Raw genomic sequence first — 55,519 nt, forward strand, 5'->3', positions numbered from 1 at the left:
TTTCCCTTTCCGGCGGTTCCGACTCTATCAGATCCTTTCGGGCCTGATTCCCGGTCAGCGGGAGTTGTCTTTGCGGCTGTTGGGCCGTTCCGACGAGTGAGACTTTAGCGGATTCCCCGGCTCCCGACCTAATCGGGGGCCTCGTCCTTTCGAACGGGGATTCCTCATTCCGTGAATACGTACACCAATGAAACGACGACAGAGTTCTGCCATCGAGCAGTGGTGGGTACTTGCGGATTGGCTGCCCGGGGACCGACCGGGGTCGGCGCTCACGTCGGGCAACTCGGAGAACACTACGGAGCGGGGCAGGGCGTGTCAACTCACGGGTGGACCGCCCTCCCGCGGCGTACTCTGGGCCCCATGACCACGCGTACGTGTCACCAGTCCTGGTGGGCCGCCTGACGGCGGCCGCGCTCACGTACGCACTCGACGGCCGCCGCTTCGGCGGCCGTTTCTGTTTCTCCCTCCGGCACCGCCGAGGGGCGGCCGCCCGGGGCGGTGGTCCCGACCGGAAGGTGGAGGAGAGATGACACGGGTCTTCAGCGGGGTCAAGCCGACGGGGCATCTGACGCTGGGGAACTACCTGGGGGCCATGCGGCGGTGGGCCGCGGTCGACCAGCACGAGGCCGATGCCTTGTTCTGCGTCGTCGATCTGCACGCCCTGACCATGGACCACGATCCCGCGCGGGTGCGCAGGCTCAGTCGGCAGTCGGCCACGTTGCTGCTGGCGGCCGGTCTCGATCCGGAGCTCTGCACGGTGTTCGTGCAGAGCCACGTGGACGAGCACGCCCGGCTGTCGTACGTGCTGGAGTGCGTGGCCACCGACGGTGAGATGCGGCGGATGATCCAGTACAAGGAGAAGGCCGCCCGGGAGCAGCGGCGGGGCGGGAGTGTGCGGCTGTCGCTGCTGACGTATCCCGTGCTGATGGCGGCGGACATCCTGGCGTACGGGGCCGGCGAGGTGCCGGTCGGGGACGATCAGCGCCAGCATGTGGAACTGGCGCGGGATCTGGCCGTGCGGTTCAACCAGCGCTACGGGCACACGTTCGTGGTGCCGCGGGCCACGCGGCCGGGAGTGGCGGCGCGGGTGATGAATCTGCAGGACCCGGCGTCGAAGATGGGCAAGAGCGACGACGTGGGTCCGGGGATCGTCTATCTGCTGGACGAGCCGGACGTGGTGCGGAAGAAGGTCATGCGGGCGGTGACCGACAGCGGGCGGGAGGTCGTCTACGACCGGGAGGACCGGCCGGGGCTCGCCAATCTGCTGGAGATGCTCGCCGCGTGCACGGGTGGGAGCCCTGAGGAGCTGGCCGGGGCGTACACGTCGTACGGGGATCTGAAGAGGGACACCGCCGAGGCCGTGGTCGAGGTGCTCCGGCCCCTTCAGGAGAGGCACAAGGAGTTGTGCGCGGATCCCACTCATGTGGAGGGGGTGCTGCGGGAGGGGGCGGAGCGGGCCCGGGGGATGGCCCGGCCGACGGTGGATGCCGCGTACCGGGCGATCGGGTTGCTGCCGGCCGTGACGGAGGCGGCGGGGGCCGGGTCCATGGTGGCGGTGTGAGGTGACGCCGGGTGGGGGCGGGCCGCGGGCCCGCCCCCACAGGTCAGCCGTTGTTGCCGGAGGCCAGGGCGCGGCTGCGGTCGCGGGCGGCTTCGAGGGCGGCGATGAGGGCGGCCCGTACGCCGTGGTTCTCGAGTTCGCGGATGGCGTTGATGGTGGTTCCGGCGGGGGACGTGACGTTCTCGCGGAGCTTCACCGGGTGTTCGCCGCTGTCGCGGAGCATCGTGGCGGCGCCGATCGCGGACTGGACGATCAGGTCGTGGGCCTTGTCGCGGGGCAGGCCGAGGAGGATGCCGGCGTCGGTCATGGCTTCGACGAGGTAGAAGAAGTAGGCCGGGCCCGAGCCGGAGAGGGCGGTGCAGGCGTCCTGCTGGGACTCGGGGACGCGGAGCGTCTTGCCGACGGCGCCGAAGATCTCCTCGGTGTGGGCGAGGTGGTCGGCGGTGGCGTGGGTGCCGGCGGAGATGACGGACATGGCCTCGTCGACCAGGGCGGGGGTGTTCGTCATGACGCGGACGACCGGGGTGTCGGGGGCCAGGCGTTCCTCGAAGTAGGCCGTGGGGATGCCGGCGGCGCCGCTGATGACCAGGCGGTCGGCGGGGACGTGGGGGGCGAGCTCGTCGAGCAGCGTGCCCATGTCCTGGGGTTTGACCGTGAGGATCAGGGTGTCGGCGGTCTTGGCGGCTTCGGGGTTGGTGACCGGGGTGACGCCGTAGCGGGTGCGGAGTTCTTCGGCTCGTTCCGGGCGGCGGGCGGTGACCAGGAGGTCGGACGGGGTCCAGCCGGCGCGGATCATTCCGCTGAGCAGGGCTTCGCCGATCTTGCCGGTGCCGAGGACTGCGACTTTCTGGGTCATGGCGCGGGGTGCCTCCGAAGGGTGCGTCGTCCGGGGTCCATCCTCGCACCGGGGAGTGGGGGGCGGCTCGGGTGTCCGCTGGGCGGGATGCGGGGCCCGGTGGCTGCCCGGGGAGGCACTCGGGGCGGTTGCGCGGGGTGGTTACGCCGTCCTGCGCCTGAGGGTGGCCGCGCCCAGGATCAGGACCAGGAGTGCGCAGCCCGCGACGATCAGGGCGTCGCGTACGAACGTGGCGGTCATGTCGGTGTGGCGGAGCACCTCGTTCATGCCGTCGACGGCGTACGACATGGGCAGCACGTCGGAGACGGCTTCCAGGGCCGGGTGCATGGCGTCGCGCGGGGTGAACAGGCCGCACAGGAGGAGCTGGGGGAAGATCACCGCCGGCATGAACTGGACCGCCTGGAACTCCGAGGCCGCGAAGGCCGAGACGAAGAGGCCGAGGGCCGTGCCGAGGAGGGCGTCCAGGAGGGCCACGAGCAGCAGGAGCCAGGGGCTGCCGGTGACGTCGAGGCCGAGGAAGAAGACCGCGAGGCCGGTGGCCAGGGCGGACTGGATGATCGCCAGGGTGCCGAACGCCAGGGCGTAGCCGGCGATCAGGTCGCCCTTGCCGAGGGGCATGGCGAGGAGGCGTTCGAGGGTGCCCGAGGTGCGTTCGCGCAGGGTGGCGATGGACGTCACCAGGAACATCGTGATGAGGGGGAAGATCCCGAGCAGGGACGCGCCGATGTTGTCGAAGGTGCGCGGGCTGCCGTCGAAGACGTAGCGCAGCAGGAACAGCATCACGCAGGGGATGAGGATCAGCAGGGCGATGGTGCGCGGGTCGTGGGTGAGCTGGCGCAGGACCCGGGCGGCGGTGGCGGTGGTGCGGGAGGCGCTGAGGGCTCGCGGGGGGCCTGCCGGCCGGGCCTCGGGGGTGGTGCTGGTGGTCATCGGGTCGTCTCCTTCGTGCGGGCTGCCGCTTTCGCCTCGTCCACCAGGTGGAGGAAGGCCTGTTCGACCGTGTCGGCGCCGGTGCGGGCGCGCAGGTCGTCGGGGGTGTCTCCCCCAGCCTCCGGCCGGGAGGTGCCCCCAGCCAGGAGCTCGCCGTCGCGCATGAGGAGGAGGCGGTGGCAGCGCTCGGCCTCGTCCATGACGTGGGAGGAGACGAGGAGGGTCGCGCCGCGGCGGGTCGCGAGGTCGTGGAAGAGGTTCCACAGGTCGCGGCGCAGGACCGGGTCGAGGCCGACGGTGGGTTCGTCGAGGATCAGGAGCTCGGGGGTGCCGAGGAGGGCGACGGCCAGGGAGACGCGGTTGCGCTGGCCGCCGGAGAGGTTGCCGGCCAGGGCGTCGGCGTGGGTGGTGAGGTCGACGTCGGCGATGGCCCGGGTGACGCTCTCGGCCCGGTGAGCGGCGGCCGCCCGGCCGGGGTTCAGGATCGCGGCGAAGTAGTCGAGGTTCTGGCGGACGGTCAGGTCGTCGTAGACGGAGGGGGCTTGGGTGACGTAGCCGATGCGGTTGCGCAGGGTGGGGTGGCCGGCGGGGTGGCCGAGGACGTCGAGGGTGCCGGTGACGTTGGCCTGGCTGCCGACCAGGGCGCGCATGAGGGTGGACTTGCCGCAGCCGGAGGGGCCGAGGAGGCCGGTGATGCGGCCCCGGGGGACGGTGAAGCCGAGGTTGCGCAGGACCGTGCGGGGGCCGCGGACGACGGTGAGGTTCTCGGCGTGGACGGCCGGCGTGTCCGGGCCCGGGCGTGGCGAGCCGGGAGCATTATTCATCATGTGATGAATAATGCTCCCGGGGTCCGGACGCGTCAAGCGGCTGTGGGGGGTGGGCCCGGGCCTCCTTCGGGCGGGTGCGCGTCAGGCCGGGGTCGCGGCGAGGAGCAGGACGACCTCGTAGACCTCCTCCACGAAGCCGTCCGGGAAGGCCCGGAGGAGGTGTTCGCGCTCCTCGGTCAGGAACGCCGCGGTGTGTTCGGCGCCGTGGACGAGGAAGACCGAGTGGCTGCCGATGTTGGCGAGGTGGGTGTCGACCGGGACGCGGCGGCTCCAGCGGACCGTGCGGCGGGTGAAGCCGAGGCGGCCGGTGGGGTCGGCGGCGCGGGCGTTGACGTTGCGTTTCTCCGCGGAGACGTCGATGCCGAAGTGGCGCGCGGTGCGGGCGGCGGCCTCGGCGATCCAGGGCACGTCGAGGGCCTCGGTGTTCCACCAGAGGGCGAGGGCGCCGCCGGGGCGCAGGACGCGCAGGGCTTCCGGGACGGCGCGGGCGGGGTCGGTCCAGTGCCAGGCCTGGGCGTAGGTGACGAGGTCGACGGAGGCGTCGGCGAGGGGGAGGTCGTCGCCCGTGCCGCGGACGACCGGGATGCCGGGGAGGGCGCGGCGGAACTGGGCCGCCATGCCGTCACCGGGTTCCACGGCGACGACGTGCGCGCCCCTGGCGTGCAGGAGGGCGGTGGCGATGCCGGTGCCGGCGCCGACGTCCGCGACGCGCGTGCCGGTGAGGGGGCGGCCGGTCAGCTCCTCTATCGCGTCGAAGAGAGCCGGGGGGTAGGAGGGCCGGTTGGCCGCGTACTGGGCCGCGGCGGCGTTGAAGGAGTGGGCCCGGGCGGCCCGGGAGGGCTCGGGGGCGGGATGGTCGGCGGGGGGTTCGGGGGTGCGGTCGGCTCCGGTGGGGTGGTGGGCGGTGGGAGGTGTGGTCATGGGGCCATGGTGGCCGGGGGCGGGGTGGGGTGCGGTGAGATTTCGGTGAGATCGGCGGGGGTTGGGGCTGGGCCGGGGGGCGAAGGGCTTCGGGCGTGCGCGGTGGCGGGGCTTCGGAAACCCGGGGGTTCGGAACGCCCGGGCTTCGAGCGGGCGTGGGGCGCCGGGGGCAGGCTGAGGTGCGGGGATGGCGCCCGGGGTGACAGCCCTCGGGGGATGGAGGGGGGCGCTTGCCGGGGAGACCTCTGGCCAGGCCGGCGCTAGCGGCGGGTGAGGCGGGTGAGAGTGACTCCGTTGGGGAAGGCGGTGCGCTCGGCGACATCGAAGACCGTGGGGTCGAAGGTGCCGTCGAAGGCCGGGATCCCGGCGCCGGCGACCACCGGGTAGTGCTTGACGACCAGTTCGTCGATCTCGGGCAGGAGGGCACCGGCGAGCTTGCCGCCGCCGCAGAGCCAGATGTCCAGGTCGGTGTCCTCCTCCTGCTTGAGGTCGCGTACGAGGGTGCGCGGATCGCCCGCAGCGACGGTGACGGCCGGGTCGACGGCCGGGTCCAGCGCGCTGGAGACCACGTACTGGCGCAGGTGGGCGTAGGGGCTGGTGATTCCCTGGTCGAGAGACGGGCGGTAGGTGCCGAGGCCCATGACGACGGTGTCGAACCGCCGGTTCGGTGCGTCGGTGAGGCCTACGGCGGCCCGGTAGGCGGTCGGAAGGGTCTCGGGGTAGAGGCCGTTGACCCAGGCGGCGTAGGCGGCGCTCTGCTGTTCGTCGCCGGCGGGGAAGAAGTCGTACTCGCCGTGCGGGCCTGCGATGCGGCCGTCGAGCGTGACGGCGATGTAGTACACGAGCTTCCGCACGTTGGCCACTCCAAACGTAGTACTCTATGCGTAGTGGTTTGAAGCTAGTACTACAGATGGAGTGGTGTCAATGGTCAGGCGGAACGATCAGCGGCGCGCCGCCCTCGTCGATGCGGCGATCGAGGTGCTGGCCGGTGAGGGCGCACGAGGGCTGACGTTCCGGGCGGTGGACGCCGCGGCCGCCGTTCCGGCCGGGACCGCCTCCAACTACTTCGCCAACCGGGACGACCTGCTCACCCAGGCAGGGGCCCGGGTCTATGAGCGGCTCCAGCCCGACGAGGCGACGATCGCGCGCCAGCAGGCGGCCGGCCGCGACCGGGAGAGCTACACGGCGTTGATGCGGGAGCTCGTCGGCCGCGTCGCCGGCTTCCGCACCGGCTATCTCGCCCTGCTCGAACTGCGCCTAGAGGCCACCCGCCGCCCCGAACTGCGCAAGGTCCTCACCGAGCGGGTGCGCGCCGACGTCGACGCCAATGTCGCCCACCACGAAGCCTCCGGGCTCCCCGGCGACGCCATGGCCGTGAAGCTGCTCATGCTGACGCTGAACTGGCTGATCGTCGAGCAGCTCACCCTGCCGGACGTCTTCGACGAGGCAGAGCGCGAACAACTGGTCACGGCAGCGGTCGAGCGCATCGTGGCGGCGCGGTAGAGGCCGGGAGCCTCGGGCGGATTCCGGCAGAGGGGCCCGGGCCCGGTGCGATGCGCCGGGGCGCTACCTGCGGCGGCGGTTCCTCGGGTTGCCCGAGCGTCGGGTCGTGCGCTGCTCGTACTGTCTGCGGGCCTCTTCGTACTCCTCGCGGTGCCGCTTCTCCCCTGGCGCCTCGGTGAGGGAGCGGAAGAAGTAGGCGAGGAGCGAGCCGACGAAGCCGATGGTCAGCAGGCCGCGCAGGGATGCCTGGCGGTCGGGGTCGGGGCGGCGGGTGAAGCCGTCCCAGGTGTGGCGGAAGGCCATCGCGCTGCACACCGCGAACATCACGACCATGAGGAGCGTGACGAAACCACCGATCGCGGCGATCTGGAGCCCCTGGTAGGCGAGGCGCAGGACGAGGCAGGAGACGGCCGCGGCGGTGAGAGAACCGGCGGCGACCGCGATACGGCGGGCGGTGTAGCCGCTGTCGTGGTGCAGCCAGGTCGTGCCGAAGAAGCGCAGGGGCTCGGGGCGGGGGCCGAGGCGCCCGGCCGTGGAGCCCGCGGGGGCGGCAGGGGTGCTGTCGTCTGCACTCACAGGTCGATTATGACCACTGCCGGGCCGCGGGCTCCGTGCGGGCCAGGGCGGCGTGGGCGCCGGACTCCGTGCGGGCCGGGTACTTCGCGGACACGACCTACCCGCAGCGCGAGGCGACGTAGCCGTCGCTGCCCGTCTTCACGTAGGCGTCCGGGACGAATGCGCCGTTGGTCCCGGAGTCGTGGCGGCCGGATCAGGAGCAGCGCGGACGGACGTAGCCGTCGCTGCCGGTGTTCACGTAGGCGTCCGAGACGTACTGACCGTTGTCGATGTTGTCCCAGATGTTCGTCGTGCCGTACGGGCCCGTCACCGAGGTGCCCGGCGACTGGCAGTAGATCGGGACCTTCGCCCCTTCGGGCAGGATCCGGATCACGGTGTAGTTGGTGCCGGGTCCGCTGCGGACGTTGACACGGGCGCCCGGCGCGACCGAGTAATAGCGCAGGGCCGTGGTGGTGACCTCGGCGCCGGCCGCTTCCGTCACCTGGCCGCTCAGCGTCTCTTCGACACGGTCGACAGACATGAAAAATCCCCCCGTTACAACCCCATGACTGCCATGGGGCCCCGTTGATTCCCCCGCGTCACGTCGTGAAACACACGTGCGCGACTCGCACGCGGAGACTAGCAAGCCGCCTCTGTCCCGAACGAGCCATCGACTAGGCTCCGTGCGTCGCGCGCGCGGACGAAGAGCACGGGGGTGGGTCCATGGCGCCACAGAGCGGTACCGGAACGGGCCCGGAAGCGGAACTTCCCGAATACGCCGGCCACTACCGGCTGGAGTCGATCCTGGGCTCCGGGGGCATGGGTGTCGTGCATCTCGCCCGCAGTACCTCGGGGATGAAGCTCGCGGTGAAGGTCGTCCACGCCGAGTTCGCCAGGGACCCCGAGTTCAGAGGTCGGTTCAGACAGGAGGTGGCGGCCGCTCGGCAGGTCAGCGGTGCCTTCACCGCGTCCGTCGTCGACGCCGACTCGGAGGCCGAACGGCCCTGGATGGCCACCCTGTTCATCCCCGGGCCGACCCTGTCCGGCCATGTGAAGCGGAACGGGGCCATGAATCCCGCCGAGTTGCGCCGCCTGATGGCCGGACTGGCCGAGGCGCTGCGCGACATCCACCGGGTCGGTGTGGTGCACAGGGATCTCAAACCGAGCAATGTGCTCCTCGCCGAGGACGGGCCCAAAGTCATCGACTTCGGCATCTCCCGGCCCAAGGACAGCGAACTGCGCACCGAGACGGGCAAGTTGATCGGGACCCCGCCGTTCATGGCACCGGAGCAGTTCCGGCGCCCCCGGGAAGTGGGGCCCGCCGCCGACGTCTTCGCGCTCGGGTCGGTGATGGTGCACGCGGCCACGGGGCGCGGGCCGTTCGACTCCGACAGTCCGTACGTCGTCGCCTACCAGGTCGTCCATGACGAACCGGACCTGGCCGGAGTGCCGGAGAGTCTCGCGCCGCTCGTGGCGCGGTGTCTGGCCAAGGAGCCCGAGGACCGGCCGACCCCGGACGAGCTGATGCGGGAACTGCGGTCGGTGGCGGCGTCGTACGACACCCAGGTGTTCATACCGGCACAACGGGCGGGAGACCCGCCGGAGCCCGAGCCGGGCCCGGAGCGGCGCGTCCCCGAGCCCGGACGGCGGTCCTGGAGACTCCCCGGCAGGTGGCCGCTGGTCGGGACCGGGCTCCTCGGCCTGGCCGCCATCGCCGCGGTGACCTCCGTGCAGCTGCTCGGCGGTGACGATCCGGCACCCGCGGGCGGCAGCGCGCCGCGCGCCAGGGCGGCGGGAGTGAGCCCGTGGGAGACGACGTCGGCGCCCGAGAAGGGGACGCCGCAGTGCTCCCAGGGAGAGGGGGTGCTGGTCTGCGCGCAGACGGGTCGTGTCTTCGCGCTCGACCCGTCCGACGGGCGCCGGTTGTGGCAGCGCACCGGCGCCACGGCGCAGGGCGGACGGCCGGTCGTGTCAGGCGGCCTGGTGCAGCCCGCGCTGGACCGGGGCACGCGGCTGGAGGCCTTCGAGCCCGCCTCGGGCAGGACGCGCTGGCGGCAGACGGTGCCGTCGTACAGCGGGCTGGCGCATGCGGGGGGCATGCTCCTGGTCACCGGCGCCGACGGCACGGTCACCGGCGTGGACAGCGCTACCGGGCGGACGAAGTGGAACCGCCGCATCCAGGGGCACCGGGCCCCGTACTTCACGTCCTTCTCCGCCGACCCGTCGGCCTATGCGACGAGCACGTCGGACGACGGGTCGAGCACCCGCGTCACCGCGGTCGCCCCGGAGACGGGCGAAGTCCGATGGGACGTACGGCTGAAGGGGTCGTTGCAGCCCGTCGGCGCGGCCGGCGGTTCCCTCGTCCTCGTCTCCGTCGACGCGGTCTACGGATCGACGAAGGCCGTGGTGCGCTACACGCCGCGCGACGGGACATCCCGTCGGGTGGTGCTGCCCGTCCCGCTCGAGCGGTCGCAGGCCACGGTGCGCGGCGACGTCGTGTATCTGATGGGGGACGGCGGATCGCTGGTGGCCGTCGACCTGCGTGCGCGTCGGCGGCTCTGGAGCCTGGAGACCGCGGTGACCCGGGGCTCCGCGCCGGTGGCCGACGGCCGGTACGTCTACTTCTCCGCCCCCGACGGGCGCCTGCTCGGCGTGGACGCACGTGAGGGCCGGCTCCTCGGGCAGACGCCCCCGCGGCTCGGCACGAACGCGGAACGGGTCGCGGACGCGGTCCCCGCCCCCGTGCTCGCCGACGGCCGTCTTTGCGCCACCGCGCCCGACGGCACCGTCTTCGCCGTCCCCGCGGGCGATCCCGCCGGCTGGCGGCACGAATGAGGGCCGCCCCCCGGCAACGGGGGACGGCCCTGAGTCCACGGCGGGTTGGTCAGCCCAGCTTCGACACGTCCCGCACGGCGCCCTTGTCCGCGCTGGTCGCCATCGCCGCGTAGGCCCGCAGCGCGGCCGAGACCTTGCGCTCGCGGTTCTTCGGGGCGTAGACGCCGTTCAACGCCTGCTCGCGGCGGATCAGCTCGGCGTCGTCCACCAGCAGCTCGATGGAGCGGTTCGGGATGTCGATGCGGATGCGGTCGCCGTCCTCGACCAGGGCGATGGTGCCGCCCGCGGCCGCCTCGGGCGAGGCGTGGCCGATGGACAGGCCCGAGGTGCCGCCGGAGAAGCGGCCGTCGGTGACCAGCGCGCAGGTCTTGCCCAGGCCGCGGCCCTTCAGGTACGAGGTCGGGTAGAGCATCTCCTGCATGCCGGGGCCGCCCTTGGGGCCCTCGTAGCGGATGACGACGACGTCGCCCTCCTTGACCTGCTGGGTGAGGATCTTCTGCACGGCCTCCTCCTGCGACTCGCAGACGACCGCCGGGCCCTCGAAGGTCCAGATGGACTCGTCGACGCCGGCCGTCTTCACGACGCAGCCGTCCACGGCCAGGTTGCCCTTGAGGACCGCGAGGCCGCCGTCCTTGGAGTAGGCGTGCTCGGCGGAGCGGATGCAGCCGCCCTCCGCGTCCTCGTCCAGGGCCTCCCAGCGCTCGGACTGGGAGAAGGCCTCGGCGGAGCGGACGCAGCCGGGGGCCGCGTGCCACAGCTCGATCGCCTCCGGGGACGGCGAGCCGCCGCGCACGTCCCAGGTCTTTAGCCAGTCGGCGAGGGAGGGGCTGTGGACGCAGTGCACGTCCTCGTTGAGCAGCCCGGCGCGGTGCAGCTCGCCCAGCAGGGCGGGGATGCCGCCGGCGCGGTGCACGTCCTCCATGTAGTACGTGCGGTCCTTGGCCACGTTCGGGGCGACCTTGGCCAGGCACGGCACACGGCGGGAGACCTCGTTGATCTCCTCCAGGCCGAAGGGGACGCCCGCCTCCTGGGCGGCGGCCAGCAGATGCAGGATCGTGTTGGTGGAGCCGCCCATGGCGATGTCGAGGGCCATGGCGTTCTCGAAGGCTGCGAAGGACGCCACGCTGCGCGGCAGGACCGTCTCGTCGTCCTGCTCGTAGTAGCGGCGGGTGATGTCCATGACCGTCTTGGCCGCGTTGACGTACAGCTGCTTGCGGGCGGTGTGGGTGGCGAGGACCGAGCCGTTGCCCGGCAGGGACAGGCCGATGGCCTCGGTCAGGCAGTTCATCGAGTTGGCGGTGAACATGCCGGAACACGAGCCGCAGGTCGGGCAGGCGTTCTCCTCGATGCGGAGGATGTCCTCGTCGGAGATCTTGTCGTTCACGGCGTCGGAGATCGCGTCGACCAGGTCGAGCGTGCGGACCGTGCCGTCGACCAGGGTGGCGCGGCCGGACTCCATGGGGCCGCCGGAGACGAACACCGTCGGGATGTTCAGCCGCAGGGCGGCGTTGAGCATGCCCGGGGTGATCTTGTCGCAGTTGGAGATGCAGATCAGGGCGTCGGCGCAGTGGGCCTCCACCATGTACTCCACGCTGTCCGCGATCAGGTCGCGCGAGGGCAGGGAGTAGAGCATGCCGCCGTGGCCCATGGCGATGCCGTCGTCCACGGCGATCGTGTTGAACTCGCGCGGGATGCCGCCGGCCTCGATCACCGCCTCGCTGACGATCCGGCCGACCGGCGCCAGGTGCGTGTGGCCGGGGACGAACTCCGTGAAGCTGTTGGCGACCGCGATGATCGGCTTGCGGCCGATGTCCCCGCCCGGTACACCGGAGGCGCGCATCAGGGCGCGGGCGCCCGCCATGTTGCGGCCGTGGGTGACTGTGCGGGACCTCAGCTCGGGCATCGTCGCTCGCTCCTTCAGAGACTGCGTCAGAGGATTCGGACACTTCTGACTGCTACCGAGCGTACGCCGGTCATCCAGAGGGCGGGACGGAGTGTCCGGAATGCGGGACGGCCGTCTCGGAGACGGCGGCGCGGCGTGCACCCTACGGGCCGGTCAGGTGCCCCTGAACGACGGGTGCGATGCGCGCGATGATCTGCTCCGGGTCCGCGGAGGCCAGCGGCTCGACCTTGACGACGTACCGCAGGATCGCGGTGCCGACCAGCTGCGCGGCGGCCAGCTCGGCCCGCAGCTCGGCGTCCGGCTGCTCCAGCCGGCCGGCGATGCGGCGCAGCACCTGGGTGGCGACGATCCGGCGGAAGACGGCGGCCGCGGTCTCGTTGGTGAGGGCGGAGCGGACGATGGCGAGCACGGGCGCGCGGGTCGCCGGGTTCTCCCAGACTCCGAAGAAGAACCGGGCCAGGCGCTCCCCCACCCCGTCGAGCGGGCCCTCCTCGATGGCCTTGGGGGCTTGCAGGGCGGGCCCGAAGGACTGGGTGATCGCCGCCTCGAAGACCTGCTCCTTCGTGCCGAAGTAGTGGTGCACGAGGGCGGAGTCGACACCCGCCGACTTGGCGATGCCGCGCACGGACGTCTTCTCGTAGCCGCGCTCGGAGAACTCGTCGCGGGCGGCGGTCAGGATGCGGTCGCGGGTGTCGGCCGACTCGGTGCGCGGGGGGCGGCCGCGACGGCGGGCGGCGGTGCCGGACCCGCCGCCGGCCGGGGGCCGGTCGGTCATCGCCGCGGCACCTTCACGGCCGAGGCCAGATGCAGGCGGGTGAAGGCCAGGGCCTCCGCCAGGTCGGCCTCGCGCTCCGCGCTCGACATCGCGCGGCGGGTGTTGACCTCGATGACGACATGCCCGTCGAAGCCGGTCAGGGCGAGGCGCTCCAGCACCTCGGCGCAGGGCTGGGTGCCGCGGCCGGGCACCAGGTGCTCGTCCTTGGCGGAACCCCGGCCGTCGGCGAGGTGGACGTGGCCGAGCCGGTCCCCCATGCGGTCGACCATGTCCAGGGCGTCGGAGCGGGCCGTCGCGGTGTGGCTGAGGTCGATCGTGAAGTGCCGGTAGTCGTCCTTCGTCACGTCCCAGTCGGGGGCGTACGCGAGCATCTCGCGGTCGCGGTAGCGCCACGGGTACATGTTTTCGACGGCGAACCGTACGTCCGTCTCGTCGGCCATGCGCCAGATGCCGGTGACGAAGTCCCGGGCGTACTGGCGCTGCCAGCGGAACGGGGGGTGGACGACGACCGTGCTCGCGCCGAGCTTCTCCGCCGCCGTGCGGGCCCGCTGGAGTTTGGTCCACGGGTCGGTGGACCAGACGCGCTGCGTGATGAGCAGGCAGGGGGCGTGCACGGCCAGGATCGGGATGCGGTGGTAGTCGCTGAGTCTGCGCAGGGCCTCGATGTCCTGGCTGACCGGGTCGGTCCAGACCATGACCTCGACTCCGTCGTAGCCGAGGCGCGCGGCGATCTCGAAGGCCGTGGCCGTCGACTCCGGGTAGACCGAGGCCGTCGACAGGGCGACCTTCGCGTCCGGGATCTTCACGGCTGGCTCTGCCATGCAGGACAGGTTACGGGGTGTGGTCGGGGTGAAGTGGGGGCTCTCTTCGCCGTTGTGGTGTTTGCCATAGCAGTGGGATCCTCTACACCGACTCCATGTGATCCAGGCGACGCAGGATCACGCCTTCGCGCAGCGCCCAGGGGCATATCTCGACCCGCTCCACGCCGAAGAGGTCCAAGGTGGCCTCGGCCACCAGGGCGCCCGCCAGGAGCTGACCGGCCCGGCCCTCCGAGACGCCCGGCAGCTCCGCGCGCTCGCGCTCCGTCATGGCCGCCAGTCGCGGGACCCAGCCCTCCAAGGACTCCCGCTTTAGCTCGCGCTGGACGTAGAGGCCCTCGGCGGAGCGGGCGGCACCGGCGAGGCGGGCCAGCTGCTTGAAGGTCTTCGAGGTGGCGACGACGTGGTCGGGGGCGCCGAAGCGGCTGAACTCGCCGACCGTGCGGGCGATCTCGGTGCGCACATGGCGGCGCAGGGCGCGGACGTCGTCCGGGTCGGGCGGATCGCCGGGCAGCCAGCCGGCGGTGAGGCGTCCGGCGCCCAGGGGGAGGGAGGCGGCCGCGTCGGGCTCCTCGTCCATGCCGTAGGCGATCTCCAGGGATCCGCCGCCGATGTCCAGGACGAGCAGCTTTCCGGCGGACCAGCCGAACCAGCGGCGGGCGGCGAGGAAGGTGAGGCGGGCCTCCTCCTCGCCGGTGAGGACCTGGAGCTCGACACCGGTCTCGGCGCGCACCCGGGCCAGGACGTCGTCGGCGTTGCCGGCCTCGCGCACGGCGGAGGTGGCGAACGGGAGCAGGTCCTCGACGCCCTTGTCCTCGGCGGCCTGGAGGGCCTCCCGGATGACCGAGACCAGTCGGTCGACGCCGTGCGGGCCGATCGCGCCGTCTTCTTCGAGGAGCTGGGCGAGGCGCAGTTCCGCCTTGTGCGAGTGCGCGGGAAGCGGGCACGCGCCGGGGTGCGCGTCCACCACGAGCAGATGCACCGTGTTCGATCCCACGTCGAGGACACCGAGTCTCATGTACGGCACGCTACTGCCCACCGGGCCGTCCGCCGTCCTCGGTGGGGGTACGAGGCCCGTACCCTGGACTCGTGCCAAAGACGAAAAAGGCCAAGCGCGACAAATCACCTGGCGTCGCGGTACCCGACGAGCAGGGCCTGGACTTCGCCCGCGCGTGGGTGGAGTTTCCCGATCCGGCGGACGACGAGCAGGTGTTCCGCTGCGATCTGACATGGCTGACCTCTCGCTGGAACTGCATCTTCGGCAGCGGCTGCCAGGGCATCCAGGCGGGCCGCGCGGACGACGGGTGCTGCACGTTGGGTGCCCACTTCTCCGACGAGGACGACGAGAAGCGCGTGGCCGGGCATGTGGCCAGGCTCACGCCGGACATCTGGCAGCACCACGCCGAGGGCACGCGGAACGGCTGGGTCTCCGAGGACGAGGACGGCGATCGGCAGACGCGGCCCTTCCAGGGCTCGTGCATCTTCCAGAACCGGCCCGGCTTCCCGGGCGGCATGGGCTGCTCGCTGCACATCCTGGCCCTGAAGGAGGGCCGCGAGCCGCTGGAGACCAAGCCGGACGTGTGCTGGCAGCTGCCGGTGCGGCGGACGTACGAGTGGATCGACCGGCCCGACGACACCCGCGTCCTTCAGGTGTCGATCGGCGAGTACGACCGCCGGGGCTGGGGCCCGGGCGGTCATGACCTGCACTGGTGGTGCACGTCGGCGACCTCGGCGCACGGTGCGGGCGACCCCGTCTACGTCTCCTACCGGCCCGAGCTGATCGAGCTGATGGGCAAGGCCGGCTACGACCGGCTGGTCGAGCTGTGCGAGGAGCGGCTGGCCTCGCAGTTGCCGCTGCTGGCACCGCACCCCGCGGATCCGGTGGTCTGAGCGGCCGGTTACGAGGTGGCCGGGCTCGGGTCGCCGCCGTCCGAGGGCGGGGGCGTCGAGCCCGCCGGCTCGGTCGGGCCGGTGTCCGTGGGGGTGGGGTCCGGGTCGGGTGACGGGGGCGGGGTGGTCGGCGTCGGGTCCGGGTCCGGGGCGGAGGTCGTGGGTGTCGGGTCGGGCCGGGTCGGGCCCGGGTCGCTGGGCCGAGGGTCCGGGCCGGGGCCGGAGGGGCTGGGCGCGGTGCCGTAGCCGTCGATGTGGACGACGGCGCCCGCCGGTGCGATCGCCACCCGCGCGTGCCAGGGTCCGGCGGGCTCCCGCAGATGGTCGACGTACACCTTGATCGTCAACGACTCGCCGGGCCGCAGCGTTCCCGACGACCGGCTGAGGTAGAGCCAGGGGGCTCCCGTGGTCGCGGACCAGCGGACCGGTGCCGGGCCGGTGGCGGTCAGGGTGACGAGGGTGGTGTCGCCGCTGTGGTCCGCGGTGACCTCGAGGGTGGTCTCGCGGCCGGCGCCGGCGACGCCGATGACCTCCACGGAGACGTCGGCCTTGCCGTCCTTGCCGAAGCGGGGGCCGGGCCGGGTGCTCGCGTTGCCGGTGTTCTCGTAGCCGCCGCCCGCCATCTCGCCGTCCAGGCCGAAGGGGTCGTCCGCCTCGCGCGCGGAGGCCGAGCGGCCGTCCCGGCCCTCACCGACGGGGGTGCCCCGGTAGGCCGCCCACAGGGCGAGCACGGGAGCGGCCACCACGGTGGCGACGACGGTCGTGGTCACGGCACGCGCGCGGAGACGGTCCCTCCGGGCGGCGTGGTCCTTGGGGTCCATCGGGAATCCGCGCCGGTCGAAGCGGGGCGCGAGCCCCCGCGCAGGGTGCGACATGGCGACGTGCAGGGCCGCCCGGGGCGCGGGCAGGACGGGCAGTTCGGCGGGCGTGACGCTGGTGCCGGGCCAGCGGCCGGGGATGGCGCGCTCGGCGGTGCGGCGGCAGCGCGGGCAGTCGTCGACGTGCCGGACGAGTTCGCGGCGCAGGGCCGTGCCGAGCACGAGCCGGTCGTCGCCCGCGAGGTGCGCCACGCTCGGACACGCCCGGGTCTCGACCACGGCGAGGGCGGCACGCGTGCGTTCCACCTCACAGGCGGCGGAGGCCAGCAGGTCGCGGGCGGCGGCCGGGTCCATGCCGAGGACGGCGGCGACCTCGTGGGCGGCGAGGTGGTGGCGCACGGCCAGTTCGAGCGCCTCCCGCTGCTCCGGGGTGGTGCCGGCGGCCTCCGGCCAGGCGAGCAGGGCCAGTTCGCGACGGCGCCGCTCCTGGACCTCCTCGGAAGGCGCCGGGGCGGCCGGCCGGTCGGCGCGCTGCCGTGCGGCGCGGCCCGCGGCGTGGCTGCTCTGACGTTTCTGCTTGGCCTCGGCCAGCTTGCGCAGGCACGCCCAGCGGGCCAGCGCGTACAGCCAGGCCCTGCGGTCCGCGGGCGCCTCGGGTGCGTGCCGGCCCCGCCGTTCGGCGAGGGCGAGGACGTCGCCCAGGGCGGCGGTCGCGGCCTCGTGGTCGCACAGCACCGACAGGCAGTAGGTGAACAGGCCGTCCAGGTAGGGCTCGTAGCGCGCGGGCGGCCGCTGCGCCAGCGTGCGCGCAGCCCCTCGGTCACGCGCTTCCCGGTGCGCCCGGTGCGCGCCGGCCGTGCGGGTCGAGATCTCCGGAGTACTGCTCATCATTCGGCGACCGTAGGGGGCCGGGAGTGGCACCTTCAGGCGGCTTGAGCACATTTAATCCGTACGGGTGAAACGATCCCTCAATCGGGGACATGAACCAGGCGTTCCGCCGCTGGCGCGGGGTGGCGGACCCCTGGCGCGCAGCCGGCCGCCGTCGGCCGCTCCCCGCGATGTCAGTGCCGGCGGCTACGGTTTCGTCCATGGCTGCCCGTACGAAGACCACCAAGGACCGCCCGTCCTACCGCTGCACGGAATGCGGCTGGCAGACGGCGAAGTGGCTCGGCCGCTGCCCCGAGTGCCAGGCCTGGGGGACGGTCGAGGAGTACGGCACGCCCGCGGTGCGTACGACCGCGCCCGGCCGGGTCACCACCTCCGCCCTGCCGATCGGCCAGGTGGACGGCCGTCAGGCCGCCGCCCGCCCCACCGGCGTGCCGGAGCTGGACCGCGTGCTCGGCGGCGGGCTGGTCCCCGGCGCGGTGGTGCTGGTCGCCGGTGAACCGGGCGTCGGCAAGTCGACGCTCCTGCTCGACGTGGCGGCCAAGTCCGCCAGCGACGAGCACCGCACGCTGTACGTCACGGGTGAGGAGTCGGCGAGCCAGGTCCGGCTGCGCGCCGACCGCATCGGCGCCATCGACGACCACCTGTACCTGGCGGCCGAGACGGATCTGGCGGCGGTGCTGGGCCACTTGGACGCGGTGAAGCCGTCCCTGCTGATCATGGACTCGGTGCAGACGGTGGCGTCCCCCGAGATCGACGGCGCGCCCGGCGGCATGGCCCAGGTGCGGGAGGTCGCGGGGGCGCTGATCCGGGCGTCCAAGGAGCGCGGCATGTCCACGCTGCTGGTGGGCCACGTCACCAAGGACGGCGCGATCGCGGGCCCGCGCCTGCTGGAGCACCTGGTGGACGTCGTCCTGTCCTTCGAGGGCGACCGGCACGCCCGCCTGCGTCTCGTGCGCGGCGTGAAGAACCGCTACGGCACCACCGACGAGGTCGGCTGCTTCGAGCTGCACGACGAGGGCATCACGGGCCTCGCCGACCCGAGCGGCCTCTTCCTGACGCGCCGGGCCGAACCCGTCCCGGGCACCTGCCTGACCGTCACGCTGGAGGGCCGCCGCCCCCTGGTCGCCGAGGTCCAGGCGCTCACGGTGGACTCGCAGATCCCCTCCCCGCGCCGCACCACCTCGGGCCTGGAGACCTCCCGCGTGTCGATGATGCTCGCGGTGCTGGAACAGCGCGGGCGGATCAGCGCCTTGGGCAAAAGGGACATCTACTCCGCGACGGTCGGCGGTGTGAAGCTGACCGAGCCGGCCGCGGACCTGGCCGTCGCCCTCGCCCTGGCGAGCGCGGCGAGTGACACACCTCTCCCCAAGAACCTCGTCGCGATCGGCGAAGTGGGCCTCGCGGGCGAGGTGAGGAGGGTCACGGGAGTGCAGCGCAGGCTGGCCGAAGCCCACCGTCTGGGCTTCACGCACGCGCTGGTCCCGGGCGATCCGGGCAAGGTCCCGGCGGGCATGAAGGTGCTGGAGGTCGCGGACATAGGGGACGCCCTGCGGGTCCTTCCGCGGTCCCGTCGCAGAGAGGCCCCACGGGACGAGGAGGGTCGCCGGTAGACTTTGCCCTGGTCTCGCCCGTCCGTGCGAACCGAGCGCGCGACACGGGGGCGCCCAGAACCTGCGACCGGAGGAGTGCAGTGGCAGCCAACGACCGGGCATCTGCTCCCGGAAAATCCGGCGGGAGCGCCGGTACCGATGGCCTGATGCGCGCCTCCCTGAGCGCCGTGGCACCCGGCACCGCCCTGCGTGACGGCCTGGAGCGCGTGCTCCGGGGCAACACCGGCGGGCTCATCGTGCTCGGCTCCGACAAGACCGTCGAGGCGCTGTGCAGCGGCGGTTTCGTGCTGGACGTCGAGTTCACCGCGACCCGTCTGCGCGAGCTGTGCAAGCTGGACGGCGGCATCGTGCTGTCCTCGGACCTGTCGAAGATCCTGCGCGCGGGCGTGCAGCTGGTCCCGGACCCGACGATCCCGACGGAGGAGACCGGCACCCGGCACCGCACCGCGGACCGCGTCAGCAAGCAGGTCGGTTTCCCGGTGGTCTCCGTCTCCCAGTCGATGCGCCTGATCGCCCTGTACGTCGACGGCCAGCGCCGCGTCCTGGAGGACTCGGCGGCGATCCTGTCCCGGGCCAACCAGGCGCTCGCCACCCTGGAGCGCTACAAGCTCCGCCTCGACGAGGTCGCGGGCACGCTGTCGGCGCTGGAGATCGAGGACCTGGTGACCGTCCGGGACGTCTCGGCCGTCGCCCAGCGCCTGGAGATGGTGCGCCGCATCGCCACCGAGATCGCCGAGTACGTGGTGGAGCTCGGCACCGACGGCCGCCTCCTGGCCCTCCAGCTCGACGAGCTGATCGCGGGCGTCGAGCCCGAGCGCGAGCTGGTCGTGCGGGACTACGTCCCCGAACCCACGGCCAAGCGCTCCCGCACGGTCGACGAGGCCCTCGCCGAGCTCGACGCCCTCAGCCACGCCGAGCTGCTCGAAATGTCCACGGTGGCGCGGGCGTTGGGCTACACCGGCGCGCCGGAGACGCTGGACTCGGCGGTGTCGCCGCGCGGCTTCCGCCTCCTGGCCAAGGTGCCCCGGCTGCCCGGCGCGATCATCGACCGCCTCGTCGAGCACTTCGGCGGGCTCCAGAAGCTGCTCGCGGCGAGCGTCGACGACCTCCAGACGGTCGACGGCGTGGGCGAGGCCCGGGCACGCAGCGTCCGAGAGGGCCTGTCCCGGCTGGCGGAGTCGTCGATCCTGGAGCGGTACGTCTGACGCGTGGGCACCCGGACGAAACGGCGGAGGGCGGTACCCGGCACGGGGTACCGCCCTCCGGCTTACTCCGGCCCTAGTCGGCGGAGAGCACGAACGACGTCTGGACCTTCGCGAAGCCCGGCGCCTTGGCCTCCACCAGGTAGGTGCCCGCCTTGGCCGAACCCGCCGGAGGTGTGGCGCATTCGGGGGCGCTCGGCTTGCGGTCCCACTTCACGGTGTAGGTGATGCCGCTGCCGGCGGCGACCCGGTACAGCTGGTGCGCGGCGGCCTTGGGGCAGTCCTCTGACGACCAGTAGTCGTCGTCGCTGCTCGCGGGGGCGATCGTGAACACCGCGTTCTTCGGCCCGAGATCGATCTTGCAGTCGCTGCCGGAGACGTTGCGCGCGGTCAGCAGGAACGTGGGCGTCTGCTCGGGGTCGTAGGTGTTGTGCCGGCTGCGCAGGCTGAACTTGACGGCGCTCGCGGTGCAGTTGGGCAGGGTGGAACCGGCCGGCAGGGTGTCGCCCGCGCCGACGCCGCCCGAGGTGCTGCCGCTTCCGGAGCCGCCGGAACCGCCCGACCCTTCGGACCCGCCCGAGCCGGAACCGCCGCCGGACCCGGAACCGCCGCCGGCTCCGCCGTCCCCCGAACCGTCACCGGACCCGCCGCCGGACCCGGACGACGAGCCGCCCGAACCGCCACCGCCCGACTCGTCGCGTCCCCCGGGGGCTTGGCTGATGGCCGGGCCCGAACTCGACGGGCCGGGCGTGATCGAGGGCGCGGGATTCTTGCCGTTGGCGCCGTTGTCGCCGTCCTTGCCGCCCCCGCCGCCCATCGTCACGATCCAGACGGTCAGCAGCGCCAACACGGCCACCACAGACACCAGTACGACCCTCCGACGCCAGTAGATGGAGGAGGGAAGCGGCCCGACCGGATTGCGCAAAGATCCCACGGCCCAAACCTTACGAGAGATCGGCGCGTTCGCCCGTCCCACCCGCCGCTCGGAGCGACAACTTTTCCGGATCATCATTCCGGAAATCCCGTGCCCGCCTTCGTCTTTCGTCCGTCACGGCTCTGACGGTCGCAGGGCGTGACGGTATCGCCCCATCGCCTACCGTCCGTGATCACTCGTGGTGGGCACGCCGCAGCACCGGTGCGGCGCCCTTCGCCTCACGACGAGACGTCCCGCGCGCCACTGAGCGGGGCCGCACGGCGCGCCGCGGGGCCAGGACGCCCATGCGCCGGTCGATAAGTGGCCAAGCGGGCAAGCAGTTCACGACATCCCGCGGGCGAACTGCTGTCGCCATGCGGCCGGTTGGGGATGAATGAGGGCAGCCGAGGCGGCGCTCACTCACGATCGGCGGCTCGGACGGAGAGCTGCCGATCGTCGGGCAACCCCCTCGGCGGGGTGGCGGTGTGCCCGGTTCGGCGGCTCTGCGTGGCACCATCGAAAGGCCATGACTGCTCCCACGAAGCCCCCGCACCCCTCCACCGACACCGCCGCCGTCGCCGTACCCGCCTCCGCCGCCGCCCCCGTCGGCGCCCCCTCCGGCCCGCCCCCCGGCGAGCACCTGCACTCCCCCGTCATCGACTGGTTCGGCGAGAACGCCCGTGACCTGCCGTGGCGGCGTCCCGAGGCCGGGGCGTGGGGGGTGATGGTCAGCGAGTTCATGCTCCAGCAGACGCCCGTGAGCCGCGTCCTGCCCGTCTACGAGCAGTGGGTGGCGCGCTGGCCGCGTCCCGCCGATCTGGCCAAGGAGGCGCCCGGCGAGGCCGTGCGCGCCTGGGGCCGGCTCGGCTACCCGCGCCGTGCGCTGCGGCTGCACGGCGCCGCCGTCGCCATAACGGAGCGGCACGGCGGCGACGTACCGGCCGATCACGCGCAGCTGCTGGCGCTGCCCGGCATCGGCGAGTACACGGCCGCCGCCGTCGCCTCCTTCGCCTACGGGCAGCGGCACCCGGTGCTGGACACCAACGTGCGCAGGGTCTTCGCCCGCGCGGTCACCGGCGTGCAGTACCCGCCGAACGCCACCACCGCCGCCGAGCGCAGACTGGCCCGCGCGCTGCTGCCCGAGGACGAGAGCACCGCCGCCCGCTGGGCCGCCGCCTCGATGGAACTGGGGGCGCTGGTCTGCACGGCGAAGAGCGAGTCGTGCCACCGCTGCCCGATCGCCGCGCAGTGCGCCTGGCGGCTGGCCGGCAAGCCGGAGCACGACGGGCCGCCGCGCCGCGGCCAGACGTACGCGGGCACCGACCGGCAGGTGCGCGGGCGGCTGCTCGCCGTGCTCCGGGAGGCCCACGGGCCCGTCCCGCAGGCGGCCCTGGACCGGGTGTGGCACGAGCCGGTGCAGCGGGCCCGCGCGCTGGACGGTCTGGTCGCCGACGGTCTGGTGGAACCGCTGGCGGACGGTTCGTACCGGCTGCCGATGACCTGACGTACAGAGAGTTCACAGCGCGGATCGCCGTCCGTCACAGAAGCCGGGGTGGGCAAATCACCCCGAACCGCCCCCAACACCCCCATGGCTTTACCCCGTTCCGACTTCCGTTACACAACCGACGGACAGCCGAGCGCTGGCCGCAGGCTGCTTCGGACAACGCCGTGACAACGCCTCCGTACCTTCGAACTCGTTCCCGGAAGACACGGGACGACGAAGACCACAGGCAGTACACGGGCGGCGGGGAGCCGGCCCGAACGGGGAAACGGGAGGCGGTTCACCATGGCGCAGGGCGAGGTGCTCGAGTTCGAGGAGTACGTCCGCACCCGGCAGGACGCGCTGCTGCGCAGTGCCCGCCGCCTGGTCCCGGACCCGACGGATGCGCAGGACCTGCTCCAGACGGCGCTGGTACGGACGTACGGCCGCTGGGAGACCATCGAGGACAAGCGGCTGGCCGACGCGTATCTGCGCCGGGTGATGATCAACACCCGCACCGAGTGGTGGCGGGCGCGGAAGCTGGAGGAGGTCCCGACCGAGCAGCTCCCGGACGCCTCGGTCGACGACGCCACCGAGCAGCACGCGGACCGCGCCCTGCTGATGGACATCCTGAAGGTGCTCGCCCCGAAACAGCGCAGTGTCGTGGTGCTGCGACACTGGGAGCAGATGTCCACGGAGGAGACGGCCGCCGCCCTCGGCATGTCGGCCGGAACGGTCAAAAGCACGCTGCACCGGGCGCTCGCCCGGCTCCGCGAGGAGCTGGAGTCCCGCGATCTGGACGCACGCGCGCTGGAGCGTGAGGAGCGGGAGCGGTGCGCGGCCTGACCGGCGAGGGTTCCGCGCGGACCCGGGGCGGTATCCAGGCGGTGAGCGCGGCACTGGCCGTGCCCACCGCCCTCGCCCTTTTGGTGTCCGGGTGCGGTTCCGGCGGGACCGGTGCCCGGGACGAGGGCCCGGCGCACGCCGAGTCGGTGGCGGGCGCCGCTGCGGCCACCCCGTCCGCCGCACCGTCGCAGTCGCCCGACACCGTGAACGCGGTCAAGCTCGTCAAGGACGACCCGAAGGTCGCGCCCGAGGTGAAGCGCGATCTGAAGCCGTGCGTCGCCGACGAGTATCCGGTCGACGTCTCCTACGGCAACCTGACCGGCGGCTCCGCGGACGACGTCGTCGTCAATGTGCTGACCTGCGGTGACGCGGTGGGTGTGGGCAGTTACGTGTACCGCGAGCAGGACGGCTCGTACGAGAATGTGTTCAAGGCCGAGGAGCCGCCGGTCTACGCGGAGATCGACCGCGGCGACCTGGTGGTGACCAAGCAGGTGTACGAGAAGGGCGACCCGGTGTCGAGCCCCTCCGGGGAGAACGTGATCACGTACAGATGGACCTCCGGCCACTTCGCGGAGAAGTACCGCACGCACAACGACTACGGGAAGGTCGTCGGCGACAGCACGACACCGGCGCCCGCGAGCTGACGCGGGCCCGGAGCCGCGTGAACCGATCGGGCCGCTCGGACCGATCCCCCGGTGAACGCACCGCACGGCCCGTGCGTCGAAGCAGTGAGAACGCACCCCCACGGACCACGAAGGACTGAGAGCACCGGGATGGCAGACCAGACCCACGTCCTGTTCGTCGAGGACGACGACGTCATCCGCGAGGCCACGCAGCTCGCCCTGGAACGGGACGGCTTCGTGGTCACCGCCATGCCCGACGGACTGTCGGGCCTGGAGGCGTTCCGGGCGGACCGCCCCGACATCGCGCTCCTGGACGTCATGGTGCCCGGCCTCGACGGGGTCAGCCTGTGCCGCCGCATCCGGGACGAGTCGACCGTGCCGGTGATCATGCTGTCGGCGCGGGCCGACTCCATCGACGTGGTGCTGGGCCTGGAAGCGGGCGCCGACGACTACGTGACCAAGCCGTTCGACGGTGCCGTCCTGGTCGCCCGGATCCGCGCGGTGCTGCGCCGCTTCGGGCACGCGGGCGGCGGCCGGGGCGAGGAGGTGCCCGCCCCGGCGAGCGGCGGGGTGCTGGCCTTCGGGGACCTGGAGGTCGACACCGAGGGCATGGAGGTCCGCCGCGCCGGGCAGCCGGTGGCGCTGACACCGACCGAGATGCGGCTGCTGCTGGAGTTCTCCTCCGCGCCGGGCACGGTGCTCTCCCGCGACAAGCTGCTGGAGCGGGTGTGGGACTACGGCTGGGGCGGGGACACCCGCGTGGTCGACGTGCACGTGCAGCGGCTGCGGCAGAAGATCGGCCAGGACCGGATCGAGACGGTCCGTGGCTTCGGCTACAAGTTGAAGGCCTGAGCAGGGGTATGAGGGGGCAGTTCCGGCGCCTGGTCGCCACGGGCTTGGACCGGGCGGGCATCCGCACCGGCCTCAGATGGAAGCTGAGCGCGGCCATCGCGCTGGTCGGGGCACTGGTGGCGATCGCGTTGAGCCTGGTCGTGCACAACGCCGCCCGGGTCTCGATGCTGGACAACGCGCGTGACCTCGCCGACGAGCGGATCATGATCGCCCAGCGCAACTTCGAGCTGTCGGGGCGGATGAACTTCCCCAACACCAAGATCAACGACCCGGAGCTGCCGCACGCGCTGCGGGAGCGGGTCGAGGCGGGCCGGCGGGCGACGTACGTGGCGGACCGGCCGGGTGACGTGCCCGACATATGGGCCGCCGTGCCGCTGAAGAACGGGCAGGTGATGTCCCTGCACTCGGGCTTCACCGACCGCAGCTCGGACATCCTTCAGGACCTGGACCAGGCCCTGCTCATCGGATCCATCGCCGTCGTCCTCGGCGGCAGCGCGCTCGGGGTGCTCATCGGCGGGCACCTCTCGCGGCGGCTGCGCAAGGCCGCCGTCGCGGCGAACCAGCTCGCGGGCGGCGAGACGGACGTACGCGTGCGGGACGCCATGGGCGGGGTGGTGCGCGACGAGACGGACGACCTGGCGAGCGCGGTGGACGCCATGGCGGACGCGCTGCGGCAGCGCATCGAGGCCGAGCGGCGGGTCACCGCCGACATCGCGCACGAGCTGCGCACCCCGGTGACCGGGCTGCTGACCGCCGCCGAGCTCCTGCCGCCCGGACGCCCGACCGAGCTGGTGCTGGACCGGGCGAAGGCCATGCGCACCCTCGTCGAGGACGTGCTGGAGGTGGCCCGGCTGGACGGGGCCTCGGAGCGGGCGGAGTTGCAGGACATCATGCTGGGCGAGTTCGTCGCCCGGCGGGTGGCGGCCAAGGATCCGGCCATCGAGGTGCGCATCGTGCACGAGTCGGAGGTCACCACCGACCCGCGCCGTCTGGAGCGCGTGCTGTTCAACCTCCTGGCCAACGCGGCCCGGCACGGCAAGCCGCCCATCGAGGTCAGCGTCGAGGGCCGGGTCATCCGGGTGCGCGACCACGGCCCGGGCTTCCCCGAGGACCTGCTCGCCGAGGGGCCGAGCCGCTTCCGCACCGGCAGCGCGGACCGGGCCGGGCACGGTCACGGGCTCGGTCTGACCATCGCGGCCGGGCAGGCCCGGGTGCTGGGCGCCCGGCTGACCTTCCGCAACGTCCGCACCCCGGGGACGCCGGAGCACCTGCCGGCCGAGGGCGCGGTCGCCGTGCTGTGGCTGCCGGAGCACGCGCCGACCAACACGGGGAGCTACCCGGTGCTGCCGGGGTCGTAGGCCTCTCGCCCCGGCACCGACGCGGTCAGCAGGTCCAGTCCCGGTCCAGGTCGAGTCCGCCCTCGCGGGGCTGGGTGAAGGAGAACCAGTTGCCGGAGTCGTCGCGGAACAGCGCCTCCGTGCCGTACGGGCGCTCCTGCGGCTCCTGGAGGAACTCCACGCCCCGGTCCTTGAGCTTCTTGTAGTCGCCGTGGATGTCGTCGGTGGTCAGCACTCCCGCGCCGAGCGCGCCCTTGGTGACCAGCTTGCGGAGCATCTCGGCGGACTCGGGGTCCATCGCGGGCCCGCCGGGCACCATGAGCGTCAGCTCCACCTCGGGCTGGTTCGGCGAGCCGACCGTGAGCCAGCGCATGCCGCCCTCGCCCATGGTCATGTCCGTACGGACCTCCAGGCCCAGTTTCTCCGTGTAGAACTCCTTGGCGCGGTCCTGGTCGAGGACCCAGACGGTCGAGATGGCGAGACCCTTGATCATGGTGTACTCCTGCTCTGACGCTGCGGCTGCGGCTGGTCGTGCCCGCACTGTCACGGTAGGCAGCGGCGGGGTCAGCCCGCTTCTCCGGAATTGCGCTGCTTGCCGGCGCCGGGCGCGGGGCGGAAGCCGCCGGCCCAGAGCATGGCGTAGCAGCCGGGTATGAGGGCGGCTCCCCGGCCCACGTGCTTGGTCCGGTACTCGCTCGGGGTCAGGCCGGTCCAGGTCTTGAAGCGGGCCGAGAAGGTGCCGACGCTGCTGAAGCCGACCAGGTGGCAGATCTCCGTCACCGACAGGTTCGCGGTGCGCAGCAGGTCCTCGGCCCGCTCGATGCGCCGGTGCGTCAGGTACTGACCGGGGGTCTCGCCGTAGGCCTCCTTGAAGGCGCGGATGAAGTGGTAGCGCGAGTACCCGGCGTGCGCGGCCATGGTGTCCAGGTCGAGCCCGGGGTCGGCCCAGTCCCGGTCCATGGCGTCCTTGGCGAGCCGGATCCGGCGCGTCTTGTCCATGCGGCCGATGGTGGCACGGGGCTGTGACAACGGCCCGGCTCACGGCCGCGCACGACCGACGCGCATGACGAAGGCCCCCGGGCGGACACTCCCGGGGGCCTCACGTGGTGCGGCGGACGAGCTCTGCGGCCGGACGGCGTTGCGCGGGCCGGACCGCGTCACCCGGCCGGGCGGCCGGGCGGCCTTCTGCCGTCAGGCGGCGTTGCGCGGCTGGGCGCCGTCACAAAGCCGGACGGTCTCCTGCCGTCGGACGGCGTGGCCCAGCCGGACCGCGTCGCGCGGTCAGACGGCCTCGACCATGGGCGCCTGCGCCGTCGCGGCGTCCGGCGTGCCGTCCTCCTTGGGCCCGGCCCCCTTCAGCGGCACCTCCTTGACGAACACGGCCGCCACGAGTGCGACCACCGCCACCACCGCGCCGAGCAGGAACGCCGAGTGCGTGCCGGCGGACACCGCGTGCTGGTACGCCTCCCGGACCGGCACCGGAAGCTCCAACAGGCCCTTCGCGTCGAGCTGCGCGGACTGCTCGGTCACCTTGGAACCCAGCGCCCCGGCCCGCTCGACCATGACGTCCTGGACGCGGTGGTTGAACAGCGCGCCCATGATCGCCACGCCGAAGGAGGAGCCGAGCGTACGGAACAGAGTGGTCGACGAGGACGCCACACCCATGTCCTTCATCTCCACGCTGTTCTGCGCGACCAGCATGGTGATCTGCATCAGGCAGCCCATGCCGAGTCCGACCACGGCCATGAAGACACCGGAGGTCAGCCGGGAGGTGCCGGTGTCCATCGTGGACAGCAGGTAGAGCCCGACGATCATCAGCGCGCCACCGGCGATCGGGAAGATCTTGTACTTGCCGGTGTTCGTGGTCACCCGCCCGGCGACCATCGAGGTCACGAGCATCGCACCGAGCATCGGCAGGAGCAGCAGCCCGGAGTTCGTCGCGGAGGCACCCTGCACGGACTGCTGGTACAGCGGCAGGAAGAGGGTGGCGCCGAACATCACGAAGCCGGTGATGAAGCCGATGACCGACATCAGCGTGAAGTTGCGGCTGCGGAAGATGTGCAGCGGCAGCACCGGCTCGGCGGCCCTGGTCTGCCAGAACAGGAACCCGACGAGCGCGGCGACGCCGATGCCGATCAGCTCCATGATCCGCGCGGAGCTCCAGGCGTACTCCGTCCCGCCCCAAGTGGTGACGAGCACGATCGCGGTGATGCCGACGGTCAGCAGCGCGGCACCCAGGTAGTCGATCCGTGCCTGGGCGCGCTTCTTCGGCAGGTGCAGCACGGCACTGACGGCGACCAGCGCGACCGCGCCGAGGGGGAGATTTATGTAGAAGGCCCAGCGCCAGCCCCAGTGGTCGGTGATGGTGCCGCCGACCAGCGGACCGCCGATCATCGCCAGCGCCATGACGCCCGCCATCATGCCCTGGTACTTGCCGCGCTCACGGGGCGGGATCAGGTCACCGATGATCGCCATGACGCCGACCATCAGACCGCCGGCACCGAGGCCCTGCACGGCGCGGAAGCCGATCAGCTCGTTCATGTTCTGGGCCATGCCGCTCAGCGCCGAGCCGATCAGGAACAGGACGATGGACGACAGGAACGTGCCCTTGCGGCCGTACATGTCGCCGAGCTTGCCCCACAGCGGAGTGGAGGCCGCGGTGGCGAGCGTATAGGCGGTGACGACCCACGAGAGACGTTCGAGCCCGCCCAGGTCACCGACGATCGTCGGCATCGCCGTACCGATGATCATGTTGTCCAGCATCGCGAGCATCATCGCGATCATCAGCGCGAGCAGGACCACCCGCACGCTCTTCGGCTGTTTCCCCCCGGCGTCGGCCGCCGGCGTGTCCGTTGTGTCCGTCATCGCTTCCCACTCCCCCAGCTACCGCTACTTACTTGCCGACCGGCTAGTGACTACACTCGGAAGCTAGCCGCGGAACTAGCCGGGCGTCAAGTAAGTTTTATGGAAAGCGGGCGGCGTAGGAGGATGGGCGGCACCATGGACGGCACCAGGCAGCGGCGCCGCGGGGACACCCGCCGGCGCATCCAGGACGTGGCCCTCGACCTCTTCGCGGAGCACGGCTACGAGAAGACCTCCCTGCGCGAGATCGCGGAGCATCTCGAGGTCACCAAGGCGGCGCTCTACTACCACTTCAAGACCAAGGAAGAGATCCTCGTCAGCATCTTCGAGGACCTCACCCAGCCGATCGAGGACCTGATCGAGTGGGGCCGGCAGCAGCCGCCCACCCTGGCGACCAAGCAGGAGATCATCCGCCGTTACGCCGACACACTCGCCGAGGCGGCGCCGCTGTTCCGCTTCATGCACGAGAACCAGGCGACGGTGCGGGACCTGCGGATCGGCGACTCCTTCAAGGCGCGCATCACCAGCCTGCGCGACATCATCGTCGACCCGGACGCCGAGCTGGCCGACCAGGTCCGCTGCGCCAGCGCGATCTTCACGCTGCACGCCGGCATGTTCCTGCTCCAGGACATGGGAAACGACCCCGAGGAGAAGAACAAAGCCGTCCTCGAGGTCGCCACGGACCTGGTGACCCAGGCCCACCGGGGAGCCGGGGGCTCCTAGGGCCTGGGGGTCACGCCTTCGGTCAGACCGTCACGCCCTTGGCGCGCAGGAACTTCACCGGGTCGACCGCCGAGCCGTAGTTCGGGGTCGTACGGATCTCGAAGTGCAGGTGGGGACCGCTCGAGTTGCCGGTGTTGCCGGACTTGGCGATCTCCTGGCCGGTCTTGACGATCTGGCCGATCCGCACCTCGACCTTCGACAGGTGGGCGTACTGGGAGTACGTGCCGTTGCCGTGCTTGATCACGACGGCGTTGCCGTACGCGGGGCCGTCACCGGCGCCGTTGCCGCCGGCCTTGACGACGGTGCCGCCGTGGGCGGCGACGACCTGGGTGCCGCTCGGCACGGCGAAGTCCTGGCCGCTGTGCTTGTGCGCCCACATGCCGCCGTTCTGGGCGAAGCTCGCGGACAGCGTGTACTTCTTCACCGGGTCGACCCAGGAGGGCTTGGCCTTCTTGGCGGCGGCCTTCTTGGCGGCGGCCTTCTTGGCGGCGGCCTTCTTCTCGGCCGCCTTCTTCGCGGCGGCGGCCTTGGCGGCCTTCTCGGCCTTCACGGCCTCGGCCTTGGCGGCCTTGGCCTGGGCGGCGGCCTGCGCCTGGACGGCACTGGCGGCACCGGACGCGGCCGTGGTGTCGGCGGCGGACGCGACCCCGGCTCCCAGTGCGACCGAGACACCAAGGCCGGCGGCCAGCACGGTCGCACGGGTGCGGAGCTGGGACGTACGGGAAGAACGGGACGTGACGCGCTGGGACATCGAAACCTCGTATGGAAGGGGACGGAGAAAACCACCCGGCGCACTGACGCTCGCCGTGTGGCCATCCCTTGGTAACCCGAAGTCCGACATGCGCCCAAAAGCGTGATCTACGGCGTTAGTTAGTAATGTGGTTCAGTGTTCTACGTCTCTTGACAGGCCAGCCATTCCGGACGAATAGGGCACTGGCTAGCACTTCCACCCTCGGAGAAGGTCAAGAACCCCTTTTCTCCCGACCCGTTAGCCACTATTCCGGTTAGTACCGGACATATCGCCTGTGCGGCATGTCACCGGGGCGCCTCTTCGGCCATTCCGGAAATGTGGCGCACGCCTCTAGGCACCTACCGTCCGGTAACCCTACGGTTCCCCTCGCGCCACCCTCGAGCACAAGCATGCACACGACATGTTGGCAGCGTCACGGACGTGAGAGGACCCCCACGACATGCAGATCCGACGCCCCTGGTTGCGCCGTGCCTCGGTGACCGCCGTCTCGGCGGCAGCCCTGGTCGCGATGGCCGCCCCGGCCGACGCCACGACCGCCGCCCCGGCCTCCTCCCCGTCCGCCACCGCGGCGGACGTCGACTACGGAACCTGGCAGAAGGACTGCCGGGCCGTGATGGACCAGGCGCTGCCCTACCTCAAGCAGCGGATCGCGACCACCAACCCGGGCGAGAAGCAGGCCGTCGTCCTCGACATCGACAACACGGCGCTGGAGACCGACTTCGGCTTCAGCTACCCGCAGCCGGCGAACAAGCCGGTCCTGGAGGCCGCCAGATACGCGCAGGACCACGGCGTCGCCCTGTTCTTCGTGACCGCCCGCCCCGACATCATCGCCTCGTTCACCCAGTACAACCTGAAGCAGGCCGGCTACCGGGTCTCCGGGCTCTACGTCCGCGGCTTCGGCGACCTCTTCAAGAACGTCGCCGACTACAAGACGGCCCAGCGCGTCGACATCGAGCGCAAGGGCTACACGATCATCGCGAACATCGGCAACAGCGCCACCGACCTGTCGGGCGGCCACGCCGAGAAGACGTACAAGCTGCCGGACTACGACGGGCAGCTGTCCTGACCCCGACGAATCAACTCCGGGTACTCTCGGCCCCGTTCACGCGATCACGGGGGTGCGGCGGTTGGATCCGACAGTACTCGGCGGCAAGCTGGCGTCAGGAATGGTCGCCCCGCTGCTGAAAAAGCTCTTCCGCCCGGAAGGACCGGGAGCGGGCCTGGTCGACAAGCCCGTACGCCTGGCCGCTCTCGTGTCCTTCCGGGGCGAGAAGCGCACCCTGACCGAACCGGACGTGCACAAGCTGGCCGCGCGGATCGTGGCGCAGGCGGTGGACTCCCCGGGCGAGCCGCCCTTCCCGGCGGACGAGCACATCGCCGTCACCGACACCCTGGCCCGCCGGCTGCTCGCCCTGGGCGACCTCGACATGGACGACGTCCAGGCGGTCCGCCTCGGCCACCGCGAGCTGGCCAGGGAGCTGCACCAGTCGGGCCCCTACCCCGACGGCCTGTCCGCGGACGCCTGCCACTTCCTGGACCACGCGACCGAGTGGGCGTGCCTCAACATCCTGGAGTTCTTCACCCGCCGCTCCACCTTCGTCGCCCGCACCCTCGTCGAGCAGACCCGCGACCAGGCGGAACTGATCGCCAAGGTCGACGAGCTGCTCACCCGCGCCCCCCGCCCGGACGCACGGGACGCCGCCTTCGAACGCCGCTACCTGCCGTACGTCGCCGAGCGTCACAACCACCTCACCATCTACGGCATCGACCTGCGGGACTCCCCCGACCGCTGGCCTCTGGAGGTCGCCTATCTGACGCTGGAGGCGACGGTCGACCAGGAACCCGACCGGGCCGGCCCACCCGGCGAGGACCAGCCGGCACGCGCCGGGCGGATGCCCGCCGACGGCGCGCTGGAGCAGGACTCCCGGGTGCTGCTGCGCGGCGACGCGGGCTCGGGGAAGACGACCCTGGTGCAGTGGCTGGCGGTGACCGCGGCGCGCGCGGGCACGCACATCCCGTTCGTCCTCCCGCTGCGCACCCTGATCCGCACCGGCCCGCTGCCCGCACCGGCCGCCTTCCTGAGCGTCGTCGGCTGCCCGCTGTCCCCACCGGACGGCTGGGCGGAGCGCGTGCTGACCACCCGCCGGGCGCTGGTCCTGGTCGACGGTCTGGACGAGGTCCCGGCCGCCGACCGTCACGCCACCCGTGACTGGCTGCGTGCCCTCATCCACGCCTACCCGGGCAACCGCTGGCTGCTGACCACCCGGCCCACCGCCGTACGCACCGAGTGGCTCGCCCAGGAGGGCTTCCGGGAGCTGTCCCTGGCACCGATGGGCCGGGCCGAGGTCGCCACCTTCGTGCACCGCTGGCACCGGGCGGCGCGCGCCCCGGAGTACGAGCAGCGGCTGCTGGACTCCCTGCGCACCAAGCGGGACCTGGCCCGCCTCGCCACCAACCCCCTGATGTGCGGCCTGATCTGCGCCCTGCACCGCGAGCGCCGCGGCTATCTGCCGACCGGGCGCAAGGAGCTGTACGACGCCGCCCTCGCCATGCTGCTCTCCCGCCGGGACCGGGAGCGCGGCATGGGCCCGGTCGAAGGACCGGAGCTGGGCGAGGCGGCCCAGCTCGAACTGCTCCAGCGCCTCGCCTACGCCCTGGTGCTGAGCGGCCGCAACGAGATGACCCTGGAGACGGCCGAGCGGATCGTGGAGCGCGCGCTGCCCGCGCTGGCGCCGGAGGCCCACCGGGGGGACGCCCCGACGGTGCTGCGGACCCTGCTGCTGCGCAGCGGAGTGCTGCGCCGCCCGGCCCAGGACGTGATGGATTTCGTCCACCGCACCTTCCAGGACTATCTGGGAGCCCGGCACGCCGTGGAGGAGGGACACCTCGACGTGCTCATCCGTCATGCCGACGACACCCACTGGGAGGACGTCATCCGCATGGCCGTGGCCCACGCCCGGCCTCACGAGCGGGTCCTGGTGCTGCGGGAGCTGCTGGCCCGGGACACGCCCCGGCTCACCCTGCTGGCCTTGGCCTGCCTGGAACACGCCACGGCGCTCGATCCCGCGGTGCGCGGGGAGGTGGAGGCTCGGGCCGCCGCGCTGATCCCGCCGCGCACGACCGGGGCCGCCCGAGAGCTGGCGGAGGCGGGCCCGCTGGTGCTGGAGCTGCTGCCGGGGCCGGAGGGCCTGACGGACGAGGAGGCGCTGGGAGTCGTGGCCACCGCCTCGGTCGTGGGATCGGAGGAACCAGGCGGCGCGCTCGCCGTGCTGCGCCGCTTCCGCGACCATCCCGACCACGGCGTGCGACGGCAGCTGGCGGGGACCTGGCACCGGTTCGACGCCGAGGAGTACGCGGTCGAGGTGCTGGACCACCTCGACCGCTCGGACCTCTTCGTCACCTGCGCGTCGTCCGCCCAGCTCACGGCCCTCGGCCGGATGCGCCCCTGGCCCGAGCTGACCTTCGAGGGCCCGCACAGCGCCGAGGACATCGTGGCCGCCGTGCCCGAGCCCGGGGCGGTGACCGACCTCGGCATCCAGCTGAACCAGCGGCTGACGGAGCTCGGCGCCCTGCGGCGCTTCACCTCGCTGGCCAGACTGACACTCTTCGAGTGCCCGTACGCGACGGGTCTGGAGCACCTGCGGCCGCTGCCGCTCGCCGAACTCGTCCTCCACACGACCGCGGATCCGACGGGGCTGCGGTCCCTGTCGTCACTGACCTTGCTCTCCGTGGCCCAGGAACTGCCCGGGGCCGACCTCACCGACGCCCTGCCGACCGAGGCGCCGCTGGGCTACCTCTTCCTGGGCCGCCACAGCACCGACGCGACCGGTCTGCGGGGGCTGCGCCACTGGGACGCGCTGCACACGCTCAGCCTCGGACCGCTGACCACGGAACTGACGGCCGAGGACTGGCGGGAGGTCGCCGCGCTCCCCGGGCTCACCAGCCTCTACCTGAACGCGTCGATCATCCGGGATCTGCCGGCCTCCATCGGCTGTATGCCGGAGCTGCCCCAGGTCGGGACGGTGCGGCTCTCCGGGATGGACGGCACCGAGCATCTCGCGGCACTGGCGTCCCGGCTGCCCGGACTGCACTCGGTGATCCTGGGGCCCCTGCCCGGGCTTTCCTTGCCGGTGTCGGACTTCCAGCCGCTGTTCCCGGGTGCGGACGTCACCGCGGCGCGGCGCTGAGGCCCCGGCGAAGCACGAAGCGGGGCCACCGCCCGAAGGTGGTGGCCCCGCTGTCGTGTCACACGTGTCCCGGAGGGATCACGCGTCCTTGCTCAGGTTCGGACCCGTGCCACCGGCCGCCTGCTCGATCGGCGGGACGTCCGGCAGGGCCGCCTTCTCCTCGCCGCGGAAGGTGAAGGTCTTGGTCTCGCCCTCGCCCTCCGTGTCGACGACCACGATGTGACCGGGGCGCAGCTCGCCGAAGAGGATCTTCTCCGACAGCGAGTCCTCGATCTCGCGCTGGATGGTGCGGCGCAGCGGACGCGCACCCAGCACGGGGTCGTAGCCCTTCTTGGCCAGCAGCTCCTTGGCGGACTGGGAGAGCTCGATGCCCATGTCCCGGTCCTTCAGGCGCTCGTCGACCTTGCCGATCATCAGGTCGACGATCCGCAGGATGTCGCCCTGGGTCAGCTGCGGGAAGACGACCACGTCGTCGACGCGGTTGAGGAACTCGGGCCGGAAGTGCTGCTTGAGCTCGTCCGAGACCTTGTTCTTCATGCGCTCGTAGTTGGTCTTCGTGTCACCCGAGGCCGCGAAGCCCAGGTTGAAGCCCTTGGAGATGTCCCGGGTGCCGAGGTTGGTCGTCATGATGATGACCGTGTTCTTGAAGTCCACGACCCGGCCCTGGGAGTCGGTCAGGCGACCGTCCTCCAGGATCTGCAGCAGCGAGTTGAAGATGTCCGGGTGGGCCTTCTCGACCTCGTCGAAGAGGACGACCGAGAACGGCTTGCGGCGGACCTTCTCCGTCAGCTGGCCGCCCTCCTCGTAGCCCACGTATCCGGGGGGCGAACCGAAGAGGCGCGAGACCGTGTGCTTCTCGCTGAACTCCGACATGTCGAGGGAGATCAGCGCGTCCTCGTCACCGAAGAGGAACTCGGCGAGCGCCTTGGACAGCTCGGTCTTACCGACACCGGACGGGCCGGCGAAGATGAACGAGCCACCGGGACGCTTGGGGTCCTTCAGACCGGCACGCGTACGGCGGATCGCCTTCGACAGCGCCTTGACGGCGTCGTTCTGGCCGATGACCCGCTTGTGGAGCTCGTCCTCCATGCGGAGCAGGCGGCTGGACTCCTCCTCGGTCAGCTTGAAGACCGGGATGCCGGTGGCGGTCGCGAGGACCTCGGCGATCAGCTCGCCGTCGACCTCGGCGACGACGTCCATGTCGCCGGCCTTCCACTCCTTCTCCCGCTTGGCCTTGGCGGCGAGGAGCTGCTTCTCCTTGTCGCGCAGGGAGGCGGCCTTCTCGAAGTCCTGCGAGTCGATCGCGGACTCCTTGTCCCGGCGGACACCGGCGATCTTCTCGTCGAACTCGCGCAGGTCCGGCGGCGCGGTCATCCGGCGGATGCGCATCCGGGAACCGGCCTCGTCGATCAGGTCGATCGCCTTGTCCGGCAGGAAGCGGTCCGAGATGTACCGGTCGGCCAGGGTGGCGGCCTGGACCAGCGCCTCGTCGGTGATGGAGACGCGGTGGTGCGCCTCGTACCGGTCACGCAGACCCTTGAGGATCTCGATCGTGTGCGGCAGGGACGGCTCCGCGACCTGGATGGGCTGGAAGCGGCGCTCCAGGGCCGCGTCCTTCTCCAGGTGCTTGCGGTACTCGTCGAGCGTGGTGGCACCGATGGTCTGGAGCTCACCGCGGGCCAGCATCGGCTTCAGGATGGAAGCGGCGTCGATGGCGCCCTCGGCGGCACCCGCACCGACCAGCGTGTGCAGCTCGTCGATGAACAGGATGATGTCGCCGCGGGTGCGGATCTCCTTGAGGACCTTCTTCAGGCGCTCCTCGAAGTCACCGCGGTAGCGGGAGCCGGCGACCAGGGCGCCGAGGTCCAGGGTGTAGAGGTGCTTGTCCTTGAGGGTCTCGGGCACCTCGCCCTTGACGATGGCCTGGGCGAGGCCCTCGACGACGGCGGTCTTGCCGACGCCGGGCTCACCGATCAGCACCGGGTTGTTCTTGGTACGGCGGGACAGCACCTGCATGACCCGCTCGATCTCCTTCTCGCGCCCGATGACCGGGTCGAGCTTGGACTCACGAGCGGCCTGGGTGAGGTTCCGGCCGAACTGGTCGAGGACCAGGGACGTGGAGGGCGTGCCCTCGGCAGGACCGCCGGCGGTGGCGGTCTCCTTGCCCTGGTATCCGGAGAGCAGCTGGATGACCTGCTGCCGCACGCGGTTCAGATCTGCGCCCAGCTTCACGAGGACCTGGGCGGCCACGCCCTCGCCCTCGCGGATCAGGCCGAGCAGGATGTGCTCCGTGCCGATGTAGTTGTGGCCCAGCTGAAGGGCCTCGCGGAGCGACAGCTCCAGGACCTTCTTGGCACGGGGGGTGAAGGGGATGTGCCCGGACGGGGCCTGCTGGCCCTGGCCGATGATCTCCTCCACCTGCTGGCGGACCGCCTCGAGCGAAATCCCGAGGCTCTCAAGGGCCTTGGCGGCGACACCTTCACCCTCGTGGATCAGACCCAGGAGGATGTGTTCAGTGCCGATGTAGTTGTGGTTGAGCATCCGGGCTTCTTCCTGAGCCAGGACGACAACCCGCCGCGCGCGGTCGGTGAACCTCTCGAACATCGTTAATCGCTCCTCAGAGCGGTCAGGCAGTGGGGGGAACTTCCCCTCCCTGTCCTTCCGCAGCTTAGTCCCGCAAGCGGGGACCGCTCATTCCAACTGCCGACACCGGACCGAGAACCAACACTGCCTCCTGACCCCGAACGCCGACATCTGCTCCAACCCGATGGTGCGAGACGATGTTCCCGCAGGCCAGGCAGATACCCCACTCGCCAGTACGCCGATGGCGAACGTGAGACGGCCTTTTCTGCGTGTCGCCCCCTCCCACTAGGGATGTCTTACCCGCGCGGACCGGAAGACCATGCCGAGTGCCCCCGTTCCCTCCGCTACGGGCGAACAACCTTGCGCCTCCCCGCACCCCCCGCGCGCCCCCATTTCGCCACACCGTGCGTTTGAGGCGCCACCCAGCGTAACCCGCACGCCCTTCCGGCTGTTGCACTTGGCATGTTCGGCGCCCCTCAGCCCGTGATCGCATCCTCGGCCCCGCTCGTCCCGCTCCCCCGCCGGCCGCTCGACCCGGCCGGCGCGAGCGGTCAGGTCCGGCGGTGGTACGAGAACGAACTGCGGTGGCCGACGGTGCCCGGCGATCCGCTGCGACTGGCCGTGGGACCGCGCTACGACGTCCTGGACGTGCCGGCGGAGGCGGGTCACGCGGCGCTGCGGCGCTCGGTGCCGACCGGGCCCGTCGCCCTGCACGGCGACCGGATGCTGCTGCTGGTGGCCGCGGGCAGCGCGGAGGAGCTTCCCGGGCTGCTGGAGTGGCTCGACTGGGGGTGCCTGGCGCTGGACCTGGCGGCGATCGGCCCGGGAGGCGTCATGGACGCCCCGTCGCCCCCGGAGCCTCAGCGGGAGAGGGCGGTGCTGCCGGCGCGCGCGTCGCACGCCGAGGCGTCCCGCGAGGCGGGCGCTCCGCCCTCCGTGCCGTGCCCGGCCGGTTCCCAGGGGGCCGCCGTGTGGCTGCGGCCCCCCGAGCCGGGATGCGAGGTCGAGGCCTCGCTGCCGACGCTGTCGGCGCTGGGGGCAGAGGGGAACGCCCCCGATCTCGGGCGGCTGGTGAACACGGTGGCGACCCAGTGCCACCGGCTCCGGCTGCGGCGCGCGTGCGCCCAGCCGCCGGCCTTGCGTGCGCAGGGTCGGTGAAGCCGCTGTTCAGCCGTTGGCCTTCTCGTAAGCCTCGCGGATGGTCGCGGGAACACGGCCGCGGTCGTTGACCTCGTAGCCGTTCTCCTTCGCCCAGGCGCGGATCGCCGCGGTGTCCTGGCTGCCGCCGCTCGCGGCGGCGCGCGTCTTTCCACGCCCACCCGAAGCACGGCCTCCGGTACGACGACCGCCCTTCACGTAAGGCTCGAGAAGGCCGCGGAGCTTGTCCGCATTGGCGGTGGTGAGATCGATCTCGTACGTCTTGCCGTCCAGCGCGAACGTCACGGTCTCGTCCGCCTCGCCACCGTCGAGGTCGTCGACAAGAAGGACCTGAACCTTCTGTGCCACCGGATTTCCTTTCATCGATATCTTCAGGGCCGGGGTGTGCCGGCGTCCGCCGTATCGCCGTCCCCTGTTATATGCAGTACTGCAGTACGTCGGAAAGCAAACCGCTTTTGCCCGAAAAACACAAACCCCCGGCAGAGACCAGCGGCCCGGGCTCGGTCCGGAAACGTGCGCGTTTCGGACATAGGGCACCTGGGCAGGGTCGGCACGGCGGAATATGCCGGGACAACCGTGCACGCCGTCTTGCGGACGACTGGCGTCCGGCGATCACAGATGCAGAAGCATCCGACTGTTGCCCAAGGTGTTCGGTTTCACTCGTTCGAGTCCGAGGAACTCCGCGACGCCCTCGTCATAGGAACGCAGCAGCTCCGCGTAGACATCCCGGTCGACGGGCGTCTCACCGATCTCCACGAAGCCGTGCTTGGCGAAGAAGTCGACTTCGAAGGTCAGACAGAAAACGCGGCGAACACCGAGCCAGCGGGCGGTCTGAAGCAACTTCTCCAGCACCCGGTGCCCGACGCCCGCGCCCTTCAGCCCTGGCTTCACCGCGAGAGTGCGGACTTCCGCGAGGTCTTCCCACATCACGTGCAGCGCACCGCAGCCGACGACCTCGGCGTTGTCGTCCCGTTCCGCGACCCAGAACTCCTGGATGTCCTCGTAAAGCGTCACCATCGCTTTGTCGAGCAGGATGCCGCCGCGGACGTAGGCGTCGAGGAGACGGCGCACGGCCGGGACATCGCTGGTGCGGGCCCGCCGGACGGTGATGGCTTTTGCGGTGGCTTCGGGGCTCTTCGCGGACATGACGGGACGCTATCGCCCGTCGTGGTCCTGAGCGGAGGCGGGGTTCTGCGCCGGGCCTTCCGGGGGTTCCGCTCCTTCGGCCGGTTCCACGGATTCCGACGGTTCGGTCGGTTCCTGCGTTTGAGGGCCCTGGACGATGCGTACGGCATCACTGAGAGACCGCCGCTGTTCCTCGCTCATCATCCCGAAGAAGGCGACGAGAGCGGCGGCGGGGTTGTCGCTCTGCGACCAGGCGTCGTTCATCAGGGCGGCCGCGTAGGCGGCGCGGGTGGAGACCGCCTCATATCGATAGGCGCGGCCTTCCGCCTCGCGGCGCACCCAGCCCTTCTGATGGAGATTGTCCAAAACGGTCATCACGGTGGTGTACGCGATGGACCGCTCCTTCTGAAGATCTTCCAGGACTTCTCGAACGGTCACCGGGCGGTTCCACTTCCACACCCGCGACATGACCGCGTCTTCGAGTTCTCCCAATGGGCGAGGCACAGCTCAGAACAATAGTGGGAGATCCCGGTAATGGCGTGGCGGACGTGCGCTTCACCGGCGAACGGGAACAAAAAGGGCGTACGACTCGAAAGTGCGAGCGCCGCGGGGGCGGGCTCGCCGAGTCGTACGCCCTCTCGGGGGTGGGTCAGGCCTCGGCCTTCGGGGGCGCCGCGGCGGGGCCGGAGGCGCTCTGCGCGCGGGCGAGGGCGGCGTCGACGGCCGCGTCCTCCTTGGCCTTGTTGGCGCCGCCCTGTGTCTTCACGATCACCCGGATCACGCCGATGAAGAAGACGGCCATGACGACCGGGGGCAGGAGCGCGGAGACGTAGTCCATGGATCCAGGGTAGCCACGTCAGCCCGCGGCGAGCTGCTGGGGGTTCGCCGGGGGTGGCGGTGTCGGCTTGCGGCGCGGGAAGACCTCGCCCGGGGTGGGGATCGGACGGGAGGGCTTCGGGGTGCCCGGGGCGGGCACCGGGGGCGGGCCCGGGGCGGGCTTGGGGGCCGCCGGCTTGCGGGCGGGCTTCTTCTCGGGCTGCTTGCCCGGGCCGTCCCCGGCGCCGACGGCGGCGCGGCGGCCTCCGGGCAGGGCCAGGAGGCGGGTGCGGGTGCGGGAGCGGGAGCCGGGCACGACGACCGCGGGGACGGCGGCGGTGACGGGCGGGACGGTGCAGCGGTCCAGGAGGGCCGCCGCGGCGGGGTTTCCGCGCAGGGCGCGCAGGGCCGCGAGGTCGTCGGGCAGGGGGCGGTAACCGGCGCCCAGCGCCTCCTCGAGGAGCGCGAGGTAACCGGCGGCGGTACCGGGGAGGGCGGCGCGGTAGCGGCCCAGGTCGGCCACGAGGAAGGCGCGCAGCCTGGCTCCCTCCCGCACCGCCTCGTCGAGTGACTCTGCGAGGCGGAGACAGTCCTGGACGTCGTCGGCCGAGGCGTGGGTGGGGTGGAGGGCGAGGGCGAGAGCGCGGCGGAGCACACGCAGCTCCTCCACGCCGAACGCCATGCCGCCGCGGGATCCGTATGGCGTGGGCATGTGGCGACGATACGCGCTAATCAGACAAATTCGACATAGGGGACGGGTGTGGCGCGGGGGGACCACCCGTCCCGCCTAGGGTCTGTCGTGGTGTTCCGTTGCGCACGGCAGGCCCGGGGGCCGGGTGTGTACCGGCCCCCGGTGCGAGCTCACATGCGCGAGACGTTGCGCTCGTACACCAGCCGCAGTCCGATCAGCGTCAGCCACGGCTCGTGCTCGTCGATCACCGACGACTCGCCCAGGACCATGGGCGCCAGGCCGCCCGTCGCGATGACCGTGACGTCGTCCGGGTCCTCCGCCAGCTCGCGGGCCATGCGGTTGACCACGCCGTCGACCTGGCCCGCGAAGCCGTAGATGACGCCCGACTGCATGGCCTCGACCGTGTTCTTGCCGATGACGCTGCGGGGCCGGGCCACCTCGATCTTGCGGAGCTGGGCGCCGCGGACGCCCAGGGCCTCCACGGAGATCTCGATGCCCGGCGAGATGACGCCGCCGACGTACTCGCCGCGCGCGCTGACCGCGTCGAACGTCGTCGCCGTGCCGAAGTCGACGACGATGGCGGGGCCGCCGTAGAGCTCGACCGCCGCGACCGCGTTGATGATCCGGTCGGCGCCGACCTCCTTGGGGTTGTCCATGAGGATCGGCACGCCCGTCTTGACGCCCGGTTCGACGAGGATGGCGGGCACGTCGCCGTAGTAGCGGCGCGTCACCTCGCGCAGCTCGTGGAGGACCGAGGGGACGGTCGCGCAGATGGCGATGCCGTCGATGCCGTCCCCCAGCTCGTCGCCGAGGAGCGGGTGCATGCCCATCAGGCCCTGGAGCAGGACCGCCAGTTCGTCGGCGGTGCGCCGGGCGTCGGTGGAGATGCGCCAGTGTTCGACGATCTCGTCGCCGTCGAACAGGCCGAGGACGGTGTGGGTGTTTCCTACGTCGATCGTCAGCAGCATGACCCGTACCGCCCCTACTCCGCCGGCCGCAGGTCCAGGCCGATGTCCAGGATCGGCGAGGAGTGGGTGAGGGCTCCGACGGCCAGGTAGTCGACGCCCGTCTCCGCGTACGCCTTGGCGTTGTCGAGGGTGAGGCGGCCCGAGGCCTCCAGGGCGGCGCGGCCCTGGACGATCGCGACGGCCTCCTCGCACTCGGCCGGCGTGAAGTTGTCCAGCAGGATCAGGTCGGCTCCGGCGTCCAGGACCTCGCGGAGCTGGTCCAGGGTGTCGACCTCGACCTCGATGGGGACCTCGGGGAAGCGCTCGCGGACCGCCTGGAAGGCCTGGGCGACACCGCCGGCCGCGACCACGTGGTTGTCCTTGACCAGGGCCGCGTCCGACAGCGACATGCGGTGGTTGACGCCGCCGCCGCAGCGCACCGCGTACTTCTCCAGGCTGCGCAGGCCCGGGGTGGTCTTGCGGGTGTCGCGGACCCTGGCCTTGGTGGTCTCCAGGACGTCCGCCCACGCGCGCGTGGCCGTCGCGACGCCCGACAGGCGGCACAGGATGTTCAGCGCGCTGCGCTCGGCCGTGAGGAGGTCACGGGTGCGGGTGGTGACGGACAGGAGCTTCTGCCCGGCCTCCACGCGGTCGCCGTCCTCGGCGTGGCGCTCGATCTCGAGCTCCTCCTCGCACACCACCGAGATGACCGCCTCGGCGATGCGCAGACCGGCCACGGTGCCCGCCTCGCGGGCGGTGAAGTCGGCCGTGGCCACCGCGTCCTCGGGGATGGTCGCCACCGTGGTCACGTCCACGCCGTGGGCCAGGTCCTCCTGGAGCGCCACGTTGGCGATGTCCTCGACCTCGACCGGGTCGAGGCCGGCGTCGGCCAGGAGCTGGGCGAGTGCGGGGTCCAGGCCGCACTCCAGGTATGCCTCGTCGTCCGCGCCGCAGGCGCAGCCGTCTCCGCAGCCTCCCGAGGAGGCGAGGGGAAGGTCGGGGGTGCTCACGTCGGTCACTGCTCCTGGGGGGCCTGGGTGGGGAGGGTCGGGGGGAAGTCTGTGGTGTCCGTGGTGTGCACCGCCAGGGTGCGGTCCGGGTTCAGGGTCACGACGATGTGGCGGCGCCAGGCCTGGTCGTCGCGCTCGGGGCGGTCCTCGCGCCAGTGGCAGCCCCGGGTCTCCTCGCGCAGCAGGGCGGCGGCGACCAGGACGCGGGCCACGCACAGGAGGTTGGTGGCCTCCCAGGTGTCGACGCCGGCCTCGGCCGTGGCGCCGTTCTCGGCGAGGGCCTCCCGGGCGTCGGTGTGCAGGCGCTGGAGCTGGTCGGCGGCCTTGGCGAGGGACCCGGTCGAGCGCAGGACGCCCGCCCCGTCCGTCATGATCCGCTGGATCGTGAAGCGGGCCTGGGCGGTCTGCAGGGGGTGCTCGGGGATCTCGGGGTGCGAAACCGGCGCGGGCACGCGCGCGGGCAGGCCGTTCGCCGCGATGTCGGCCGCGATGCGCTCGGCGTAGACGAGGCCTTCGAGCAGCGAGTTGGACGCCAGCCGGTTGGCGCCGTGCACCCCGGTGCAGGCGACCTCGCCGCACGCGTACAGGCCGGGGACGGTCGTGCGGCCGTGGGAGTCGGTGCGGACGCCGCCGGAGGCGTAGTGGGCGGCCGGGGCGACCGGGATGGGGCTGGTGACCGGGTCGATGCCGTGGGCGCGGCAGGCTTCGAGGATCGTCGGGAAGCGGCTCTCCCACATCTCGGCGCCGAAGTGCCGGGCGTCGAGGTACATGTGCTCGGCGTTCTGCTCCTGCATGCGGCGCGTGATGCCCTTGGCGACGATGTCGCGGGGGGCGAGTTCGGCGAGTTCGTGCTGTCCGACCATGAAGCGCACGCCGTCGGCGTCGACCAGGTGGGCGCCCTCGCCGCGCACGGCCTCGGAGACCAGGGGCTGCTGCCCCTCGGCGTCGGGGCCCAGGAACAGCACGGTCGGGTGGAACTGGACGAACTCCAGGTCGCTGACCTCCGCGCCCGCCCGCAGCGCGAGCGCCACGCCGTCGCCCGTCGACACCGACGGGTTGGTGGTCGCCGAGAAGACCTGGCCCATGCCGCCGGTGGCGAGGACCACCGCGGGGGCGTGGACGGCCCCGACGCCGTCGTGCCGGCCCTCCCCCATGACGTGCAGGCTCACGCCGGCCGTGCGGCCCTCGGCGTCGGTGAGGAGGTCCAGGACGAGCGCGTTCTCGACGGTGCGCATGCCCCGCGCGCGGACCGCCTCGACCAGGGCGCGGGAGATCTCGGCGCCGGTCGCGTCACCGCCCGCGTGCGCGATGCGGCGGCGGTGGTGGCCGCCCTCGCGGGTCAGTTCCAGCTCACCCTCGGACTCGTCGAACCGGGCGCCGGTCTCGATCAGGCGGCGTACCGCGCCGGGGCCCTCGGTGACCAGGAGCCGGACCGCGTCCGCGTCGCACAGGCCGGCGCCCGCGACGAGGGTGTCGTCGAGGTGCTGCTCGGGGGTGTCGCCGTCGCCGAGCGCCGCGGCGATGCCGCCCTGGGCCCAGCGGGTGGAGCCGTCGTCGAGCCGGGCCTTGGTGACGACGACCGTCCGCAGGCCCGCGGCCTCGCAGCGCAGGGCGGCGGTCAGCCCGGCGACGCCGGAGCCGACGACGACCACGTCCGCGGCGATGGACCACCCGGGGGCGGGCGCGTGCAGTCGTATGCCTGTGGTGGTCACGAGGCGGCTCCGAAGCGTGTGAAGGTGAGGGGGACGTTGTCGATCAGCCGGGTCGTGCCGACCCGGGCGGCGACGGCGAGGACCGCCTCGCCGGTGAAGTCGTCCGCGATCTCGGTGAAGTCGGAGGGGTCGACCAGCGCGAGGTAGTCCAGGGCGAGCGGCGGATCGAGGCGGGCGGCCTCGTCGAGGACCTGGCGGGCGGCGGCGCGCACGGCCGCGGGGCCGCCCGGGACGGCCGTCGCCACGGCGTGGGCGTCGGCCGCCGCGCGGGACTCCCCTATGGCGCTGAGCGCTTCGGCTCGCGCGCGCGTGGCGGGCACTTCGCGGGCCCGGGCGCGCAGCGCCTCCTGTGCGGCATGCCGGTCCCGGCCCGCGAACAGGGCCCCGGACAGGGCGAGGGCGGTGCGCCGCTCGGCGGCCGAGAGGTAGCGGTTGCGGCTGGACAGGGCCAGGCCGTCCTCCTCGCGGACGGTGGGCACGCCGACGATCTCCACGCCGAAGTTCAGGTCCCGCACCATGCGGCGGATCAGGGCGAGCTGCTGGGCGTCCTTCTGTCCGTACAGGGCGACGTCGGGGCGCGTGAGGTGCAGCAGCTTGGCGACGACGGTGAGCATGCCGTCGAAGTGGCCGGGACGGGAGGCGCCCTCCAGGCGCTCGCCCATGGGGCCCGCGGTGATCCGGACCTGGGGCTCGCCACCGGGGTAGACCTCGTCCACCGCGGGGGCGAACACGACGTCGGCGCCCGCCTGGCCGGCGAGCTCGATGTCGGCGTCCAGGGTGCGCGGGTAGCGGTCGAGGTCCTCGCCCGCGCCGAACTGAAGCGGGTTGACGAAGACGGTGACGACGACCTCGCCGTCCGGTCCGGCCAGCTCGCGCGCGGTGCGCACCAGCGTGGCGTGGCCCTCGTGCAGGGCGCCCATGGTCATCACCACGGCACGGCGGCCCGTACGCGCGCGTGCGTGCAGTTCCCCGGCGGTGCGCAGCAGGGTGGTGGTCATCGGGCGTCCCCTTCGGTGCCGTCGGTCCCGTGGGCGAGTACCCCGAGGAGGTCCTCGGCGAGTTCCGGCTTCAGCAGGCCCTGGGCCAGGGCCCGGTCGGCGGTCGCCCGGGCCATCGCCAGATAGCCGGCGACGGTCTGCGGGGCGTGCCGGCGCAGCTCGGTGACGTGCGCCGCGACGGTGCCCGCGTCCCCGCGCGCGACCGGGCCGGTCAGGGCCGCGTCGCCGGAGCGCAGGGCGTTGTCCAGGGCCGCGCCGAGCAGCGGGCCGAGCATCCGGTCGGGGGCGGAGACGCCGGCCGCGGCCAGCAGCTCCATGGACTGGGCGACCAGGGTGACCAGGTGGTTCGCGCCGAGGGCGAGGGCCGCGTGGTAGAGCGGGCGGTTCTCCTCGGCGATCCATTCCGGCTCGCCGCCCATCTCGATGACCAGGGCCTCGGCGGCCAGGCGCAGTTCCTCGGGGGCGGTGACGCCGAAGGAGCAGCCGGCCAGCCGCTGGACGTCCACGGGGGTGCCCGTGAAGGTCATCGCGGGGTGCAGCGCGAGCGGCAGGGCACCGGCGCGCAGGGCCGGGTCGAGGACCCGCGTCCCGTACCGCCCGGAGGTGTGGACGAGGAGCTGCCCGGGCCGGACGGACCCGGTGTCGGCGAGGCCGCTGACCAGCTCGGGCAGCGCGTCGTCGGGGACGGTCAGCAGCACCAGGTCGGCCCGCTGGAGGACGTCGGCGGGCGGCATCACCGGTACGTCCGGCAGCAGCAGCCCGGCACGGCGCCGGGAGGCCTCCGAGACCGCGGAGACGGCGACCGGGCGGTGCCCGGCGAGCTGGAGGGACGCCGCCAGCGCGGGGCCCACCCGGCCGGCGCCGACGACGCCTACGGTGAGCCGCGCGGGGCGGTCCCTGGGATCCGGCTGTGGGGTTGTGTTCACTCGACGGCGGCCTTCCCGTTCCAGTCCGCTCCGGGTACCGGACGATTTCTCGTCATGTTAACGCGATCGGTTCGGGGGGCGTCCGGTCGTCCACAGGCTGTGCACGCGCGTGCTCCCTGCCCGGGACGGCGCACGGAAAAGTGGGGTGCCCGGCACCGTGCGCGCGCGAGAGGATCCCGGGCATGACCGACACGGCGGAGCACGACGATCAGGCGGCGGACGAGGACCGGGGCGCGGGGCTGCGGGAGAGACGGCTGGCCGTGCATCGCACCGCACGGCGCGTGTTCGCGCGCTTCGGCTTCCACCGGACCCTCAGGGAACGCCTGGCCCTGCTGGAGGAGGCGGACGGCGTGCACGACCTGGACGAGCTGTCCGACGTGTACGGCGACGGCGTCGTCGAGGAGTTGGAGAGGAAGGTGGCCGGGCTGCTCAGCACCGAGGCCGCCGCGTTCTTCCCGACGGGCACGATGGCCCAGCAGGTGGGCCTGCGCTGCTGGGCGGAGCGCACCGGGAACCGGACGGTCGCCCTGCACGCGCTCAGCCATCCCGAGGTGCACGAGCGGAACGCGTTCAGCGAGGTCGGCGGGCTGCGCCCGGTGCGCCTGACGAGCGAGCCGCGGCTGCCGACCGCCGCCGAGGTCCGGGACTTCGAGGAGCCCTTCGGGGCGCTGATGCTGGAACTGCCCCTCAGGGACGCCGGTTACCTGCTGCCCACCTGGGAGGAGCTCACCGCGGTCGTCGAGGCCGCCCGGGAGCGGGACGCGGTGGTGCACTTCGACGGGGCCCGCCTGTGGGAGTCCACCGTCCACTTCGGCCGCCCCCTGGAGGAGATCGCGGGCCTGGCCGACAGCGTCTACGTGTCGTTCTACAAGTCCCTGGAGGCGTACGGCGGCGCGGCGCTCGCCGGACCCGAGGAGCTCGTCGGTCAGGCCAGGACGTGGCGGCACCGGTACGGCGGGATGGCCTTCCAGCAGTTCCCGACGGTGCTGTCGGCGCTGGTCGGGCTGGAGCGGCAGCTGCCCAGGCTGCCGGAGTACGTGGCCCACGCGCGCGTGGTGGCCGGCGCTCTGCGCGACGGGTTCGCGGCGGCCGGGGTGCCGTGGGCGCGTGTGCACCCGGAGGTGCCGCACACCCACGACTTCCAGGTCTGGCTGCCCCACGAGCCGGAGGTGCTCGGGGAGGCGGCGGTCCGCACGGCCGAGGAGACGGGGGTCGTCCTGTTCGGCAGCGCCTGGGAACGGGGCGGCCCCGGGCTGGCGTTCACGGACGTGCATGTGCGGGCCGAGGCGCTGGAGTGGAGCCCCGAGGACGTGAAGGCGGCCGTGGCGGAGTTCGTGGCCCGGCTGCCGGAGCGGGTCAGACAGGGCGCCGCCGCCACCGCCTGAGGGCGTCCAGGAACCGGTGCCGGGCCGGGCGGCCCGCGAGGACCGCGCGGAACCGCCGTGTCTCGCGCCATTCCCGTACGACCTGCCGGTCGTGGGCGCCGGGCGCGGGCGGGGCGGGCTCGCCGAGGGTCCGGGCGCGGTAGGTGTCGAGGAGGTGCTGCTGCGTGATGCTCATGGTGGATCGCCTTCGCGCGACGGGAGTGGTGGAGGTCCGAAGGCTCCGCGGCGGCCCCGGTGCACCCACCGTGCGCCCGTGCCGGGGGCGGCGTCGCGCCGATTGACGGGGTCCGTCAATCGGCGGGGGCGTTGTCGGTGGCCGGGTGCACCATGAGGTCATGAGCGTGCACATCGACATCGCGGGTCTGCGGCCGGAGGAGATCGCCGTCGTGCCCTCCCCCCTGGCCGAGCTCGGCATGGCGCTGCACGCGCTGTCCGAGCCGGCGCACCACCCGGGCCTCCAGGGCTGGGTGACGGGCGTGACGGCACGGCTCGACCCGCATCTGGCCGACCGGATGTGCGAGGCGGACTTCCTGTGGCGGACCACGTTCTCGGACCTGTTCCTGCCCTGGGCGGGCCTGCCGGACCGGCGCTCGCTCCCGGGCGCGACCCTCGCCGAGGAACTGGACGTGCTCGACAAGCTGTCGGACGAGCAGTTCGTGGACGCGGCGCTGGAGTTCACCTGCGCCCTCGGCTACGGCGAGTGCGGGCCGACCCCGCTGTCCGACCCGGGGACGCGCCGCCGGGCGCTGGACCTGGCCGCCGCACGCGGACCGCGGCAGCTGCGGTTCAGTGAGCGGCTGCTGGCCGACCCGCCCAGGATCCGGGCCTGGCTGCGGCAGTTCCTCCGGGACTGCGACGAGGCGTTCTTCGCGGAGGCCTGGTCCCGGCTGCGCCACCAGCTCGCGGCGGACGCCCGGCACAAGACGGACCTCCTGCGGCGCAAGGGCCTGGCCGAGGCGCTGGCCGCGGTGTCCCCGGCGATCACCCTCGACGAGGAGGCCGCGCGGATCACCGTCGACAAACTGGGCGAGGGCCGTACGGCCACGCGCGACGGCGGCCTGCTGCTGGTCCCGACCAGCCTGGGCTGGCCGCACCTGATGGTCCTGCACCGGCACGGCTGGCAGCCGGTGCTGCACTACCCGGTCGGCTCCCCGGAGCTCACCGCGCCGCAGACGCTCGAACAGCTGGCCATGCGGATGACCGCGCTGTCCCACCCGGTCCGGATGCGCATGTGCCGGCACCTGGCCCGCAGCGCGCACACCACCAGCGAGCTGGCGCAGGTGCACGGCATGAGCGCCCCGGAGATATCCCGGCACCTGGCCGTGCTGAAGAAGGCGGGCCTGATCACCACCCGCCGCCGCGGCCGCTACGTCCTGCACCAGCTGGACGTGACGGTGGTGGCGCGGCTCGGCAGCGAGTTCCTGGAAGGGATCCTCAGGTAGCCGCCCGGCGCACCGGTCAGCCGCCGTGCCCGCCGGCCCGCACCAGCCCCGTCTCGTAGGCCAGCACGACGACCTGCACCCGGTCCCTGAGCCCGAGCTTGGTCAGGATGCGCCCGACGTGCGTCTTGACGGTGGCCTCCGACAGCACCAGCCGCGCCGCGATCTCGCCGTTGGACAGGCCGTGCGCGACCAGCACCATGACCTCGCGCTCGCGTTCGGTGAGCCGCTCCAGCTCCTTGTGCTGGGGCTGCTTGGTGCCCGGCAGCATCGGCGCGAAGCGGTCCAGGAGCCGCCGGGTGGTGGAAGGCGCGACGACCGCGTCACCGCTGTGCACGGCCCGGATCGCGGCCAGCAGATCGGCCGGCGGCACGTCCTTGAGCATGAAGCCGGAGGCACCCGCCTTCAGCCCGGAGAAGGCGTACTCGTCGAGGTCGAAGGTGGTCAGGATGAGCACCTTCGGCGGGTCGGTGTCCGCGCAGATCCGGCGGGTCGTCTCCACCCCGTCGAGCTTCGGCATGCGGACGTCCATGAGCACCACGTCGACCTCGGTCGTGCGCAGTTCCGCGAGGGCCTCGACCCCGTCGCCCGCCTCCGCGACGACCTCCATGTCCGGCTGGGCGGCGAGCACCATCCGGAACCCGGTGCGCAGCAGCACCTGGTCGTCGACGAGCATCACGCGGATCGTCATCGGGCCTCTTCCATAGGGGGTCGTGACAGGTGTCAGTGGGGCGTGCGCGGGGCTCAGTGCGCGGGTTTGAGCGGCAGCAGGGCGCTGATGCGGAATCCTCCGCCCGGGCGCGGACCGGCGTCCAGGGTGCCGCCGACCATACCGACCCGCTCGCGCATGCCGATCAGGCCGTGGCCCTGGCCGTCGAACCCGCCCTCCTCGTACAGCTCGTGCGGGGCGCCCTTGCCGTCGTCCTCGACGAGCAGGCCGAGGCCGTCGTCGAAGTAGACCAGGCGCACGCTGGCGCCCGCGTTGGCACCGCCGTGCTTGCGGGTGTTGGTGAGCGCCTCCTGCACGATGCGGTAGGCGGTGAGCTCGACGCCGCTGGGCAGCGGGCGGGGCGTGCCCTCGACCTTGAAGTCGACGGGCAGTCCGGAACCGCGGCACTGCTCCACGAGGTCCTCGATCTGGCGAACGTCGGGCTGCGGCACGTACTCGCCGGCCTCCTGGTGTTCGCCGGTGCGCAGCACGCCGAGCAGGCGGCGCATCTCGGCGAGGGCCTGACGGCCGGTGGAGGAGATGGTCTCCAGGGCCTTCTTCGCCTGGTCGGGCGCGGCGTCGAGGACGTAGGCGGCGCCGTCGGCCTGGACCACCATCACCGAGACGTTGTGCGCGACGACGTCGTGCAGTTCGCGGGCGATCCGGGCGCGTTCGGCGGCGACGGCGACCTTGGACTGGGCCTCGCGCTCCTTCTCCAGACGGGCGGCCCGCTCCTCCAGCTGCGCGAAGTAGGCGCGGCGGGTGCGGATGGAGTCGCCGAGCACCCAGGCCAGGGCGAAGGGCACGGTCTGCAGGACCGCCAGGGCGATGTCCCCGGCCACCCCCGTCTGCTCGTTCGCCCAGCGCAGCTGGGCCAGGGGGGCCGCGCACAGGCCGGCGATCAGCGCGAAGCGTGAGGCCCAGCGGGCGCCTTCCGCCGCGACGGTGTAGACGACCACCAGCATGGCGAAGTCGGCGGGCAGGATCGCGACGTCGGTGGCCAGCTGCGCCACGCCGACCGCCGCCGCGAGCAGCAGCATCTTCTCCGGCATACGGCGGCGCAGCGCCACCACGAGGCACAGCAGCAGCGTGATGGGGACGACGGTGGCCCAGGGGCCGAACTGCTCGCCCGCCGCCCCGCCCACGACCGAAATCCCGAGGAGGACCACGGCCCAGAAGCCGTCGACCCATGTCGGGTGCCTGCGGAGGAAGTCATAGAGGCGCTGCACGTAACCCAGCGTAGGGACGCGGGATAGGTGCAGGGGTCAACCGGAGGGCCGATCCGCATTGCGTGCGCCTACTCCCCAAGGTGGAGTTGCGTTCGTTGTGTCCGCTTAACCTGGCCCGGTGACGGCAGGCGAGAGCAACGAGGGGCGTGAGGGGCGCGGGTGGCGTGCGGCGGCGCAGCACGCCCTGTACGCGCCGGGGGGCTTCTACCGGCGCGCGGAGGGGCCCGCCGGGCATTTCCGGACATCCGTGCACGCGTCGCCGCTGTTCGCCGGAGCCGTGGCGCGGTTGCTGTGCCGGGTCGACGAGGCACTGGGACGGCCGCCGGTCCTGGACTTCGTCGACATGGCCGCCGGACGCGGCGAGCTGGCCGGCGGAGTGCTCGCCGCCCTCCCCGCCGACGTGGCGGCCCGCACGCGTGCGTACGCCGTCGAGATCGCCGAGCGGCCCGCCGGGCTCGATCACCGGATCGAGTGGCTGGCCGCGCCCCCCGAGGGGACGACCGGGCTGCTGTTCGCCAACGAGTGGCTGGACAACGTGCCCGTGGAGGTCGCGGAGGTGGACGCCGAGGGCGTCGCGAGGCTGGTGCTGGTGCGCGAGGACGGGACCGAGCGGCTCGGGGAGCCGGTGGCCGGGGCGGCGGCGCGGTGGCTGGAGCGGTGGTGGCCGCTGCCCGGCGAGGAGGGGCTGCGGGCCGAGATCGGCCTGCCCCGGGACGAGGCGTGGGCCCGGGCGGTGGGGACGCTGCGCCGGGGACTCGCCGTCGCCGTGGACTACGCGCACACGGCGGACACCCGGCCGCCCTTCGGGACGCTCACCGGCTTCCGCGAGGGCCGCGAGACCACACCGGTGCCGGACGGTTCCTGCGACCTCACCGCCCATGTCGCCCTGGACGCGTGCGCGCTGCCCGGCGGACGCGTCCTGTCCCAGCGCGAGGCGCTGCACGCCCTGGGCGTGCACGGCGCACGCCCCCCGCTCACACTGGCCTCCACCGACCCCGCCGCCTATGTGCGCGCCCTCGCGAGCGCCGGAGAGGCCGCCGAACTCACCGCCGGGGCCAGCCTCGGCGACTTCGGCTGGCTGGTGCAGCCGGTCGGCATCCCGGACCCCTTGCGGCCGTGAGCCCCTACTTGTCGATGTCCCCGACCACGAAGAACATCGACCCGAGGATCGCCACCATGTCCGCCACCAGCGTCCCCGGCAGCAGCTCCGTCAGCGCCTGGATGTTGTTGTACGACGCCGAGCGCAGCTTCAGCCGGTACGGGGTCTTCTCGCCCTTACTGACCAGGTAGTAGCCGTTGATGCCGAGAGGGTTCTCGGTCCAGGCGTAGGTGTGGCCCTCGGGTGCCTTCAGGACCTTGGGGAGCCGCTGGTTGACCGGCCCGGGCGGCAGCTCGGCGAGCCGGTCAAGGCAGGCGTCGGCCAGGTCGAGCGCGTTGTGCGTCTGCTCCAGGAGGCACTCGAAACGGGCGAGGCAGTCGCCCTCCTGCCGGGTGACCACCTTCAGGGTGTCCTGGAGGTCGCCGTAGGCGAGGTAGGGCTCGTCCCGGCGCAGGTCGAAGTCGACGCCCGAGGCCCGCCCGATCGGCCCGCTCACCCCGTAGGCGTGCACGGCCTCGGCGGTGAGGACGCCCACGCCCCGGGTGCGGCCCCGGAAGATCTCGTTGCCGAGCACCAGGTCGTCGAAGCGGTCCATGCGGGACCGCACGTCGGCGACGGCGCCGCGCGCGCGTGTGGTCCACCCGGCCGGCAGGTCCTCCTTGAGGCCGCCCACCCGGTTGAACATGTAGTGCATCCGCCCGCCGGAGACCTCCTCCATGACGTGCTGGAGCTCCTCGCGCTCCCGGAAGGCGTAGAAGATCGGGGTGATGCCGCCCAGCTCCAGCGGGTACGAGCCGAGGAACATCAGGTGGTTGAGCACCCGGTTCAGCTCGGCGAGCAGCGTGCGCAGCCAGACCGCGCGCTCGGGCACCTCCATGCCGAGCATCCGCTCCACGGCGAGGACCACGCCCAGCTCGTTGGAGAACGCCGACAGCCAGTCGTGGCGGTTGGCGAGCATGATGATCTGGCGGTAGTCGCGCGCCTCGAACAGCTTCTCCGCGCCGCGGTGCATATAGCCGATCACCGGCTCCGCGTGCCTGATGCGCTCGCCGTCCAGAACGAGCTTCAGCCGCAGCACGCCATGGGTGGACGGGTGCTGCGGACCGATGTTGAGCACCATGTCGGTGCTCTCCGCCGCGCCGCCGATTCCGACCATGGTCTCCGTCGTAGGAGTCATGGACACAGTCTCTCCTACGTACGCTGGCCCCATGGATACGGGGAGTCCGCACGAGGTGGGGCCGGACGGGCCACGGGGCACGATCGAGGCGGCCGGTGACGAGCCGGTGTGGACCGGGCTGCCGCCCGGTCTGCTGAGGATGCGCCGGCTGCTGCTGGTGGTGTGGCTCGGGCTGATCGCCCTGGCCGCCGGGCTGCTGCCGGGGCTGCTGGCCGGACCCCCCTGGGCCGCCTTCGCGCTGCCGCCACTGGCGCTGATGGCCTGGGGCTGGGTGATGACCGAACGCAACTGGCGTTCCTGGCGGTACGCCGAGCGGGCCGACGACCTGCTGATCAGCCGGGGCGTGCTGTGGCGCGAGGAGACGGTCGTGCCGTACGGGCGGATGCAGCTGGTCGAGGTCACCTCCGGGCCCGTCGAGCGGCACTTCGGGCTGGCCAGCGTGCAGTTGCACACGGCCGCCGCGGCCACCGACGCGACCATCCCGGGCCTGGACCCGGCCGAGGCGGAGCGGCTGCGCGACCGGCTCACCGAGCTGGGCGAGGCCCGATCGGCAGGGCTGTGACGGCGCCCGGGGCCGCCGAGGCCCAGCAGGCCGTCGCCGAGGTCGTCGAACGGCGGCTGCACCCCGTCACCCCGCTGCGCCGCGCCTGGGCGCCGGTCGCCGTGATCATCGGCTGGGCCGTGCACGACCCCGACGGGGCGCAGCGCCATCTGGCCCGGCTCACCACGACCACCCTGCTGATCGGCCTCGCCGTGCTCGTCCCGGCCGCCGCGCTGTACGGCTTCTGCTCCTGGTGGTTCACGCACTTCGCGGTGACCGAGAGCGAACTGCGTATCCGTACCGGACTCGTCTTCCGGCGCACCGCGCACATCCGGCTGGAGCGGATCCAGGCCATCGACATCACCCAGCCGCTGCTGGCCCGGGTCGCGGGTGTCTCCAAGCTCAAACTCGACGTCATAGGCACCGACAAGAAGGACGAACTGGCCTTCCTCGGCGCCGACGAGGCCCGGTCGCTGCGGGCCGAACTGCTCGCCCGGGCCGCCGGTTTCGCCCCGGAGACCGCGCACGAGGTCGGGGAGGCCCCGGCCCGGCAGCTGCTCCGGGTGCCGCCCGGGGTGCTCGCCCTGTCGTTGGTGCTGACGGGCGCGACCTGGATGTCGCTGGCCGCGGCGCTCGTCGTCCCGCCGGTGCTGTGGCTGCTCACCCACAGCCTGTGGACGGTCCTCGCGGTGGCCCTGCCGCTGCTGGGCGCGGCGGGCGCGAGCAGCGTGGGGCGGTTCGTCGCCGAATATGACTGGACGGTGGGCGAGTCGCCCGACGGGCTGCGCATCGATCACGGGCTGCTGGACCGGGCGCACGAGACGGTGCCGCCGGGCCGCGTCCAGACCGTGCGGATCGTGGAACCGCTGCTGTGGCGGCGGCGCGGCTGGGTGCGGGTGGAACTGGACGTGGCGGGTTCGTCCAACTCCGTGCTGGTGCCGGTCGCTCCGCGCGAGATCGCCGAGGACGTCGTCGCGCGCGTGCTGCCCGGGGTGAGCGTGCCGCCGGCCTCGGCCCTGTCGCCGGCGCCGCGAGTCGCCCGCTGGTGCGTGCCGTTGTGGTGGCGCGGCTACGGACTCGCCGTCACGGACGCGGTGTTCGCCTCCCGCTCGGGGCTGCTGCGGCGGAGCCTGGCGCTGGTACCGCACGCCAAGGTGCAGAGCGTACGGCTGACGCAGGGGCCGTGGGAGCGGGCCCGGGGCCTCGCCGACGTGTGTGTGGACACGGGCGCGAACAAGACGGTGCGGGCCCGGCTGCGGGAGGCCTGGGAGGCACGCGAGCTGCTGGCCTCCCAGGCGGAGCGGTCCCGGACGGGGCGCAGGGACGCGCGGCCGGACCGCTGGATGGCATGACCGGCCGGACGCCGAGGGCCCCCCGGCCGTAGCCGAGGGGCCCTGGTCCGCACCGGCGTCAGGACACCGCGCTGCGCAGTGTCTGGACGTCGATCTGCTCCGTCTCGTCGTGCGCCGTCAGGTCGATGACCTGGCCGATGCCGCGCGACTCCTCGT

General features: G+C 72.3%; 53 protein-coding genes (1 of these 53 cut by a window edge). 20 read left to right on the forward strand and 33 right to left on the reverse strand.

Annotated elements, in window-relative coordinates; all coding sequences use genetic code 11:
- Positions 1-526 precede the first annotated feature (526 nt).
- Positions 527-1,561, forward strand: coding sequence for a tryptophan--tRNA ligase (trpS, locus tag AC0665_RS13395; protein WP_478705042.1), 1,035 nt, complete (start codon positions 527-529; stop codon positions 1,559-1,561).
- A gap of 43 nt (positions 1,562-1,604) precedes the next feature.
- On the opposite strand, the gene proC is transcribed toward trpS, so the two are convergent.
- From proC to AC0665_RS13420, 5 genes are all read right to left on the reverse strand, one after another.
- On the reverse strand, positions 1,605-2,417 hold the full coding sequence (proC, locus tag AC0665_RS13400) for a pyrroline-5-carboxylate reductase (protein WP_363117670.1): 813 nt from the start codon (positions 2,415-2,417) through the stop codon (positions 1,605-1,607).
- A gap of 141 nt (positions 2,418-2,558) precedes the next feature.
- Positions 2,559-3,347, reverse strand: a complete 789-nt coding sequence (locus AC0665_RS13405) for an ABC transporter permease (RefSeq protein WP_468408730.1) — start codon at positions 3,345-3,347, stop codon at positions 2,559-2,561.
- The gene (locus AC0665_RS13410; RefSeq protein ID WP_478705043.1) at positions 3,344-4,174 is read right to left on the reverse strand and encodes an ABC transporter ATP-binding protein; all 831 of its coding nucleotides are present in this window, start codon (positions 4,172-4,174) and stop codon (positions 3,344-3,346) included. The genes AC0665_RS13405 and AC0665_RS13410 overlap by 4 nt, the downstream gene beginning before the upstream one ends.
- 81 nt (positions 4,175-4,255) lie before the next feature.
- Positions 4,256-5,095: a class I SAM-dependent methyltransferase gene (locus tag AC0665_RS13415; RefSeq protein ID WP_478705044.1), complete on the reverse strand. Its 840-nt coding sequence runs from the start codon at positions 5,093-5,095 to the stop codon at positions 4,256-4,258.
- Positions 5,096-5,355: 260 nt separating this feature from the next.
- Positions 5,356-5,949 carry a dihydrofolate reductase family protein gene (locus AC0665_RS13420; RefSeq protein WP_478705045.1) on the reverse strand — a complete coding sequence of 198 codons (594 nt, stop codon included), beginning with the start codon at positions 5,947-5,949 and terminating at the stop codon, positions 5,356-5,358.
- A 70-nt stretch (positions 5,950-6,019) separates the two neighbouring features.
- On the opposite strand from AC0665_RS13420, the gene AC0665_RS13425 reads away from it, so the two are divergent.
- The gene (locus tag AC0665_RS13425; RefSeq protein ID WP_478508192.1) at positions 6,020-6,598 is read left to right on the forward strand and encodes a TetR/AcrR family transcriptional regulator; all 579 of its coding nucleotides are present in this window, start codon (positions 6,020-6,022) and stop codon (positions 6,596-6,598) included.
- Between the two features lie 63 nt (positions 6,599-6,661).
- On the opposite strand, the gene AC0665_RS13430 is transcribed toward AC0665_RS13425, so the two are convergent.
- Both AC0665_RS13430 and AC0665_RS13435 read right to left on the reverse strand, forming a co-directional pair.
- On the reverse strand, positions 6,662-7,174 hold the full coding sequence (locus tag AC0665_RS13430) for an EamA/RhaT family transporter (RefSeq protein WP_478705046.1): 513 nt from the start codon (positions 7,172-7,174) through the stop codon (positions 6,662-6,664).
- A 193-nt stretch (positions 7,175-7,367) separates the two neighbouring features.
- Positions 7,368-7,694 (reverse strand): SH3 domain-containing protein, encoded by a 327-nt coding sequence (locus AC0665_RS13435; RefSeq protein WP_468408718.1) that lies wholly within the window; start codon positions 7,692-7,694, stop codon positions 7,368-7,370.
- Between the two features lie 182 nt (positions 7,695-7,876).
- Between AC0665_RS13435 and AC0665_RS13440 the strand changes: the two genes are divergently transcribed.
- Positions 7,877-9,988: a serine/threonine-protein kinase gene (locus AC0665_RS13440; protein WP_478705047.1), complete on the forward strand. Its 2,112-nt coding sequence runs from the start codon at positions 7,877-7,879 to the stop codon at positions 9,986-9,988.
- 49 nt (positions 9,989-10,037) lie between these two features.
- On the opposite strand, the gene ilvD is transcribed toward AC0665_RS13440, so the two are convergent.
- The 4 genes from ilvD to AC0665_RS13460 all read right to left on the reverse strand — a co-directional run bounded on the left by ilvD (position 10,038) and on the right by AC0665_RS13460 (position 14,502).
- Positions 10,038-11,891, reverse strand: coding sequence for a dihydroxy-acid dehydratase (gene ilvD / locus AC0665_RS13445; RefSeq protein ID WP_478603627.1), 1,854 nt, complete (start codon positions 11,889-11,891; stop codon positions 10,038-10,040).
- Positions 11,892-12,033: 142 nt separating this feature from the next.
- Positions 12,034-12,666: a TetR/AcrR family transcriptional regulator gene (locus AC0665_RS13450; protein WP_478603624.1), complete on the reverse strand. Its 633-nt coding sequence runs from the start codon at positions 12,664-12,666 to the stop codon at positions 12,034-12,036.
- Positions 12,663-13,487 carry a sugar phosphate isomerase/epimerase family protein gene (locus AC0665_RS13455; RefSeq protein ID WP_478508196.1) on the reverse strand — a complete coding sequence of 275 codons (825 nt, stop codon included), beginning with the start codon at positions 13,485-13,487 and terminating at the stop codon, positions 12,663-12,665. The genes AC0665_RS13450 and AC0665_RS13455 overlap by 4 nt, the downstream gene beginning before the upstream one ends.
- An 82-nt stretch (positions 13,488-13,569) precedes the next feature.
- A complete protein-coding gene (locus AC0665_RS13460) occupies positions 13,570-14,502 on the reverse strand; it encodes a Ppx/GppA family phosphatase (protein WP_468635096.1) in 933 nt (310 codons plus the stop codon).
- Between the two features lie 71 nt (positions 14,503-14,573).
- On the opposite strand from AC0665_RS13460, the gene AC0665_RS13465 reads away from it, so the two are divergent.
- Entirely contained in the window at positions 14,574-15,374 is an 801-nt protein-coding gene (locus AC0665_RS13465) for a DUF3109 family protein (protein ID WP_468408707.1), read from the forward strand.
- 8 nt (positions 15,375-15,382) lie between these two features.
- Here AC0665_RS13465 and AC0665_RS13470 read toward each other — a convergent pair whose 3' ends face one another.
- The gene (locus AC0665_RS13470; protein ID WP_478705048.1) at positions 15,383-17,083 is read right to left on the reverse strand and encodes a BACON domain-containing protein; all 1,701 of its coding nucleotides are present in this window, start codon (positions 17,081-17,083) and stop codon (positions 15,383-15,385) included.
- A gap of 197 nt (positions 17,084-17,280) precedes the next feature.
- Here AC0665_RS13470 and radA point away from each other — a divergent pair, with 197 nt between their 5' ends.
- Together radA and disA are read left to right on the forward strand one after the other, a co-directional pair.
- Positions 17,281-18,690, forward strand: a complete 1,410-nt coding sequence (gene radA / locus AC0665_RS13475) for a DNA repair protein RadA (RefSeq protein WP_358479295.1) — start codon at positions 17,281-17,283, stop codon at positions 18,688-18,690.
- A gap of 80 nt (positions 18,691-18,770) precedes the next feature.
- Positions 18,771-19,895 (forward strand): DNA integrity scanning diadenylate cyclase DisA, encoded by a 1,125-nt coding sequence (gene disA, locus AC0665_RS13480; RefSeq protein WP_361949538.1) that lies wholly within the window; start codon positions 18,771-18,773, stop codon positions 19,893-19,895.
- A gap of 73 nt (positions 19,896-19,968) precedes the next feature.
- On the opposite strand, the gene AC0665_RS13485 is transcribed toward disA, so the two are convergent.
- Positions 19,969-20,826: a hypothetical protein gene (locus tag AC0665_RS13485; RefSeq protein WP_468635092.1), complete on the reverse strand. Its 858-nt coding sequence runs from the start codon at positions 20,824-20,826 to the stop codon at positions 19,969-19,971.
- A gap of 505 nt (positions 20,827-21,331) precedes the next feature.
- Here AC0665_RS13485 and AC0665_RS13490 point away from each other — a divergent pair.
- The 5 genes from AC0665_RS13490 (at position 21,332) to cseC (ending at position 25,964) form a co-directional block, all read left to right on the forward strand.
- Entirely contained in the window at positions 21,332-22,309 is a 978-nt protein-coding gene (locus AC0665_RS13490) for an HhH-GPD family protein (RefSeq protein ID WP_478603617.1), read from the forward strand.
- Between the two features lie 282 nt (positions 22,310-22,591).
- Positions 22,592-23,131 (forward strand): SigE family RNA polymerase sigma factor, encoded by a 540-nt coding sequence (locus tag AC0665_RS13495; RefSeq protein WP_030251439.1) that lies wholly within the window; start codon positions 22,592-22,594, stop codon positions 23,129-23,131.
- Positions 23,119-23,775: a hypothetical protein gene (locus tag AC0665_RS13500; protein ID WP_468408698.1), complete on the forward strand. Its 657-nt coding sequence runs from the start codon at positions 23,119-23,121 to the stop codon at positions 23,773-23,775. Before AC0665_RS13495 ends, AC0665_RS13500 begins: the two co-directional genes overlap by 13 nt.
- A 129-nt stretch (positions 23,776-23,904) precedes the next feature.
- Entirely contained in the window at positions 23,905-24,606 is a 702-nt protein-coding gene (gene cseB / locus AC0665_RS13505) for a two-component system response regulator CseB (protein WP_468408696.1), read from the forward strand.
- An 8-nt stretch (positions 24,607-24,614) separates the two neighbouring features.
- Positions 24,615-25,964 carry a two-component system sensor histidine kinase CseC gene (gene cseC / locus AC0665_RS13510; RefSeq protein WP_468408694.1) on the forward strand — a complete coding sequence of 450 codons (1,350 nt, stop codon included), beginning with the start codon at positions 24,615-24,617 and terminating at the stop codon, positions 25,962-25,964.
- 25 nt (positions 25,965-25,989) lie between these two features.
- Here cseC and AC0665_RS13515 read toward each other — a convergent pair whose 3' ends face one another.
- From AC0665_RS13515 to AC0665_RS13525, 3 genes are all read right to left on the reverse strand, one after another.
- Entirely contained in the window at positions 25,990-26,436 is a 447-nt protein-coding gene (locus tag AC0665_RS13515; RefSeq protein ID WP_468408692.1) for a VOC family protein, read from the reverse strand.
- Between the two features lie 71 nt (positions 26,437-26,507).
- Positions 26,508-26,942: a helix-turn-helix transcriptional regulator gene (locus AC0665_RS13520; RefSeq protein ID WP_468408690.1), complete on the reverse strand. Its 435-nt coding sequence runs from the start codon at positions 26,940-26,942 to the stop codon at positions 26,508-26,510.
- A 282-nt stretch (positions 26,943-27,224) separates the two neighbouring features.
- Positions 27,225-28,808, reverse strand: a complete 1,584-nt coding sequence (locus AC0665_RS13525) for an MDR family MFS transporter (RefSeq protein ID WP_468635084.1) — start codon at positions 28,806-28,808, stop codon at positions 27,225-27,227.
- A 123-nt stretch (positions 28,809-28,931) separates the two neighbouring features.
- Between AC0665_RS13525 and AC0665_RS13530 the strand changes: the two genes are divergently transcribed.
- A complete protein-coding gene (locus tag AC0665_RS13530; protein ID WP_363117644.1) occupies positions 28,932-29,528 on the forward strand; it encodes a TetR/AcrR family transcriptional regulator in 597 nt (198 codons plus the stop codon).
- A gap of 22 nt (positions 29,529-29,550) precedes the next feature.
- Here AC0665_RS13530 and AC0665_RS13535 read toward each other — a convergent pair whose 3' ends face one another.
- Positions 29,551-30,279: a M23 family metallopeptidase gene (locus AC0665_RS13535; protein WP_478603610.1), complete on the reverse strand. Its 729-nt coding sequence runs from the start codon at positions 30,277-30,279 to the stop codon at positions 29,551-29,553.
- A gap of 439 nt (positions 30,280-30,718) precedes the next feature.
- On the opposite strand from AC0665_RS13535, the gene AC0665_RS13540 reads away from it, so the two are divergent.
- A complete protein-coding gene (locus AC0665_RS13540; RefSeq protein ID WP_478603608.1) occupies positions 30,719-31,345 on the forward strand; it encodes an HAD family acid phosphatase in 627 nt (208 codons plus the stop codon).
- Positions 31,346-31,406: 61 nt separating this feature from the next.
- A complete protein-coding gene (locus tag AC0665_RS13545) occupies positions 31,407-34,466 on the forward strand; it encodes an NACHT domain-containing protein (RefSeq protein ID WP_478603606.1) in 3,060 nt (1,019 codons plus the stop codon).
- 78 nt (positions 34,467-34,544) lie between these two features.
- Here the strand turns inward: AC0665_RS13545 and AC0665_RS13550 are convergent, their stop codons facing one another.
- The gene (locus AC0665_RS13550; RefSeq protein WP_363117640.1) at positions 34,545-37,070 is read right to left on the reverse strand and encodes an ATP-dependent Clp protease ATP-binding subunit; all 2,526 of its coding nucleotides are present in this window, start codon (positions 37,068-37,070) and stop codon (positions 34,545-34,547) included.
- Positions 37,071-37,511: 441 nt separating this feature from the next.
- On the opposite strand from AC0665_RS13550, the gene AC0665_RS13555 reads away from it, so the two are divergent.
- Positions 37,512-38,207 carry an SCO3374 family protein gene (locus tag AC0665_RS13555; RefSeq protein WP_478603603.1) on the forward strand — a complete coding sequence of 232 codons (696 nt, stop codon included), beginning with the start codon at positions 37,512-37,514 and terminating at the stop codon, positions 38,205-38,207.
- Positions 38,208-38,216: 9 nt separating this feature from the next.
- Here AC0665_RS13555 and AC0665_RS13560 read toward each other — a convergent pair whose 3' ends face one another.
- From AC0665_RS13560 to AC0665_RS13605, 10 genes are all read right to left on the reverse strand, one after another.
- Positions 38,217-38,555, reverse strand: coding sequence for a histone-like nucleoid-structuring protein Lsr2 (locus AC0665_RS13560; RefSeq protein ID WP_468408679.1), 339 nt, complete (start codon positions 38,553-38,555; stop codon positions 38,217-38,219).
- A 264-nt stretch (positions 38,556-38,819) separates the two neighbouring features.
- Entirely contained in the window at positions 38,820-39,353 is a 534-nt protein-coding gene (locus AC0665_RS13565) for an amino-acid N-acetyltransferase (RefSeq protein WP_468408677.1), read from the reverse strand.
- A gap of 9 nt (positions 39,354-39,362) precedes the next feature.
- A complete protein-coding gene (locus AC0665_RS13570) occupies positions 39,363-39,800 on the reverse strand; it encodes a BlaI/MecI/CopY family transcriptional regulator (protein WP_478603686.1) in 438 nt (145 codons plus the stop codon).
- Between the two features lie 181 nt (positions 39,801-39,981).
- Positions 39,982-40,170: a hypothetical protein gene (locus AC0665_RS13575; protein ID WP_468635076.1), complete on the reverse strand. Its 189-nt coding sequence runs from the start codon at positions 40,168-40,170 to the stop codon at positions 39,982-39,984.
- Between the two features lie 18 nt (positions 40,171-40,188).
- Complete coding sequence (locus tag AC0665_RS13580) at positions 40,189-40,830, reverse strand: hypothetical protein (RefSeq protein WP_478603683.1); 642 nt, start codon at positions 40,828-40,830, stop codon at positions 40,189-40,191.
- A gap of 179 nt (positions 40,831-41,009) precedes the next feature.
- Positions 41,010-41,807 (reverse strand): type III pantothenate kinase, encoded by a 798-nt coding sequence (locus AC0665_RS13585; RefSeq protein WP_361113391.1) that lies wholly within the window; start codon positions 41,805-41,807, stop codon positions 41,010-41,012.
- A 14-nt stretch (positions 41,808-41,821) separates the two neighbouring features.
- Positions 41,822-42,796 carry a carboxylating nicotinate-nucleotide diphosphorylase gene (nadC, locus tag AC0665_RS13590; RefSeq protein WP_468408673.1) on the reverse strand — a complete coding sequence of 325 codons (975 nt, stop codon included), beginning with the start codon at positions 42,794-42,796 and terminating at the stop codon, positions 41,822-41,824.
- Between the two features lie 5 nt (positions 42,797-42,801).
- Positions 42,802-44,508, reverse strand: coding sequence for an L-aspartate oxidase (locus tag AC0665_RS13595; RefSeq protein ID WP_478705049.1), 1,707 nt, complete (start codon positions 44,506-44,508; stop codon positions 42,802-42,804).
- Positions 44,505-45,506, reverse strand: coding sequence for a pantoate--beta-alanine ligase (gene panC / locus AC0665_RS13600; protein WP_468408669.1), 1,002 nt, complete (start codon positions 45,504-45,506; stop codon positions 44,505-44,507). The genes AC0665_RS13595 and panC overlap by 4 nt, the downstream gene beginning before the upstream one ends.
- Complete coding sequence (locus tag AC0665_RS13605; RefSeq protein WP_478603598.1) at positions 45,503-46,432, reverse strand: Rossmann-like and DUF2520 domain-containing protein; 930 nt, start codon at positions 46,430-46,432, stop codon at positions 45,503-45,505. The genes panC and AC0665_RS13605 overlap by 4 nt, the downstream gene beginning before the upstream one ends.
- 182 nt (positions 46,433-46,614) lie before the next feature.
- Here AC0665_RS13605 and AC0665_RS13610 point away from each other — a divergent pair, with 182 nt between their 5' ends.
- Positions 46,615-47,817 (forward strand): threonine aldolase family protein, encoded by a 1,203-nt coding sequence (locus AC0665_RS13610; RefSeq protein ID WP_478603595.1) that lies wholly within the window; start codon positions 46,615-46,617, stop codon positions 47,815-47,817.
- On the opposite strand, the gene AC0665_RS13615 is transcribed toward AC0665_RS13610, so the two are convergent.
- The gene (locus tag AC0665_RS13615) at positions 47,789-47,992 is read right to left on the reverse strand and encodes a hypothetical protein (protein WP_478508208.1); all 204 of its coding nucleotides are present in this window, start codon (positions 47,990-47,992) and stop codon (positions 47,789-47,791) included. The two genes, AC0665_RS13610 and AC0665_RS13615, sit on opposite strands and share 29 nt — an antisense overlap.
- 160 nt (positions 47,993-48,152) lie before the next feature.
- Here AC0665_RS13615 and AC0665_RS13620 point away from each other — a divergent pair, with 160 nt between their 5' ends.
- Positions 48,153-49,259 (forward strand): DUF5937 family protein, encoded by a 1,107-nt coding sequence (locus AC0665_RS13620; protein WP_478508209.1) that lies wholly within the window; start codon positions 48,153-48,155, stop codon positions 49,257-49,259.
- Between the two features lie 16 nt (positions 49,260-49,275).
- Here the strand turns inward: AC0665_RS13620 and AC0665_RS13625 are convergent, their stop codons facing one another.
- Together AC0665_RS13625 and AC0665_RS13630 are read right to left on the reverse strand one after the other, a co-directional pair.
- Positions 49,276-49,947 carry a response regulator gene (locus tag AC0665_RS13625; RefSeq protein ID WP_478603593.1) on the reverse strand — a complete coding sequence of 224 codons (672 nt, stop codon included), beginning with the start codon at positions 49,945-49,947 and terminating at the stop codon, positions 49,276-49,278.
- Positions 49,948-50,000: 53 nt separating this feature from the next.
- Positions 50,001-51,194 carry a sensor histidine kinase gene (locus AC0665_RS13630; protein ID WP_468408659.1) on the reverse strand — a complete coding sequence of 398 codons (1,194 nt, stop codon included), beginning with the start codon at positions 51,192-51,194 and terminating at the stop codon, positions 50,001-50,003.
- 118 nt (positions 51,195-51,312) lie between these two features.
- On the opposite strand from AC0665_RS13630, the gene AC0665_RS13635 reads away from it, so the two are divergent.
- The gene (locus AC0665_RS13635) at positions 51,313-52,314 is read left to right on the forward strand and encodes an SAM-dependent methyltransferase (protein WP_478603590.1); all 1,002 of its coding nucleotides are present in this window, start codon (positions 51,313-51,315) and stop codon (positions 52,312-52,314) included.
- Positions 52,315-52,318: 4 nt separating this feature from the next.
- Here AC0665_RS13635 and AC0665_RS13640 read toward each other — a convergent pair whose 3' ends face one another.
- Entirely contained in the window at positions 52,319-53,470 is a 1,152-nt protein-coding gene (locus AC0665_RS13640; RefSeq protein WP_363117623.1) for an NADH-quinone oxidoreductase subunit D, read from the reverse strand.
- 31 nt (positions 53,471-53,501) lie between these two features.
- Here AC0665_RS13640 and AC0665_RS13645 point away from each other — a divergent pair, with 31 nt between their 5' ends.
- Complete coding sequence (locus tag AC0665_RS13645; RefSeq protein WP_478603587.1) at positions 53,502-54,032, forward strand: PH domain-containing protein; 531 nt, start codon at positions 53,502-53,504, stop codon at positions 54,030-54,032.
- Positions 54,029-55,363 carry a PH domain-containing protein gene (locus AC0665_RS13650; protein ID WP_478603585.1) on the forward strand — a complete coding sequence of 445 codons (1,335 nt, stop codon included), beginning with the start codon at positions 54,029-54,031 and terminating at the stop codon, positions 55,361-55,363. Before AC0665_RS13645 ends, AC0665_RS13650 begins: the two co-directional genes overlap by 4 nt.
- A gap of 58 nt (positions 55,364-55,421) precedes the next feature.
- Here the strand turns inward: AC0665_RS13650 and AC0665_RS13655 are convergent, their stop codons facing one another.
- Positions 55,422-55,519, reverse strand: partial view of a hypothetical protein gene (locus AC0665_RS13655; protein ID WP_478705050.1) — the 3' portion only. Its footprint extends 1,420 nt past the window's final position; only the last 98 of its 1,518 coding nucleotides appear in the window; its start codon lies beyond the right edge, outside the window; its stop codon occupies positions 55,422-55,424.

The sequence above is a fragment of the Streptomyces sp. NPDC043685 genome, assembly GCF_056436585.1.

Excerpts from the sequence above, each read along its gene's own strand:
- AC0665_RS13565 (WP_468408677.1), bottom strand. The coding sequence starts at position 39,353 with ATGTCCGCGAAGAGCCCCGAAGCCACCGCAAAAGCCATCACCGTCCGG.
- ilvD (WP_478603627.1), bottom strand. The coding sequence starts at position 11,891 with ATGCCCGAGCTGAGGTCCCGCACAGTCACCCACGGCCGCAACATGGCG.
- AC0665_RS13440 (WP_478705047.1), top strand. The coding sequence starts at position 7,877 with ATGGCGCCACAGAGCGGTACCGGAACGGGCCCGGAAGCGGAACTTCCC.
- AC0665_RS13455 (WP_478508196.1), bottom strand. The coding sequence starts at position 13,487 with ATGGCAGAGCCAGCCGTGAAGATCCCGGACGCGAAGGTCGCCCTGTCG.
- AC0665_RS13425 (WP_478508192.1), top strand. The coding sequence starts at position 6,020 with ATGGTCAGGCGGAACGATCAGCGGCGCGCCGCCCTCGTCGATGCGGCG.
- panC (WP_468408669.1), bottom strand. The coding sequence starts at position 45,506 with ATGACCACCACCCTGCTGCGCACCGCCGGGGAACTGCACGCACGCGCG.
- AC0665_RS13645 (WP_478603587.1), top strand. The coding sequence starts at position 53,502 with ATGGATACGGGGAGTCCGCACGAGGTGGGGCCGGACGGGCCACGGGGC.
- AC0665_RS13525 (WP_468635084.1), bottom strand. The coding sequence starts at position 28,808 with ATGACGGACACAACGGACACGCCGGCGGCCGACGCCGGGGGGAAACAG.
- trpS (WP_478705042.1), top strand. The coding sequence starts at position 527 with ATGACACGGGTCTTCAGCGGGGTCAAGCCGACGGGGCATCTGACGCTG.
- proC (WP_363117670.1), bottom strand. The coding sequence starts at position 2,417 with ATGACCCAGAAAGTCGCAGTCCTCGGCACCGGCAAGATCGGCGAAGCC.
- AC0665_RS13540 (WP_478603608.1), top strand. The coding sequence starts at position 30,719 with ATGCAGATCCGACGCCCCTGGTTGCGCCGTGCCTCGGTGACCGCCGTC.
- AC0665_RS13610 (WP_478603595.1), top strand. The coding sequence starts at position 46,615 with ATGACCGACACGGCGGAGCACGACGATCAGGCGGCGGACGAGGACCGG.
- AC0665_RS13470 (WP_478705048.1), bottom strand. The coding sequence starts at position 17,083 with ATGATGAGCAGTACTCCGGAGATCTCGACCCGCACGGCCGGCGCGCAC.
- cseC (WP_468408694.1), top strand. The coding sequence starts at position 24,615 with ATGAGGGGGCAGTTCCGGCGCCTGGTCGCCACGGGCTTGGACCGGGCG.
- AC0665_RS13530 (WP_363117644.1), top strand. The coding sequence starts at position 28,932 with ATGGGCGGCACCATGGACGGCACCAGGCAGCGGCGCCGCGGGGACACC.
- AC0665_RS13535 (WP_478603610.1), bottom strand. The coding sequence starts at position 30,279 with ATGTCCCAGCGCGTCACGTCCCGTTCTTCCCGTACGTCCCAGCTCCGC.
- AC0665_RS13570 (WP_478603686.1), bottom strand. The coding sequence starts at position 39,800 with ATGTCGCGGGTGTGGAAGTGGAACCGCCCGGTGACCGTTCGAGAAGTC.
- AC0665_RS13550 (WP_363117640.1), bottom strand. The coding sequence starts at position 37,070 with ATGTTCGAGAGGTTCACCGACCGCGCGCGGCGGGTTGTCGTCCTGGCT.
- AC0665_RS13640 (WP_363117623.1), bottom strand. The coding sequence starts at position 53,470 with ATGACTCCTACGACGGAGACCATGGTCGGAATCGGCGGCGCGGCGGAG.
- AC0665_RS13615 (WP_478508208.1), bottom strand. The coding sequence starts at position 47,992 with ATGAGCATCACGCAGCAGCACCTCCTCGACACCTACCGCGCCCGGACC.
- AC0665_RS13585 (WP_361113391.1), bottom strand. The coding sequence starts at position 41,807 with ATGCTGCTGACGATCGACGTAGGAAACACCCACACCGTCCTCGGCCTG.
- AC0665_RS13520 (WP_468408690.1), bottom strand. The coding sequence starts at position 26,942 with ATGGACAAGACGCGCCGGATCCGGCTCGCCAAGGACGCCATGGACCGG.
- AC0665_RS13555 (WP_478603603.1), top strand. The coding sequence starts at position 37,512 with ATGTTCGGCGCCCCTCAGCCCGTGATCGCATCCTCGGCCCCGCTCGTC.
- AC0665_RS13435 (WP_468408718.1), bottom strand. The coding sequence starts at position 7,694 with ATGTCTGTCGACCGTGTCGAAGAGACGCTGAGCGGCCAGGTGACGGAA.
- AC0665_RS13460 (WP_468635096.1), bottom strand. The coding sequence starts at position 14,502 with ATGAGACTCGGTGTCCTCGACGTGGGATCGAACACGGTGCATCTGCTC.
- AC0665_RS13495 (WP_030251439.1), top strand. The coding sequence starts at position 22,592 with ATGGCGCAGGGCGAGGTGCTCGAGTTCGAGGAGTACGTCCGCACCCGG.
- radA (WP_358479295.1), top strand. The coding sequence starts at position 17,281 with ATGGCTGCCCGTACGAAGACCACCAAGGACCGCCCGTCCTACCGCTGC.
- AC0665_RS13620 (WP_478508209.1), top strand. The coding sequence starts at position 48,153 with ATGAGCGTGCACATCGACATCGCGGGTCTGCGGCCGGAGGAGATCGCC.
- AC0665_RS13580 (WP_478603683.1), bottom strand. The coding sequence starts at position 40,830 with ATGGCGTTCGGCGTGGAGGAGCTGCGTGTGCTCCGCCGCGCTCTCGCC.
- AC0665_RS13415 (WP_478705044.1), bottom strand. The coding sequence starts at position 5,095 with ATGACCACACCTCCCACCGCCCACCACCCCACCGGAGCCGACCGCACC.
- AC0665_RS13405 (WP_468408730.1), bottom strand. The coding sequence starts at position 3,347 with ATGACCACCAGCACCACCCCCGAGGCCCGGCCGGCAGGCCCCCCGCGA.
- AC0665_RS13450 (WP_478603624.1), bottom strand. The coding sequence starts at position 12,666 with ATGACCGACCGGCCCCCGGCCGGCGGCGGGTCCGGCACCGCCGCCCGC.
- cseB (WP_468408696.1), top strand. The coding sequence starts at position 23,905 with ATGGCAGACCAGACCCACGTCCTGTTCGTCGAGGACGACGACGTCATC.
- AC0665_RS13410 (WP_478705043.1), bottom strand. The coding sequence starts at position 4,174 with ATGATGAATAATGCTCCCGGCTCGCCACGCCCGGGCCCGGACACGCCG.
- AC0665_RS13575 (WP_468635076.1), bottom strand. The coding sequence starts at position 40,170 with ATGGACTACGTCTCCGCGCTCCTGCCCCCGGTCGTCATGGCCGTCTTC.
- AC0665_RS13490 (WP_478603617.1), top strand. The coding sequence starts at position 21,332 with ATGACTGCTCCCACGAAGCCCCCGCACCCCTCCACCGACACCGCCGCC.
- AC0665_RS13515 (WP_468408692.1), bottom strand. The coding sequence starts at position 26,436 with ATGATCAAGGGTCTCGCCATCTCGACCGTCTGGGTCCTCGACCAGGAC.
- AC0665_RS13625 (WP_478603593.1), bottom strand. The coding sequence starts at position 49,947 with ATGACGATCCGCGTGATGCTCGTCGACGACCAGGTGCTGCTGCGCACC.